This window comes from Limosilactobacillus ingluviei DSM 15946 (assembly GCF_001435775.1).
Taxonomy (GTDB): Bacteria; Bacillota; Bacilli; order Lactobacillales; family Lactobacillaceae; genus Limosilactobacillus; species Limosilactobacillus ingluviei.
Map to the genome: position 1 here is coordinate 173,015 of NZ_AZFK01000077.1, position 53,677 is coordinate 226,691.

Below are 53,677 nucleotides of genomic sequence, written 5' to 3' on the forward strand. Positions count from 1 at the left end.
TTAAGCCAATTTTCTTCATTTTTCATCCCCCCTTGTGTGTTTAATTTTACCATGATTAACGCCGCGCTTTCTTTGCCCAATCGCCTCATAGACACCGGAGAGATTTATAGATCTGCGCAAAAGTTTATTAAAAATAACGGTTTTAATCATGATTAATAATCCGCTATCCCTTTTTACAAAATGATAAGCGCCTAACATTTTCGTGACAGTTATTGCGCAGATTTTCAGATCTGTCGTGTCTCAATGGGAGGATTCGTCTTTTTCGCTTACCGCCCCACACTGGTACGGCTTATAATCAAACATAGAAAGAAGGCGAGTCCCATGCGCAAACTTTGGCAAACCACTTGGCAGTGCGCGGCGATTTTCCTTTGCATCGTCGGCGGAATCATCGCAGCTTCACTGGGCCCTAGCAACCAAGCCGCTCATGGCTGGTTGTTATTGCATGATCTTTATTATCCCTGGGTTTACCTGGCCGTTTTTTACGGATTGTTGACCCTGCTTACTCGGCACTGCTGGCCGGCAAATTGGCATTTCACCTGGCACTTTCCCCCGCGTGCGGCTTGAGGGGCAGTTTAGCCATCATTTGGGGCTTGGCCATTTGGCTGTTGACCAGTCATTCCTTGCTTTTGACCGGGGGTGAATACGGGATCAACACCGCCTTGGCCAGTCTCTTCGCCTACCTGCTCACCGCCGGGCTGGTGTTCGGTCGCGCCAAGCGCCACGACTGGACGCTCGCCCAAGCTGAGCTGACCCGCATCCAATAAAATGAGAATTTATCCTTGACAATGAGAAATCGATTAATTAGAATATAGCCATAATTTAATTAACCGAACGCAATGAGGAAGAAGAGTAGCACTGGTTAACCGCTAGCGAGCCCCGGTTGGTGGAAGGGGGTCGGATCTAGCCAGCGTGAAAATCACTTTCGAGCCCGGGCCAGCCAAGGTCCGGTGGCCGCACCCATTACCGTGCACGCGTATCGTCAGGCTTGCCTGGCCGTACGTACTAAGGTGGCGTTAGTGATAGCGCCATGGGCACAGGGTGGTACCACGCACAGGCGTCCCTGATCGAGTCAATCGGTCAGGGACGCCTTTTTCATTGGGTTCTGATTTAAAATTGGAGGGTGTTACATATGTCATCACGGAAATTAACTTGGCGCGAATACTTTGTCGTCGCGTCGCTGCTCTTTGGCCTTTTCTTTGGGGCCGGCAATTTGATCTTCCCTTTGCACCTCGGTCAGCTCGCCGGAGGCCACTGGGGACCAGCCGCCCTGGGCTTTTTGGTTACCGGGGTCTTATTGCCTTTGCTGTCGGTAATGGCGATCGCCGTCACCCGGGCCGAAGGGGTCTTTGACGTTGGCCGGCCCCTGGGCGTCGGCTTTGCCTTGACCTTTATGGTGTTGATCCACGCCACCATCGGGCCGCTCTTTGGGACGCCGCGGACGGCGACGGTCTCCTTTACCGTCGGGGTGGCCCCCTTTGTGCCCGCCCAATATCAACAAGTTGCCTTGTTCGTCTTTTCGCTGGTCTTCTTTGGCTTAGCCTTTGCCTTCTCCTACCACGAAAATAATATCCTGGCCAACGTCGGCAAGGTCTTAAACCCGATGTTCTTGGCCCTCTTGTTCTTAATGTTCTTAGTGGCCTTCTTGATGCCCATGGGCAACCCCCTGAGCGCCCCGGCCACGGCCGCTTACGCTCACAGCGCCTTAACCAACGGTTTCTTGGAAGGATACAACACGATGGACGCCTTGGCTGGCCTGGCCTTTGGGGTGACGGTCGTTACGGCAGTCCGGCAAATGGGCCAACGCCGCAGCCGCGACGTTTCCAAGGTCGTCGCCAAGGCCGGAGTCTTAGCAATGAGTGGGGTCGGCTTAATCTACTTGCTCTTGATCGTAGCCGGAGCGATGTCGTTAGGCCACTTCAAGCTCTCAGCTGATGGTGGGGTCGCCTTTACCCAAATCGTGCGCTACTACGGTGGGGCCTTCGGTCAAGCAGTCCTGGCCGTTTTGATCACCGTCACCTGCTTGACCACGGCGGTCGGCCTGGTCGCCGCCTTTGCCCAAGACTTCCACAAGCACTTCCCGAAGGTGTCTTATCACATGTGGCTGTTTTTGACGACGCTGGCCTCCTTTGTCGTAGCTAACTTCGGTTTGGAACAAATCATCGCTTGGTCGACGCCAATGTTGATGTTCCTCTACCCCTTATCGATGGTCTTGATCCTCTTGTCCGTTTGCTCCAACTTCTTCCAACGGGACGGCCGGGTCTACTTCTTCGTAGTCCTCTTCACGGTCGTGCCGGCCTTGGGGGACATGGTAGTCGCCTTCCCGAAGGTCGTGTCTGCCAGCGCCTTTGGTCAAACGGTCGCCGCCTGGCGCGCGGCTTTGCCACTGGCTAACATGGGCTTGTCCTGGGTGGTGCCAGCCTTGATCGGTCTCGTGATCGGGCTGGCTTGGCACTACGCTAAGCCCATGCGCCAACTGGCCGTCGAACCCGCTCGCCTGGATCCGAAGGAATAAATTCTTTAAACCAAAAGTCGCGCTGGTCAGTTGCCAGCGCGACTTTTGCTATGCCTCAATCGGCACTACGGTTTTCAATTCCGCCACCCGGGCCTTGATCTGATCGCGCACCCGGCGAAAGACGGTTAATTGCTCCGCCCGACTGCCCGTGGCTTGGGCCGGATCGGCCAAGTCCCAGTGCAAGTGCCGCGCGCTGGCCGGAATTACCGGACAGTGGTCGCGCGCGTCCCCGCACAGGGTGACAATCACGTCGGCCTGGGCAAAGTAGACTGGATCAAGCGCTTTAGCGTGGTGCGAGCTGAGATCAATGCCCACTTCGGCCATCACCACTTGGGCCAGTGGATTAACCGTGGTGGGATGGGTTCCCGCACTGGCCACTTCTACCGTCGGGTAGTCCGCTTTGGCAAAGCCCTCGGCCATCTGACTGCGGCATGAATTTCCGGTACACAGAAAATATAATTTCATTAACTCACCTACTCAAAAAGGGGCGGCCCACTTGGGGTCGCCCCTGGCTGTTTATGCTAGAAATCAACTTCATCGGGATCCTTGCATTGGCCCCCTAAGTTCGGCAGGGCCGCAATCGTCTGCATTTCTTCGTTCGACAGTTCAAAGTCAAACAGCTCCATGTTTTGCTTGAGCCGGTCGACGTGGACCGACTTTGGCAATGGCACGACCCCTTGTTGGAGGATCCACCGTAAGCTGACTTGGGCCGTTGACTTCCCGTGCGCCGCCGCGATCTTTTGCATCGTTGGGTCGACTAAGACCGTCGCCCCTTGACCGCCCAATGGTCCCCAAGCTTCCACCACGATGTCCATGGCCTGGAGTTTCTTAATTTCTTCGGCGTGGGTCCAACCGGGGTGGACCTCAATTTGGTCAACCATTGGCTTGATCTTAGCCGTCTTTAACAGTTCGGCCACGTGGTGCGGCATAAAGTTGCTCAGCCCGATCGCCCGAATCTTGCCGGCTTCGTATAATTCTTCCATCGCCCGCCAGGTTTCCGCGTTGATTTTGGCCGCGTCCGCGCCAAATTGCTTTTCATTGGCCGGCCAGTGGATCAGGTACAAGTCTAAGTAATCCAACCCTAAGCGGTCCAAACTGGCTTGAAAGGCCGCCTTGGTGGCTTCATACCCCCGGTCGGTGTTCCAAAGCTTGCTGGTCACAAACAATTCTTCGCGGGGAACACCAGCGGCCTTGATCCCTTGGCCGACCCCGGCTTCGTTTTCGTAGACCTTAGCGGTATCAATGTGCCGGTAGCCGGCCGTAATCGCGTCCTGCACGGCTTGGGCCGTCACCGCCGGGTCGGTCCGGAACGTCCCGTAACCAACGCAGGGGATTTCCACCCCGTTGTTCAATTTGATTGGTGAATTAACATTGGTAAGCGTCATGTTGTTCATCCTTTCTTTGGTTGCCAATCCAGGGCCAAGCCTTGCCGCTGGATTACTTGGGCCAATTTATCCCGGTCAATCCGCTTGGTGTTCAGCTTGGCGCCCGTGATCTGTTTAGTAAATGAATCGATCCGCCGGCTGGTATCGCGCAAGTCGTAGTAGGTCTGCACCACCTGATCGTAGTCTTTGAGGCTGGCCACCTCAAAGTCCTGCGGGTAGTCATTTTCAAAGGCCACTTGCTCCAGCGGCAGGCGGGGCTTTAACTGCGGCACTTGGTCCGGAACCCCGACTTGGACCCCCAGCAGGGGCAAGGTCATTTTCGGCAGGTCTAAGGCCGCCAAAAGGGCTTCGGGATCATCGTTGATCGATCCCAGAATTACCGCGCCCAAACCCAGGCTTTCGGCAGCCGTGACAAAGTTTTGTACCGCTAAAACCGTGTCCTCCAGCGCTTGAAAGAAGATGTCGGTCGTATGCAGGCGCCCATCATCATAGCCAAGTTGCTGGCGAATCTGCTGGTTGCGGTACAAGTCCACGATAAAGATAAACAAGTCCCCGTTAGCCCCAACGTAGCGTTGACCGGAAACGGCGCGGACCGCCGCGCGCTTGGCGGGATCAGTGACGTGCAAAATCGAAAGTTGTTGCATGAACATACTGGTCGAAGTCTGGCTGGCCATCTTGTACAAGATCGTCAATTGTTCCTTGGCCAAGGTTTGCGCCTTAAAGGCCCGGATCGACCGGTGGTTGGCAATTACTTCCGTTGTGTGCGTATCAATCATCTGCCTTTCCCACTTACTTTTCGTTACTAACAACTTACTTCTAGTTAACCACCGCGGGCCTGAAAGCGTCAACTTATTTCCCGGGAAATCTTAGCTTTGACAACTTTTTCATTTTTGGTTCAAAAAAAGCCCACTGGACGCTGGGGCATCCAGTGGAACTTACGCTTACTTCGCGAATTTCTTAAATGGTACTAAGACCAAACTCATGAGGGCCATCCCCAAAACGGTCAGCGCCGAAGCAGACGCGTTCCCGGTTTGCGGCAGGCTGGCCTTTTGCGCCGCCGCTGGTTGGGCGGTCGTTAATTGGACCTTGGCCGTAGTCAGGGTTGGGGTCCCTTGGGAAGTTGGCGTTGGCTTAGCAGTAGGGGTTGGTTCGCTCGTTGCCCCATTAACAACTCCCGCGGCCGCCTTGGCAATTGCCAGTTGACCTAGCGCCTTTTGCAGGGCTGCTTGGGCCGCAGCTAAGCGGGCGTTTGCCGCGGTTAATTCAGCTTTGGCATCAGCCAAATTAGCTTGCGCGGCTTCCAAAGCGGCTTGGGCATCAGCAACGGCTTTTTGGGCCGCAGCGACCGCCGCCGGACCATTTTCAACCGTTTGCTTAACCGTCGCCAGGTTGGCTTGGGCTTGCTTCAACGCGGCTTGAGCGTCATCAAAGGCCTTTTGGGCGGCCGCTTCATTTTGGCTGGCCGTGGTTTGATTTTCCTTCGCCGCCGCCAGCGCATTCTTAGCATCGTTAAAGTCATTTTGCGCCGCTTGTAAGTTGGCCTTGGCCATCCCGACCGTATCAACCGCCGCCTTCATCATCAGGTTCATGAAGACTGGGGCGTGACCCGCCGCCTTAGCAGCTTCTTGTAATTTAGCGTTAGCTTCGTTTGCCTTCGTTTGGGCGGTTTGAACCTCGCTGTTCAGTTGGTCGACCTTGGTTTGATCAGCCGCCAAACGCTTGCCAGCTTCCACCGCAGCGGTCAGCTTGTCACTGGAAGCCAGGTTCAGGTAGGCCGTTTCGTGCATAACACTCATCCCTGGGATCCCCGTATTGATAACCACCGCAATCTTGTAGTCATTGGCTAACCCTGGCGCGACCCCGGTCCAGTCAGCCGTCTTTTGATCGGCGCTGAGGTTGCTCTTGGTAAAGGACCCACCGTTTTCAAAACTCATCGATTCAATCATGCTGGCGAAGGTAACCGAGAAGATCTTGACCGTGACCTTGCCATTCGCATCCACGCTGACCGTGGCCGTTGGCTTAAAGAAGCCAGCCATTTCCGACTTGGTCGTCGTTTCATTTCCGTCATTTCCCGTCTTGTAGAAGGTCGCGGCTACGTCTTCCGTTGCCGCGGCAGCGGCTTGGTCCTTTTCTAATTGGTCCTTAGCGGCCGCATAGGCAGTTTGGGCCGACTTCAAAGCGGCATTAGCCGTGGAAGCCGTGGCAACGGCTTGTTGGTAAGCCGATTCCGCAGCCGCTTGGGAAGCCGCGTTGGCACTGCTGGTTTGGACTTCTTGGTCGTACGCTTTTTGCGCTGCAGTTACCGCCGCACTGGCTTGATCATACGTCGATTGAGCCGCACTCGTAGCCTGGCTGGCCGTTTGTGTCTTGGCCTTGGCGCTTTGCAGGGCCGCACTGGTCGATTGAACCTTGCTTTGGGCCGCACTAACCGCCGCTTGGGCCGACGACAAAGCCGCACTGCCGTTGTCTACTGTCGCTTTGGCGGTTTGCGCTGCCGTCGAAGTTTCCTTGACCTTGCTTTGGGCCGCGGTTACCGCCGCATTGGCCGCACTGTACTTGGCGCTAGCTTGGCTTTGAGCCGTTTGGGCTTGTGCGACCGTTTGTTGCGCTTGTGTCACTGCTTGTTGAGCATCGGATACCGATAATTACTTATCGTCCGATTGGTTTTGGGCCACTACCGCAGTTTCATCAGCGTGCACGGCCGGTTGATCAGCCACCAACCCCGTCACACCGGCGATTCCGGCCACTGAAGCCGTTAACAAAGCAGCGTTTTTCAGGTTCGTCTTCTTCATTGGAATTCCCCCACAAAAATTAAAAATAAGTGCAATTCATTGAATTTTCCAAAAAGCTTTAATATGCGTCATATTATGGCACTATCAAGGTGAAAGCGCAACCCGTCGCGGAATATTTTGCGGGTTTTTACTTATCCAACGAATTTTTATTGAAATCGTTCACCTGAACGCTTAAACTTAACAATGATATTAAAGAAATTCTTAAGGAGGCGTTTTTCGTGACGGTTGGTTCGAAAATAACCTATCGAGTGATTACTTCGGTGTCACTAATGGGATTAGTTGGGGCGCCCCTGGCCGCGGCCAGCCCCGTCCTGCCGGCCCTGGTGCAAGCCGCTACCCCAGCAGCGACAACAATCCCGACGACCGCCCGCTTTTTTAAGACGGGCACGACCACGGCATCCGATGCCAGCCACTTCTTCAGTGACCAGGCCAGCTTAAAAACCACCAACGGCCAGCTCCAATTGGTAATGACAATGCCAACCGGGGCCAATTATGTCCAAAAATTGCAAATTCAGGGCAGCAATCAGGCGGCGAACATCCAAAAAAATGGCGAACAGGCCACGGTGACGTTTAACCTGCCGAACCAAAGCGGCAAGTACGTAGTTGAAATGGACCTGCAACTGGCCCCGGGCATGACCATGCACGAAGCGGCCGACTTACAAGTGGACCTCAGCCAGGTCAAGACCGCCAGTGCGGAGGCTGACAGCAGTCAAGCCACTAGCAGCAGCCAAACGACAACGTCAACTGCAACTACTAAGTCCGACCACCAGCAAGCGCAATCGACGACTCAGGTATCCCAAAGTCAAACCACACCACCTACGCAGTCAACTGGGACCAAGCAAGACCACGATGACGTGCTCCAACTCCCAGTTAGTTTCTTAAAGTATGAAGATTACCCAGCGCCATCAGAATCAGGCCAATTCTTCAGTAAAACCGTATCCGTCAAGCCAACTGCCGATGGTTATCAACTAACTTTCCACTTAATCGGCGGCGCGCAGTTCATCAGCGGTATTACCTTTAACGGGCAAAAGCCTGTCCAAACCGTAACCAATGGGGCTAAAGTTGACTACTCCTTTAAACTCTCTAAACAGGCTTATCAACAAGGCGGGGGGGTCTTTAATTTTGACCTCTCTGTTCTAGGCAATTCTCAACAAGCGTATGCGGTATGGAATAACAAGGCGTTCAACCCGCAAGCTCAAAAGCCCCAACCATTTGAGCCACCAATTCCTAAACCAAGCCATCACGTTATCGATAGCACAAAGGAGATCCAAGATATTCCTTATGCCGTCTATAATGAGCAAGGTACTAAGTTGTCCGATGCCAACTCTTTCTACACTCACGTAGCACATGTTATTAAGACCGGCACTTCTGGTTATGACGTAACCCTCACCATTAAAGCTGCCAAGGGTACCGCTACCTTCGCCCCAATTTCGATGAAGGCCGGACCAATTACAAACCAAACGCATTCTCAAATTGGCAACCAAGATATTTGGACGTATACCTTCCACGTTAATGACGATAGTGCTTTAGACCAACCCTTTACCGGTCGCATTAAGGTTGGGGTTCCGCTCCTAGGTATGCCCGCCCAAAATTATGGGGTTTGGTTTGCATTCGGCCAAGAAAAAAGCAGTCCTGGTCCCAGTGCTTTAAGCACTACCGGCTACGGCACTGGCAACGCGGCCGCCGCGCTAAGCGCCAGCGGCCCAGCCGGGGGCGACATCACCAGCCAACCGGGAGCGGCCAATGCGGCAGCGATTACCCCCTTTGATTTAAAGGCCGCCCAAAAGCGGCTCGCTCACTACCGGGTGCCAAATGGGATCAAGCACCGCATCCAAGCCGCCCTCGTCGACTACCCGATCGTCCAGGCTTTAACCGCCTTTTTGGTCACCGGGTTTGCGATCATCGGGGGGACCATGCTTTGGTACACCCATGCGACCCGCAAATTGAAAGGATTCAACCATGAAGAAGATTAAATTCAACTGGGGACGGTGGCTGACCCTGCTCACCGTTACCTTATTCGGGCTGCTGGGCGTTACCAATGCCCATGCGGCCAGCGTTAATTACCAAACCCTAAAGTACGGGACCAACCAGACGTCAATGGCCGACTCCTACTACGTCCGCCCCGCCCAAGTCACGGTCAGTGGCAACCAATACGTCGTCACGATGACCATCCACACCGCTGCCAACCTAGGTGCTTGGCCAGTGACGGTCTACTCCATCAACGGCCAGGCCCCACAAAGCGTCAGCAAGACCCAGGGGGGCGGGGGGTACAATTACGCTTACTCCTTTACCGCCAAGTCTTTAAATGGCGTGATTTCCAGTTCGATCCACGTTAACGTGCCCAGTGCCAACTACAACGCTGATCACAACATCAGCTTTAAGTTCGACACCAGTCAGCTGCCCGCCTTAAACGGCAAGAATGCCAAGGGGACCAAGAACAGCGCGGCGGCCACCACCAGCACCGGTGAGGCCGCGGGCGCCAACGACCCCCAGCTGCAAGCCAAGCTGAATAAATTAAACGCCCAGGCCAAGTCCCAGTCCCAAGCGGCGAGCCGCAAGGAAAGTCGGCTGGCCAAACAGACCCTGGAACAAAACGTCCAGGCCCAAGCCGCCAATGACCGCAACCAAAAGCTCTTCTACTACGTCTTAATCGGCGGAGGACTGGGCCTGATCGTGATCATTGCATCCGCTGCCTACTTTATCATCAACGCCAAAAAGAATTTACCACGTCACTAATTAAACTTTTGCGGGGCTGGGGGAGCTGATTGCACCACCAGCCCTTTTCACAAGGGGGCTTTTTCATGCACGCACGCAAGCGTCTTATCATCATTTTGCTCAGTCTCTTGGTTTTAATCGGCGGCACGGCCGCGGGGGTGCGCTACTTTGTCAATCGCCAGGTCGCTGACCGCCAGCGGCTGGTCGTAACCACCGTTGCGATCGCCCAGATCTTTGACAAACTCGACATCAACCTGGTCGGCGTCCCAACGACGGCTCAGACCCTGCCCGCCCGCTACCAACATACCGCCAAAGTCGGTGGGGCGATGAACCCGAGCGTCGAAAAAATTGCCGCCCTCAATCCTTCCAAGGTCTACGCCGTTTCCACCCTCAAGGACGAATACTCAAGTGCCTTTAAGGCCCAAAGTGTCCCGGTCACCTACCTGAAACTCGATACCGTGGCCCAATTAAAGACGACTTTGCGCCAATTGGGCCATGAATACTACCGGACCCGCCAGGCCAACGCCCAGATCAAAAAGATCAACGCGGCCATCCAAGCCGCCAAAGCCCGCCGCCACGGCGCAAAACCGCAGGTCCTGGTCTTAATGGGGATGCCGGGCGCCGGGTATTTGATTGCGACCGATCACTCCTACGTTGGTGACCTGGTCCGGCTGGCCGGGGGGCAAAACGTCTACGCCAGCCACGGTCAAGCCTACCTCTCCCCTAGCAACGAAACTCTCGCGACCAAGCACCCCGACGTCATCTTGCGCTTAGCTCACGCGATGCCAAGCGTCACGGTACCCCAGTTTAACAAGGAGTTTCAGGACAATCCGGTCTGGGCGAAGATGCCAGCCGTCAAAAACCACCGCGTCTATGACCTCAAGCAGCCGACCTTCAATGCCTCGGCCAATATGAAGGTTCCCCAGGCCCTGCACCAAGTCAGCTTATGGCTGTACCCAAAGAAATAGGACTTCACCATGAAAAAAACGACCCTTACTTACCTGTTCCTCACGGGGCTCTTGGTGGTCACGAGCGGGATCGCTTTGACCAACGGGGCCAGCCACTTCAGCTTGCTGGCCCTGTCGCCCACCGCCCAAAACACCCTCTTTAACATCCGCCTGCCACGGATCCTCGCCGCCCTCTTGGCCGGGGCGACCGTCGCGGTCAGCGGGGCTTTATTCCAGGCCGCCCTGCGCAATCCAATCGCTGATCCCGGGATCATGGGGGTCGCCAGCGGGGCGCACCTGTTCGCCCTGCTCGGTGGCCTGGTCATCCCCGGCCTCTTTTTCAACCGGGTCCTCTGGGCTTTGGCCGGGGGCTGGCTGGCCTTTGAGCTCTTGGTCCGCTTCCAACCTAAAATGGACCCCTACCGGCTGATCTTAGTCGGGGTTGCGATCAACGCCATGTTCAGCGGGTTCACCGCCTTAATCCCCACCATGCCGGGCCAAAGCAGCCTCTCGCTGGCCACCGTCACTTGGACGCAAACCACCCTCTTAGCCATCCTGGGCCTGGGGGGCTTGATCATTGCCGTCCTGCTGGCGCCGTGGGGCAATTACCTCAAGGTCAGCGACGCCCAACTGGTCTCACTCGGCCAATCGCCGCAGCGCTTGCGGCGCGGGCTGTTGTTAACGGCGGTCTTTTTAGCGGCGACGACCACGGCCTGCGTCGGCGTCCTCGCCTTCATCGGGATCATCGTCCCCCACCTGGGTCGCCAACTGGTCGGCCGCGATTATAACCGCCTGCTGCCCTTTACCATGCTGGCCGGGGGCTGGCTGTTGCTCTTTTTCGATACCCTGGGCCGGCTGGTCATCCAACCCAGCGAACTGCCGGCTACCGCCCTCTTGGCGATCTTTGGCGGTCCGTGCTTGATCTGGATTTTGAAAGGGGGGACCACCCATGCTTGACGCGCAACACCTCCGCTTTGCTTATCCGCAGCAAGCCCCGCTCATTGACGACCTGTCCTTGACCATTCCCGAGCACCAAATCACGACCCTGCTCGGGCCGAACGGTTCCGGGAAATCCACCCTGTTGAAACTCTTGACTCGCCAGCTTTCGCCCCAAGCTGGCCACGTTCACCTCGCCGGCCAGGACCTCTGGCGCGCCTACTCAGCCCAAAGTGCCGCCCAGCAAATCGCTGTCGTCCACCAGCACCACGAATTGTACGATGAGCTGACGGTTGCCGATTTAATCCAGCTTGGCCGCCTCCCTTACCAAAGCTCCCTCTTTGCCGACCCGGCCCCCGCGGATACTGCCGCCATCATGGCCGAACTGCAGCTGACCGACTTGGCCGACCGACCGGTAAAGCAATTATCCGGGGGCCAAGCCCAACGCGTCTGGCTGGCGCTCGCCCTCAACCAAGAACCGACCTACCTCTTCTTGGATGAGCCCACCACCTACCTGGATTTGCACTACCAGACCGAGTTTCTCCGTTTGCTGCGGCAATTAAATCAGCAGCGGGGGTTGACGATCGTAATGATCCTGCACGATTTAAATCAAGCCCTGCGTTACAGTGATTACTGCTGTTTATTGGACCACGGGCAGTTGGTCGCCACTGGGACTCCAAAAAGCGTTTTGACCCCCGCCCGGGTCAAAACCACCTTCCAGTTGGAATGCGATCTCATAACGACCAAGTATGGCCCGGTCCTAATCCAAGCCTGACGGGCCGTTGACCTAGCGCGCCAGCGGGCTTACACTGGGGACAACGAACACGAAAGAAGGTCTCACTATGTTTCCCATGCTCGGCCTAAAGGCCAGTTCTGACCCCCGGCAAATCATGGACCGGCTCAAGCACCAGCCAGCCGTCTTTGAATTTTTCACTGACCAGCCTGACTTTACCCCCAGCGGGCTGACCCACCTCAAGCAAATGATTGGCCAGGTGCAAAACCAGGGCATTTCCCAGATCGTCTTGCACCAGCCGATGAACTTCCAGGGCCACCACACGGAAGTGATCACCCCGCAGGACTCATTTCCGGCCCTGTACGACTTTGTCCATCGCACCGCGGTGACCTTGATTCAAGTTGCCAAGGAGACCGGCACCCAGGCCTTGATCCATGGTTCCTATGACGATCAACACGGCTTTGATGAAATGCTGGCCGCCTACCCCGACGTCGCGGCCGCACGCCAGGTCGGCTTTGACGTTCTGGATCGCTTGCAGGAATTTGGCGGTGAGCACGTGATGTTTGAAAATTCGATCTCGCCGGTCTTTTTCTACGGCGATCCGGCCGTCGAAGATGCCATCCTGGCCCACGGTTACCGCTTGGCCTATGATGTCTCCCACGCTTTTATCACTGTCCATGGTGATAACGACCGCTTGATCGCCAGCTTGGAGCATTTAAAAGAGCAAATTGTCCACTACCACCTGGTCGATTCAATGGGCCAGACCCACGACAGTCTGCCCTTGGGGGAAGGCCGGATTGCCTGGCCCCGGGTCCTGCCCCACCTCAACCCGGCGGCCACTGACATCTACGAAATTGATCTTAAGGACCAAGCCAACTGTGCCGAACAAGTCGCCAGCCACCAATACTTACAACAATTTATGTAGACGAAAAAATGGACCACGCAGCGTGGTCCATTTTTTGTGTGTGATTGATTGCTGCGCTGGTCAGAGTTGCCCCCGCGCAAATTTAAGCTGTGAAACTGCGCACTTCACTAAGCAGTTGTTAGCCTAATTCCTTTTCTACCAAGGCCTTGACCTCTTCGACCGTGGCACATTCGTTGATCGCTTTGTCGACCAGCTTAGCACATTCGGCCGTATCCAAGTCCTTCATCGTGCTCCGGGTCCGCAAAATCGACGTCGCACTCATGGAGTATTCGTCTAAGCCCATCCCCATCAGCAGTGGCAAAGCGTACTTGTCGCCGGCCATTTCACCACACATAGCGGCCTTGGCCCCGTGGCGGTGGGCTGAGTCGATCACGTGCTTGATCAGGCTCAAGAAGGCTGGGTTCAGTGGTTGGTAAAGGTAAGAAACCTTATCGTTGCCCCGGTCGGCGGCAAAGTTGTATTGGATCAAGTCGTTGGTCCCAATACTGAAGAAGTCGACTTCCTTGGCCAGGTTGTCGGCATTAACGGCCGCCAGCGGTACTTCGATCATCATCCCGAGTTGGACGTTCTTGCCGATCCCCGGGTGGCTGGCTTGCAGTTCCGTCAAGCATTCGTTGTAGATCGCCTTGGCGGCCCGCAGTTCCGCCACCGTCCCGATCATTGGGAACATGATCCCCAGTGGGCCAAATTCTGAGGCCCGAATCAAGGCCCGCAGTTGGGGCTTGAAGATGTCTGGCCGTTCCAAGCAGATCCGGATGGCCCGGTAACCCAAGAACGGATTTAATTCTTCCGGCAGTGGCAAGTAATCCAGCGGCTTGTCACCCCCGATGTCTAAGGTCCGGACGACCACTGGCTTGCCGTTCATCCCAACGACGGCCTTTTTGTAGGCTTCAAATTGTTCGTCTTCACTTGGCAAGTGGTCACTGCCCATGTACAGGAATTCGGAGCGGAAGAGGCCGACCCCATCGGCCCCTTGCTTGACCGCGTCGGCCACGTCATCCGGCGTCCCGATGTTGGCCGCAATTTCAAATTCCTTGCCGTCCTTGGAAACGGATGGGGCGTCGACTAACTTCGCCCATTGGGCCCGTTGCTTTTCAAAATCGGCGGCCTTTTGTTCGTATTCCTTAACCGTGGCGTCATCCGCGTCCACGATCACATCCCCGTTCAGCCCGTCGACAACGATCATTTGCCCATTTTGGGCCGTCGTCGTGATTGATTCTGAACCCACCACGGCTGGAATCCGCAAGGTCCGGGACATAATGGCAGCGTGGCTGGTCCGCCCGCCGAGGTCCGTAACAATCCCCTTGACGAACTGGGCATCCATCTGGGAGGTATCGGATGGGGTGATTTCCTTAGCCACAATTACCACCGGGTGGTCAATGCCGGCAATGTCTGGCAATTGCTTGCCTAACAGGTGGGCTAAGGCCCGCTTGGCCACGTCCTTGACGTCGGCCGCCCGTTCTTGCATGTATTGGTTGTCGACCATCGCAGCCAACATGTCGGCAAAGCCGGTCATTACCTTGTCGACCGCTGCTTCGGCCCCGGTGTGGTTTTCTTCAATATCCGTCTTAATTTGCCCCATCATTTCCGGGTCGGACAAGATGGCAATGTGGGCATCAAAGACTTCCAATTCTTCGTCGCCCAAGCGACCCTTGGCGTTTTCCTTGATCTTGCTTAATTCATCGATGGAAGCTTGAAAGGCCGCTTCCACCCGGGCGTATTCCGCCGCGGTATCTTCGACCTGCGTCGTTTCGTAGGTCAGATCTGGATCGACCAGCAGGTACGCTGGTGCAATCCCAAAGCCGTCACTAGCCGCAATTCCTTTTACATCCGTTGACATCTGGTAATTTCCTCCTCGTCTTGGCAAACGTTTAACATTGACCATTATAAAACGCTTCCAGCAAAATTGCCACCTTTTTTGAACCGGTTTCAAATAATTCTGGTTTTTCACATAAAAGTGGACGGCCCAACATTAAGCAAAAACCAACTTTTCTCAGAATTTGACCGGTCCAATAAAATTTTTAAATTCTGTTGACAGCGCTTACATAATATTTTAGGATAGCCATGTATTAAAAACTCCGGGTTTAATTTCGTTTTTAAAAGGTTATAATCGTTAAACTTTTTATTTATTCCCAATTTATTTCCAATTATGCAATTTATTCAACGGTTAGCCAATTTTGATGCGAAATAAAGCACGGAGGAGCATTTATTCCAGTTTTTTGTGCAGAAAGGACGCGTGTCAGTATGTTTAATTTCTTAAAGCCGTCCCCCGATGCGAAAGTACCTGTTCCCGCCGACAAAGTCGAAGGGGTCTACAAACGCAAGCAAACCGGGGTCTTGATTGCCACTTGTATCTCTTATCTGGCCTACTACATCATTCGTTTGATCTTTACCACCGAACAAAAGCCGATTATGAAGGAATACGGCTTCTCCGTGGGGCAAATCGGGCTGATTCTTTCCTGTTTTGGGGTCGGCTACGGGATCGCCAAGCTCTTTATGGGCGGTTGGGTGGATAAGTCCAACACCAAGAATTTCTTGGCCTTTGGGCTCTACCTCTCCTGTATCTTTAACGCCTTTTTGGGCTTTACCAAGAACTTCTACGTCATCTTATTCTTAATGCTCTTTATTTCCTTTACCCAAGCGATGGGAGCGCCGGCTTGCCAGCGGGAAATCAGCCTCTGGTTCTCCAAAAAGCACCGCGGGGTCGTCTTTGCCGTGTGGGCCTCTGCCCACAACGCCGGGGCCTTTGCCTGCGTGGCCTGCATCCAGTTAGCCACCCTCTTGTTCTCCGGTTCCTTGACGATGGTCTTTATCACCGCTTCCGTGATTTCGGCCATTATCGCCACTCTGATGTTGCTGATCAATTCCGAACGGCCCGAAAGTGAAGGGCTGCCGAACATGGCGGAATACTCCGGTCACGTTGAATTAAACGAAAAGGGCGAATCAACCGCCCAAGAACTGTCCGACAAGTCCTTTGCCGACATTCTTTTCCACGATATCTTAACCAACAAGGTCGTCTGGGCCGTCACCTTGACTTCAATGTCCATTTACATTGTTCGCTACGGGGTCATGTCTTGGATCCCTTCCTACTTGCCAACCAAGGGCTTCTCGGTCGAATGGGCCAAGTGGCTGGTCGGGATCTTTGAATTGTCCGCCGTACCAGGGGTCATCATCTTAGGCTTGGTCTCCGACCTGTTGAAGGGGCGGCGGTCCTTTGTCTGCTTCCTGTGCGTGATTGCGATGATTTTGTGCTTGGTAACCTACTTTACCAGCACCAGCAAGGCCTTGATCACGGTCGTTCTCTTTATCATGGGGAGTTTGATCTACGCCCCGCTGTCTTTGGTCGGGTTGATGGTCAATGAAGCCGTGCCAAACTACGCGGTCGGCATGTCGACCGGGTTTATGGGCTTCTTCCAGTACGTCTTTGGGGAAACGATGGCTACAGCCTTGATCGGGATGCTGGTCGACAAGTTCGGCTGGGGCGCTTCATCGACGGTGATCTACATTGCCGCCGGGGTCGCCTTCCTCTTACTGGTTTACCTCGTCTTTAAGGAACGGGCCATCATGAAGATGGAAGATCAAGTTAACCAAACCAAGTAACGTCCAGGCAAATAATTAATGAACCTGAAACGGGCCGCTCCGATTGGGGCGGCCCGTTTTGGTTAAGATTTCACCACCCGCTTGTGGTGCTTAAACTTAATGAAGGGGTTACGTTTAATTGGAATAGCCTGCAAGAAGGTTGTCGCTAAGATCAACAGCGAGCCGACCACCATCGCCGAAGACAGGTGGGTCCCCAGCAACGTCACTGCCAAGACCGTCGCAATCAAGGGTTCAAACGCCCCTAAGATCCCCGCAGCCGTGGGATTGATGAAGTTCAAACTGCCTAAAAACATCGTGTACGCCGCCATCGTCCCAAAGAAAATGACGTAGGCGACCAACAGCCAATCACCCCCGCTCAAGTGCGGGACCGGCCGTAACAACAATTCCGGCAACATAACCAGTCCACCTAGCAACATCGCCAGTCCACAGACGGCAAAGGTATCAAAGTGTTGGAGCAACTTCACCGGCAACAAAGTGTACAGCGCCGCGGCCAAGGCACACCACAAGCCCCAAAACAGGGCCAAGGGCGTGAGGGTCAACGTCCCCAGGTGCCCGCCCGTCACCAGCAAAAAAGTGCCCAAGACCGCCAAGGCCACCGACAGGTTATCAATCCGGCGCGGCCACTTCCGGGTACTGAGCGCGACCCACGCGATGATGATGACCGGCTGGAGATATTGGATCACCGTTGCCGTGGGAGCGTTACTATACCGGACCGCTAAAAAATAAGTCAATTGGGAATTGAGGGTCCCAAACAAAGCAAAGGCGATCAATTGCCACCGGGCCCAACGCTGGGTCACCAAGCCCTTGACGGCGCCCGGATTTTTCAACCAACTGACTAGCGTCAAAACCAGGCCCGCGCCCAGCAAGCGGACCGCCACCAGCCAGGTGGTCGTCATCGGGGTGTCATGAAATAAGTATTGGGCTGCCGCGCCCGAGCCACCCCAAAATGAAGCCCCGACTCCCGCTAGCAACAGCCCCCGCGTGCGTTTTGTCATTACCAGTTTCCTCTTACTCTCGCAAAGTTGTCACTACTCTAACGCACGTCCTGGTGGCTTGCAACCACCAATTTTAAATTTTGGCAAAAAAGACCGGCGCGCCACGGGAAAGGGCAGTGGCGCACCGGCAAACTGTTAATGATGGTGCTTGGTCCGCAAGCGCCCAAAGGGGTTTAAATCCACCGGCAGAGCTTGGAGGAAGGTCGTCGCTAAAATCAACAGCGAACCGACCACCATCGCCGGCGTCAAGCGGGTGCCGAGCAGGCCAACCGCCAAAACGGTCGCCAGCAGTGGTTCAAAGGCGCCCAAAATCCCCGTCGCGGTGGGCGAAATGTAATTTAAACTGGCCAAGACCATCGTATAGGCCAGCAGGGTCCCAAAAATGACCACGTAGGCCACCATCAGCCAGGCAAACCAGGTCAGGTGGGGCCAGGGCGTCAAAAATAATTCCGGCAGCATCAAAATCCCGCCGACCAACATTGCCAAGCCCGAGACCGCCAGGGTGTCAAAGTGTTGCAGAAGCCGGACCGGCAAGAGGGTACACAAAGCCGCGGCGACCGCGCACAACAGCCCCCAAAACAGCGCTAAGGGCGTGAGGGTCAATGAGCCCGGGTGCCCATCGGTAATCAATAAAAAGGTCCCGAGCAAGGCCAACAGCACCGAAAAATTGTCAATCCGCCGCGGCCACTTGCGACTGGCTAGGGCCACCCAGATGATAATCAAGACCGGTTGGAGATATTGCAGGACCGTGGCGGTCGCGGCATTGCTGGCTTTGACCGCCAAAAAGTAGGCCAACTGGGAAAATAGGGTCCCCAACACGCTGTACCCCAAGAGGTGCCACCAGGCCCACCGGTAGCGGGTCAATTCCCTTAAGTGGGTCGGGTTGCGGTGCCAGCTGACCGCCGTCAAAATCCCCCCGGCTACCAGGAGCCGGACGGCGACCAGCCAGGCGGTGGTAACCGGCGTTTGTTCAAATAAATACTGGGCCGCCGCCCCCGACGCGCCCCATAACGCGGCCCCACCCGCGGCCAACCAAATTCCTCGTGCTTGCTTGCTCATTATGAACTCTCCCCCTAAACGCTTTCAAACCTTCTTACTTTAACTTAGTCCAGAGCGGAAAGAAAGAGAAACTAAAAAGCGAAGCCGCATTCTGCCCCGCCAATGCTGATTAACCGAAATAAGGGTTGCCAACCAACCAGCTGGCCACGCCGCCAAGCAAGACGATCAGCCCAAACCAGCCCCAACTGGTGGCGGGCCGATGGCGCAACCGTCGCAAGCAGTAGCCCCCTAAACTAATGATGCCAATCAAGACCAGCCAATTGCCAACTAACATTAACCGCAACATTTCCTTGCGCTTCCTTTCTAGTTCAACCAAGGTGACGCGATCATTATCGCCCCCCTGAGCAAAATGCAAGGTCCGCGGCAAAAAACGCGCGGCTAGCCTTCCGCCGCGTGAATTCCAGCTTTTAAGCTGGCTAAGTCCACCTTCCCCTGCCGGAAGGCTTGATCGTGAATCGGCAAATGCTGTTCTAAGCTATCAAAAATTTCCAATTCACCGGTTAATTCCCCACCGGTAAATTCTAAGACGTGCCCCGCAAACTGTCGGTCATCACTAATAAAGTGCAAATGCCAGCCAGCTGCCGTCACCGTCCCAAAAATATCTGGGGCATAATACCCCAACAAGGTCCCGCTAACGTGAGTTTGTTCAAAGACGGGTTGGTGCTTGGCAACTTCCAGCAGGCTCGGGTACGGCTGCGTTTGCTTGGGAGCGATCCGCACCTTAACGTGGTCAAACTCACCACTCACCCGGACGTAGGCAAACACGTTTGCCAATTGGTACTTAGTGGTTAATGCCGTTTGCAATGCCGCTTTTGACGTCGCGGTCACCGTCACTGCCTGCTGATCATTTCCCGGGAAATGAACCGAAGCAAAGGGGAGCATCACGTTCGGATCCGTCACATGGTTGACGCGACCAGTTGCGTCAGCCTGGTAGACTTCTCCGTCTAAGATCACCACTTCACCATCAACCCCATCAAAGGTCCCTAACCCCGTGGAACCGTGGGTCAAGAGTTCTTTTAAGGAGAGTGTCCCCGCTAAATTACCGGCCATTAAAGCCGCCAGCGTGCCGTGTTCATACAACGTTGTCATTTAAGTGCCTTCTTTCTATTAACTGGACTAACCCAGTTGCGAATCAATCAATTGTTGGGCCAGGGCTTGATTACCACTATAATCCACCGGTACATCCACCACGACCGGACCGTCAGTCGCAAAGGCTTGGGCCAAAACGGCATCTAATTGATCCGGACTTTGGACTCGCAGGCCCGTTGCTCCGGTGCTTTCAGCAAACTTCACGATGTCTAAATCCCCAAACTTGGTTCCGGCAGCTTGCCCATACTTCAACTCCTCTTGGAAGCGCACCATATCGTAGTTACCACCGTCATTCCACACAATCGTGACCAGATTGAGCTGGTGTTGCACCGCCGTCGTCAATTCGGCGCCAGAGTATAAGAAACCGCCGTCACCACACACGGCCACCGCCTTTTGTTCGGGATGCAGCATTGCCGCCACCATTGCCCATGGTAAGGCCACTCCTAAGGTCTGCATCCCGTTACTAAAGAGCAGATGACGGGCTTGATAGCTACGGAAATGCCGGGCCATCCAGATGTAGTGGCTCCCCACGTCCACCGACACAATCATGTCATCACTGACTTGCTTTTGCAAGGCTTGCACCACCGCCAAGGGGTGACTGACCGCCTGATTCGTTGGCGCCACTGCAGCTTGGTCCGCTTCTAATTCCGCCTTTAACGCTACCAACTGCGCCTTGGCCGCGGCTGGGTAAACAAAATCCGGCAACTCACTGGTTAACAAGGTTAAGGTTTGCGCAATCTCCCCAATTAATTGGGCAACCGGTGCAAAGTAGTTATCAATTTGGGCCGGAATCGTATCCAGATTTACGATCGTGGCATTCTTGGCCGCATTCCAGTTCCGGGGTTCATATTCAATTGCGTCGTAACCAATCGTAACGACTAAATCGCTTTGCCGCAAAAGCCGGTCCCCGACTTGATTGCGGAACAGGCCAATCCGCCCAAAGTAAGACGTCGGAGCCAGTTCCCGCGTCACGACTCCCGCTGCTTGGAAGGTTTCCACGACCGGCAACCCCGTTTGCGCCAACAGCGCGTGCAACGCCGCGGCTTCTTTCGGGGCCGATCCCCGAAGGCCGACTAGTAAAACCGGGAACTGAGCGGCCTTGATTCGTTTGGCCACCGCCTTGATTGCCGCCAAAGGAGCTGGTCCCGCTTGCGCTGGTTGGTAAACTGGCAAGCCCGCATCGGTCAATGGCGCATCATCAATGTCTTGCGGCACACTGACAAAGGCTGCCCCATGCTTGGCCCCCTGACTGGCCGCAAAAGCGTTGGCCAAGGTTTCTTCAATGTTGGCCGGATCCTGAATTTCAGCACTGTAATTAGTGATTGGCGCCATTAATTGGACCGAAGGGGTACTTTGGTGGGTTTGGCGTTGCAAATCCTTGCGTTGCACTTGGCCGCCGATCGCTAAAACAGCATCCCCTTCAGCTTGGGCCGTCATTAACCCCGTGGCAAGATTCCCGACTCCTGGACCTGAAGTCGCTACTACGACCCCAGTCTTATCGGTCAAGCGTGCATAGGCTTGGGCCATGAAGGCCGCATTTTGCTCGTGCCGGGTAACAATCAGTTCCGGTGCCCCGGGTTCATGCTCTAATTTTTCAAACAAGCGGTCAATCTTGGCCCCCGGAATCCCGAATACCTTATCCACCCCGTGTTGCTTTAGACTGGCGACAATCGCGTCCGCCCCAAATCGTGGTTGTGTCATCATCAATTCCTTCTCTCTGTGGACCTTTCAGTTTGTGAAAAGATCCAGTGATTTTAACGATGCCTATTGTAATTCACAAAGCTAGTTCTGACCATTTTGCTTAGTTCATCACATTTTGATAAACGTTTTCCAAGAAGGTTGTGAAAACAAATCCGGTGCCGTTGTGGTCGCAAAAATTTCACAAATGATTGACTTTTAGTGAAGCACCGCGCAAAAAAAGCGCCCGTGCCCTCAGCACCGACGCCCATTGTTTTAGTTTTGAGCCAACATCTTTTCAATCGCCACCAAGACCCCGTTTTCATCATTGGACCGGGTTTGGTATTTGGCAGCTTGCTTGACGGCATCAATTCCGTTGGCCATCGCGTAGCTTTCGCCAGCCAATTGCAACATCGTCAGGTCGTTTTGCCCGTCCCCAAAGGCCATTAATTCGGCCGGCTCAAGCTGGTGGTGGGCTAAGTAGTGTTTCAAGCCCGCGGCTTTATCCATCCCGGCCACAATCAGGTCCAAATTGCCATAGCCACTGGAAACCGCCGTCAGTTCTCCGGCGTAATCATGGTTGATCTGGTCCATTAGTGGCTGGGTCAACTCCCCGGGCACGTCCAGCATGATTTTGACGATCGGGTCGACCACTTCGGCCAAACTGGCCACTTCCTTGACCCCCGGGTAGTGCCGCTCGGCAATTGTCCGAAAGGCCGCCGGCAATTTGCCCAGCGCATAGGCCTGGTGCCGCCCCGACAGGATAATGCGGCTCCCCTTAATGAGGGCAATTTCGGCCACGATCCCCGTCACGGCTGCCGGCGCAATCTGCCCCACGAGGACGTCTTGGCCGCCTTCAACTAACTCAACGCCGTTTTCGGCAACGTACACCAATTCATCTTTGACCGGCGCAAAGGTCTTTTGGAGCTGGTAGACCGGATTGCCACTAGCGACAATAAAGGCAATTCCCCGCCGCTTTAATTCCGCGTAAACGGTCAAAAAGCGGGCTTGATCGTAGGTGCTTTGGGAGTTTAAAAAGGTCCCGTCCATATCGGTCGCAATCGCTTTGATCATAACTATTCCTTTCCGAGACTGACGAAGGTATTATAGCGCATGTATTGATAATGTACTCGCATATACGATACTTCAAAGGGGGTCCCATCGTCGAGGAAAAAGACCCCTTCCATCACCCCGACCGGCTCCGTTGGGGTGAGGTTCAATTCCTTTTGATCGTTGGCACTCGATGGTTCCACGGTCAGGGTCATAAAGGAGCGGGTGACCGTTTTCCCCTTGGCTTCTTCCAAGTAGTTGAAAATCGACTTTTCCGCCACGGCCGGTGAGAGGGTCGGGATGATTTTAATCGGAATAAAGCCCGTTTCAATCATAAAGGGTTGGTCGTCGATCAACCGCAAGCGTTCAATCTTGTACACAAAATCATCCGGACTCAAAAAGAGGTCCTGGGCCAATTCGGCGCTGGCCGGAATGACTTGGTAGTTGATCAGCTTAATGCTTTGCTTTTTGCCATCGAGTTGAAAACTGTCAGTAATCCCCAGGTTGCTGCCTTCATAGCGAAACATCGCCCGGTTCTTTAAGTACAAGGGGTTGATAAAGGTCCCGGCCCCCCGCTTTTTGAAGATGATCCCTTGTTGGACCAAGACATCCAAGGCCCGCTTAATCGAACTCCGACTGACGTGGTAATTTTCTGACAGGCTCCGTTCATCCGGTAATCGCATCCCCGGATAAGCGTCTTGTAAGATTTTTTCTTTGATGTCGCGCATTACCGAGCGGTACACTAGATCTGCCATTCCAATTTAGTCCTCAGCTTTCTTTGATTACGGTTCACTTTCCCGCGCTTTGCGTTTAACATTACTAGTATAGCAAAAATTTGCCAACTGGATACGCGTTTTCTAAAGATTGGACCGTTCCAGTACTGAAAAATCTGCACAAAAAGGAGGCCAATTTCATGGCAAAGAAAAAAGCCCGGCTGAAAAAGACCCAGGTCGAACAAATCCTGGATAAACATAAGATTCCCTACCGCCAAATTGAATTCCCGACCGTCCAAGATGGCGACGTCCGCAGCATGAAGGTCGATCACCTCGGCATTGATGAACACCGTATCTACAAGACCCTGGTCTTAGAAGGCCCGACGACTGGTCCCGTGGTCGGCGTGGTCCCGATCGATACCTACCTGGATGAAAAAGCCCTAGCTCGGGTGTCGGGCAATAAAAAAGTCGAGATGGTCCCCCTCAAGAAGTTGGTCAAGACCACCGGCTACGTCCACGGCGCCAATACCCCGGTCGGGATCTACGAAAAACACCACTACCCGATCTACATTGACCAGGCCGCCCAAGCTGAAGCGACGATCTTCGTCTCCTCCGGGCAAATCGGTCGGTCCGTTGAGGTTAGTGCCACCGATTTAGCGCAGTTGGTAGATGCCACCTTCGCGGACCTCCAACAAAAATAATGACTTACTTACAAACCATGGCCATTTTCACCGGCTTGGCGTTGGGACTGCCCGGGCTGCTCGGCGCATTAGTGGTGGTCATCAGCCACCAAAATAAACTGCTTAGTGTGCAGTTGGGGGGCTTTTGGGCCCAAATTCTGGGCGGCGGCCTGGGGATCATCCTCCATGAGCTCAGCCACTTACTGGTCGCCGTCTTGTTCGGCCACCGGATTACCAAGGTTGCCCTGCTGCGCATCCCTGACCGGCAAGATCCGACCGACCAAAGTCTCGGCTATGTCAACCACGCTTGGAACCCCCACAGCCTTTACCAGCAAGCCGGCAACGTCTTTATCGGCTTAGCGCCCGTCTTGATCTGCCCGATCGTGATGCTTTTGACCACCAAATGGTTAGTGCCGGTAAGCTACGCCACCCTCTTGGGCGACCTGACCAGCGGGGCCAGTGATCCCCTGGGCCGGGTCGTGGTATGGTTGTTGTTAATGATCAACATTGCCATCGGCGGCTTTGACGTCTCGCCAGCCGATCTCACCAACGCCCGGACGGGGCTAGTGGCTTTAGCTGGCTGTGTGGTCATTTTTAGTGGCGTCCTCGCCCTCTTTAGTGATCCCACAACGCTTGCGGCCCAGCTGTGGACCTTGTTGCAACCTTGGTACCGAACCTTCGTCTTTGCCGGTGCGGTTAACCTGCTCGTCTACTTTGCCCTCCGTTGTTTGCGCCACGCCTTACGTTGACGCCCCCTGGGCAAACGCCTACAATAAACGTATTCTTTGATTTACGAAAGGAAGCATAGTTATGCAAACTCGCCACTCATCTTGTACGACCATCTTAGTCGGCAAAAAGGCTTCCATTGATGGCTCGGTCATGGCCGGGCGCAATGATGATACTTTTTTGCCCCTGACTCCCCAACGATACGTCGTCTACCCGGCTTATCACAACCACCCCAACCAAGTCAAATCCTACTTGAATCACTTCGTGGGCGACCGGCCGGCGGATGGCTACCGCTACCAAGGGGTGCCCAACGTTGATTTGAAAAAAGAAGGGGTCTACGACGAAAATGGCTTTAACGAAAAAAACGTAGCGATGAGCGCCACGGAAAGCGTTTACGCCAACGAACGCGTCTTGGCCTTTGACCCCCTGAACACGGAAAGTGGGATCAACGAAGACGTGATCGTGGCCTTAACCCTCCCCTTTATTGACTCGGCACGCCACGGGGTCGAATACCTCGGCCAACAAGTTGCCAAGTATGGTTCTGCGGAAGGGAATGGGGTCATCTTTGCCGACCGCGATGAAGTCTGGTACATGGAAATCGTCACCGGGCACCACTGGGTCGCCCAACGGATCCCGGATGATTGCTACGCCTTGACGGGGAACCGGGTCGCCATCCAAGAAGTTGACTTTGGCGATCCCGATAACTTTATGTGGTCCGCGGGGATTCAAGACTTTGTGGCCCAACACCACTTGAACCCCGATCCGGACGGGTGGAACTTCCGCCGGATTTTCGGGACCGCTGACGTCTTTGATCAACACTACAACACCCCGCGGCAATGGTACGGGCACAAGCTCTTCAATCCGGAATTGAAGTTTGACCCGATGGATCTCGATTTGCCCTTTGTCATGAAGTGTGACCACTTAATCAGCTTAGAAGAAGTGCAAGCCTACTTAGGCAGCCACTACCAAAACACGCCCTATGATCCGCTGGGCCACGGCAACGAGGAAGACAAGCGGCGCTTCCGGCCGATTTCTTTGAACCGGACCCAAAACTCCCACGTCCTGCAAATCAAGCCGGACTTGCCAGAAGCCGCCCAAACGATTATGTGGATGGCCCTGGGGGGCGCGCCAACCTTTACGCCGTACTTGCCGCTCTTTGGCAACGCCGATCAAGCCGACGCCCGCTTGCGCAACACCCCGGCAGAATTGGACTTGGACGACCCGAGCTTCTACTGGCTCTTTAAGCGCTTAGCCATGCTGGTCGAAGCGCATCACGCTGAATTTGCCCAGGCTGACCTGGACTACCTCAAGGCCCTGCGCCAGTTCTTCCACACCTGGGTAGCCCAAACCGCCGCGCAAACCAAGGACTTGGACCCGGCCGCCGCCAGTGCGGTCTTAAATCAGGCCCAAACCGTAATGTTGGATCGGGTCGAAAAAGACACCAAGAAGCTGATAGCCAAGCTGATCAGTGATGGGATTGGCCTGTCCAAGCTGACCTTTAAGATGGACGTTAACTTATAATTTTTGTCCCCAACTAAAGCTAAATCCCGGCTCCGCTTTTGCCAAGCGGCCCGGGATTTTTTCGTGCCATCAGGTTAACTAATACCCAACCAATAATGTTTTAGCCACGCCCACAGGCGGTAGGGGCCCTTTCTCATTGGACCCACAGCGGCCGACAGCACAACCAAATAGCCATGCTCATCATACGCGACCCCGTTTTGGACCAGCCACCCCAAGACGGGGCGCCCCTGTCGATCCACTACCCGGTCGCCAGCCAAGCTATAGCCTTCCCGTTCGGCCAGGGCCTGGGCTTGAGCAGCCGCCAAGACCGTTGGGGAAACCGGGCGCTGGCCCCGCAATGGGGCCGAGCCCGGCAGGGTGGCGGTCAACTTTTGTTTCAAGCGTCCGACTTCCCGGCGCGCCGCAAACTTGCCTTTTAGCAGTGATCCCGCTAACTTCTTCCAATCACGGGATTAATTTGAGGTACCAAAAAAGGTTTGCCAAAAAAATTGACAAACCTTTTGTATTTCCCCTAGTTCAAGGCAGCTAAGGCCCGGTCCAAGAGGGTTAAGTTGGTCGTGGTTGAGTAAACAGCCATGATTTCGTTGATTTCTGGGGCCGAACTCTTCCCGGTAAAGGTAATGTTCAATGGGAAGTAGAGGCTCCGTCCCTTGACGCCGGTGTCCTTGCCGACTTGCTTGATCAAAGCACTGTAATCAGCCGCGCTTGGTTGGCCGTCAAAGGCCGCCACGCCGTCCTTAATGGCCAACAGCACTTGCTTGGTTTCAGCTGCGTCCAACTTGCCAAAGTCTTCGTAGGACAGGTCTTGATCCAGGACGGTTGCGTAGAACCAAGCGTGATCTAAGACTTCGATCAGCTTGGTAACGTCCCGTTGGTGAATCTTGATTACCTTAACCAGCAAGGCCTTGAGGGCCGCATCGTCCAGATTCAGGTCGGCTACCCGCTTGGCTTGATCAGAATCATTTTCGTGGACCAAGGTCATGGTCCGGTCAGCCAGTTCTTCAACGTCCATCTTCTTGATGTATTGGGCGTTGATCCAGTCCAGCTTGCGTTGGTCAAAGTACGCCGGCGAAGAAGACATCCGCTTCGGGTCGTAAGCCTTGATCAGTTCATCCTTGGAGAAGATTTCTTGTTCCCCCACTGGTGACCAACCCAAGAAGGCGATAAAGTTAAAGATCGCTTCACTCAGGTAACCATGCCGGTGGTATTGGCTGATGAATTGCAGGGTGTTGGCGTCCCGCTTGGAAAGCTTCTTGCCCGTGGCCGGGTTGAAGATCAGTGAAATGTGGCAGAAGTGCGGGTGGTCAAAGCCCAAGGCTTCGTAGATCGCCATTTGCTTTGGCGTATTAGAAATGTGGTCGGCCCCCCGGATCACGTCCGTGATTTCCATCAGGTGGTCATCAATCACCACGGCAAAGTTGTAAGTTGGCAACCCGTTGGACTTTTGGATCACAAAGTCGCCCCCGATGTTGTCGGAGTTAAATTCGATGTGGCCCAGCGCCCAGTCGTCCCATTCGTAAACGTGGTTTTCTGGCAGGTGGATCCGCACGGTTGGCTTGATCCCCTTGGCTTCGGCGGCCTTGATGTCTTCTTCAGACGCATTGTACCACCGACCGTCGTAGTGCGGTGGTTCCCCGTTGGCCTTTTGTTGTTCCCGCATTTCCTTGAGTTCTTCTTCGGTGGCGTAGTCCTTGTAGGCTAAGCCCTTGTCGAGCAATTCTTGGATGTACTTTTGGTAAATGCCGGCGTCGTTGCGTTCCGTTTGGTGGTACGGTGCGTACTTGGCGTTGGGCTTGTCGGGACCTTCATCCCAGTCAATCCCTAACCAGTGCAGGTTTTCAATCTGGGATTGTTCCCCGTTGTCGACGTTGCGGGCCAAGTCCGTGTCTTCGATCCGCAAGACCATCGTCCCGTTAAAGTGCCGGGCAAAGAGGTAGTTAAACAGTGCTGATTGTGCATTCCCGATGTGCAAGAAGCCCGTTGGACTTGGCGCATACCGTACGCGTACCTTATTATCCATTCCAAAAAGATCCTCTCTTTAAGTTTACTTGTAAGCAAAACGAGTGGCCGAATTCGCCCACTCGTTTTAAAATTCGTTTTCCATTTTACCACACAATTACCCGGGAAATAAAAAGATTCCCTTTCCGAACCAATTAGCGGGGCACTTTCAGTTGCAACCGCTCCGTAAAATAGCTCCGGTAAGACAGGTAAATGGCAATAACCGAACCCAGGCTCGTCGCCGATAAGAGCATAAAGACAACCATAATCTGGTACTTGATCGCATAAACCGGGTCGACCCCGGCAAAGATCAACCCCGACATCATCCCCGGTAAGGCGACTAAGCCGACCGTCTTGGCCGAATCAATCGTTGGTTGCATTGCCGTCTTGATGCTTTCGCGTAAAATTCCTTTCGAGGCCTGCGCAGCCGTTGCTCCTAAGGCCAACATTTCGTTAACCTGTTGTTCTTGTTGCTGGTATTGGGTCCGCATCGCCCGGAAAGCCAAGCCGATCGCGACCATCGAATTGGAGGCCACCATCCCGGTAATCGGTACCAGCTGCTGGGCGATCGGTTTGATCGACCCCGACAAGACCAACAGGCCAATCGTAAAGGTCGTGCTGCAAAAGATCGCTAAAAACGAATACCAAAAGCCCCGCTTTTGCTTGCCATTCCGTTGGTAGGAATTCCACGAAGCGTTCAAAATAATGATTAAGGACAAAGCTAAGGTCAGCCAGAGGTTGGCCACGTGAAAGACGCCCTTCAAGACGTAACCCACCACCGTCAACTGGACAATTGCCCGTGCGACGGAGTAAAGGATATCCTTGTGCAAGCCCAGTTTTTCCTTCGTACTGATCCCGATCGCCAGCACCATCCCCAAGGCGGCAATCACCAAGGAGAGGTTGGACACCGTTAAATTACTGCTCATTGATTAATTGACCTCCTTTCATGTGTAACAAGTGACCGGCCGCTTCAATTTCTTCCGCGTCGTGGGTCACCTTGATCAGAGTCTTGCCCCGTTGGTGTTCCGTCTCCAAAAGGTGCAAGACAATTTGCTTAGAAGCTTCATCCAAGCCGGTCGTGACCTCATCGAGCAACAAGACCGCCGGTTCCAATAAGAGGTTGCGCACCAAGGCCACCCGCTGGCGCTCCCCACCGGATAATTCGGTAATCCCCTTTTCCACGTAGCGGGGCGGTAAATCCACCGCTTTCAGCAAGTGATTGATCCGCGCCGTATCGACCGGTTGATTGGTAATCGCGTACGGAAAGGCCAAGTTATCCTGCACGGTTCGGCCAAACAAGAGTGGTTGTTGGATGCAGTAAGACACCTGCTGGCGATAGGCCGGAATCGGGTAACTTTCCTGCGCCCGTCCCTGAAATTCAATCGTCCCGGCACTAGGCGTTAAAAAGCCCGCCAGCAACTTTAAAAAGGTACTCTTTCCGCTCCCCGACGGCCCCGCGATTGTTAAGTAATCGCCCTTGGTCACCCCCAGATTAAGCTGGTGGAGAATTTGGCGGCCATCAACTTGGTAGTCAAGATCTTTAGCTTCAATAATCAACTCGTCGCCCCCTCATCAGTTTTGCTAAATTAGAATCATTTTACTTTACTGCCAGTCAACTGGCAATTTTGGTGCTCTTTAAGCAACAAAAAAGCCCCACCACAAAAGGTGAGGCAAATTAGTGACCCGTACGGGATTCGAACCCATGTTACCAGCGTGAAAGGCTGGTGTCTTAACCAACTTGACCAACGGGTCATCAGCTGAGCAAGAAATATCTTACCATGGGTCACTAGGCTTGGCAACCATTTATTTAACAAATTTCTGCCGCGCGTAGGCTGCCACGTACAAGAGGGTGACCAAAATCATGCCAAAGGCTGACACAAAGAGGGTTTCATAGTTCAAGCGGTCGACGATCAAACCGCCGTAAAAGGGGCCAATTGCCCGGCCAATCGACATCGCAATATTCGGCAAGCCTTGGTACTTCCCGGTTTCACTCGGATCAGTCAGCTGGTCGATATAGGCCGGCACGGCTGGCAGCCCCGTCATCTCCCCCAAGGTCAAAATCACTAAGGCCACCACAAACATGGCAAAGCTGTGGGCAAAGGTTAATAGTAAAAACGAGGCCGCAAACACGAAAATCCCCAGTTCAATCTGGGTGCGCAGCTTCATCACCTTAGCTAACAGCGGCACCAGGGGCTGACCGACGACAATAATCACCCCATTGATCGTCCACAGGGAGCTGTACGCCACAAAGGGCAGGCCGGCGTCGGTAATCCGCACCGCCATGACCGTCTCCCACAAAGAATAACTCAAGTAAACCGTCAATAGACACAGACACAGGGCGTAGACCAGGTGAATCCCGGCTTGGCTGCTGCGCTGACCAGCTTGACTTTGGGGCGCTTGCGCTTTGGTGACCGGCACCCGAAAGGCCAGGGCCACCACTACCGCAAAGACCAGGTAGGCCCCCGCGGTCACCGTAAAGGTCAAGGTCGGGCTGATTGGCAAGAGCACCCCCACTAACAACGTCCCCAAGACCACCCCGACGTTCATCGCCATATATAAAGCATTAAAGACGTAGCGGGTGGACCGCGAAGTGACTGCCGTCCCGTAAGCGTTGATAATCGTTAGACTGGAGCCATCGGCAAAGCTGACTAAGCATAACAAGAGGGCAAAGGTCGGCCAGCCGTGGAAAAAGATTAATAAGATCGTGGCCAAGGTGGCAACCAGCACCGTTAGGACCGCCGCTTGGTACGGCCGCCAATGGTCAAACAGCCAACCCCCACAGTAGTTGCCGGCCATCATCGCCATCGAAATAAAAAACATCACGATCCCGGCGACCGTCATTGATTCGTGCAGGTAGTCATGGACGTAGACGGTAATCAACGGCCACAGCAGGGCGGAACCAGTATTATTGAGCAGACTCGCCAAAAAGAGCCACTTTAATTTCATTGTTTTCATCATTTTCGTCCTTTCAGGTAAAGTTCGTTGGTGATTCCCCGTTCGGACTTAATGACTTTGGCCGCCGCAGCTGGTAACAACCTGCGGCTGATGATCGTCTGGCACCACGCCTCTCGCCCCCTCTTTGCTGTTGGCTTTATTTTAGCAGACTTCCCCTTTCAGCGGGGACTTAGTTCAAAACCAAACAAGACTTTCTCCCGCAAAGAAGAAAGTCTTGTTAGTCGTTTACTGCTTATTTTTGGCGGTTAAATGGCACCGCGTTTTCCTTGGTGATCTTGGTAATCCCGTGGAAGTATGGAACCAAGACTTCCGGAATCGTGACCGAACCATCGGCGTTTTGGTAGTTTTCCAAAATGGCCGCTACCGTCCGGCCGACTGCTAAGCCCGATCCGTTTAAGGTGTGGACGTATTGTAACTTACCGTTTTCATCGCGGTATTGCATGTGCAGCCGCCGGGCTTGAAAGTCCAGGCAGTTCGAGCAGGAAGAAACTTCCCGGTACTTGCCTTGGGCTGGCATCCACAGTTCCAAGTCGTGCGTTTCTGACGCCGTAAAGCTCATGTCCCCCGTCGTCAGGGTAATCACGTGGTATGGCAGCCCCAACTTTTGCAGGATGTTTTCGGCGTTGGCCGTCATCTTTTCCAATTCGTCCCAAGATTGGTCTGCCTTGGTGTACTTCACCATTTCGACCTTATTGAATTGGTGCATCCGGATCAAGCCCCGGGTGTCGCGACCTGCCGAACCAGCTTCAGAACGGAAACTTGGCGTCAAGGCCGTGACGTAAACCGGCAGCTTTTCGGCTGGGATCACTTCATTGCCAAAGTAGTTGGTCAGCGGGACTTCGGCCGTTGGAATCAAGGTCATGTCTTCGCCGTTGACTTGGTAAACATCTTCTTTGAACTTCGGGAATTGCCCCGTCCCGTACATCGCGTGGGCATTCACGATGTATGGTGGCAGCATTTCCGTGTAGCCTTCCTTCATGTGTTCATCCAACATGAAGTTGTAAACCGCCCGTTCCAATTGGGCCCCTAAGCCGACGTAGTAGACAAAGCGAGCGCCAGAAACCTTCGCCGCCCGGTCAAAGTCGAGGATCCCCAGGTTTTCCCCGATATCCCAGTGGTGCTTCGGTTCAAAGTCGAAGTGGCGAATTTCGCCAACCTTACGCATTTCTTTGGCGCCATCTTCGGTCAGGCTGACCGGAACCCCTTCGTGGGGCACGTTTGGCAAGTGGGCCAGCTTGTCAAATAAGACTTCATCGTTTTGGGCCACTTGTTCATCTAAGGCCTTGATTTGCCCCCCGATCTTTTGCATTGCCGCAATCGCTTCGTCGGCCGATTCGTGGTTGCGCTTGGCTTCCCCGATCTTTTTGGACGCTTCGTTGCGTTGGGCCTTCAAAGCTTCCGTTTCCTGTAAGAGTTCCCGCCGCTTGGCATCCAAGGTTAAAACTTCATCAATAGCTTCCGGCTTGACTCCCCGGGTGGCTAACTTTTCTTTAAACCAGTCCGGTTCGCGACGAATCTTCTTTAAATCCAGCATAGTATTTCCTCCTCTACCTTCGTTAGCAACTAAAAAAGGAGCCATTCCATCCATCATTGGGACGAAATGACTCCATTTCCGCGGTACCACCCAAGTTTGCTTAATTAAGCACCCTCAAAATGGATAACGGCCATTGTCCGTGCGGCATTACCCGCCCACTTTTACCGGGCCGGAGTTTCGGCATCTCCCTTTCACCAACCGGGAGCTCTCTGCCCACCTACTTAAAGCCCGTTGCGTGTTTCATTTTCTGACAGTTATTGTAGTTGATTTAAGGCGCTACTGCAATCTTTTTCCCCAGATTTTTCGCTAATCAGCGTGCCGGTAGCTGACCGTGCTCCGGCCATCATGACTGTGGACGACCAATTGATCAGGAATTTGTTCCTTCATTTCCGTCACATGACTGATCACCCCAATCATCCGGTGGCCCTGAATCTCCAAGAGGGCGTTTAAGGCCGTCTGCAAGGCATTTTGATCCAACGAACCGAAACCTTCATCAATAAAGAGGGCGTCAATCTGGACCCCGCCCGCTTGGCGCTGAATTTCTTCGCACAAGCCCAGGGCCAACGATAGTGAGGCAAGGAAACTTTCGCCGCCCGACAGGGTCCGCGCACTGCGGTCTTGCCCCACCTGATTATCGTGTACATTGATTTCCAACCCTGACCATTTCTGCCCCCGGCCCTTGCCAACCTGTTCATCCAATTTAAAGCTGTACCGTTGCTCCGACAGCTTCAGCAAATATTGGTTGGCAACCGTCAAGACCTGGCTAAAGTAGGTCTGTAAGACGTAGCGGGGCAGACTGAGTTTGGTGGTGCTGTTGCCAGTAACTACTTGCACCAACGTATTCAATTCCGTTTGTTCCTCAAGTTGCGCCGCTTGGGCCTTGACTACAGTCGCCACTTTCTTGAGGGTGGCTTGCAGCTGCGCCAATTGCTCAGTTTGTTGCCCCTTGGCCGCCTGACGGTCCGCAAGGGTGACTTCGGCCGCCTTTAGCGCTGCTTTGGCCGTTGCAACTGCCACGGTGTCCTTCGCCTGGGCTAAGCGCGCTTGCAGCTGCTTTTGCTGGGCAGCATTGGCGGCTTGCTGTTGTCGGTAGGCGTCCACTTCGGCTTGCCAAGTGGCCTGCTGGCTTAAATCAGCTTGGGCCTGGGCCCAGAAATCCCAGGTCAACTGCGGATCAAAGGCAGCCAAGGCCGTTTGTAAGGCGGCCTGAGTCTGTTCACTGACCGCCTGAGCGGCCGTGACTTGCTTATCAGCCGCCGCCAGCTGGGTTTGGGCTACGGCTTGGTCCTGCTTGGCCTGCGTGAGCGCCGCTTGGTTCTGCGTGACCGCTTGGTGGTAGGTTTGCAGCCGCGTGGTCAACTGTTCAATTTCCGCCTGCACTTCGGCTAACGTGCGCTCCCCTAACCGGGCCGTTTGCGCTTGCAACTGCGCCTGTTGCGCCGCCAAAGTTTCCCGCGCTGCGCGCAAGTGATCGGTCTGGGTGGCCAGGTTCGTGGTGGTTTGTTCCAGCGGTGCGCTCAGCGCCTGCAAGTCCTGCTTAGCTTGGGCCACGGCAACTTGCTCTTGCTCCAACGTCGCCCGGGTCTGGGTAAGCGTAGCCTGCGCCTTAGCCACGGCTGCCGCCACGGTTGGCAACTCAGCGGCGACCCCCAATTGCTGGGCCAAGGCCGTCAACTGCTGGTTTAATTGGTCACGATCAGCTTCGACTTGCTGTTCCTGTTGGCTCACCTGGCTAGCGGCCCGACTGGCGGCTTGGATTGCGGCCGTGACCGCCGTTTCGGCGGCTTCGACCATTTCAGCGGTTACCTCCTCCCCACCGGCGACCGCCGGCGCCGGGTGTGGGTGGTCGCGACTGCCACAAACCGGACATGGTGTCCCCGGCTGCAGATCAGCCGCCAAGCGGCGAATCGCGGCCCGCGCGTAGGCATCCTTTTGGGTTTTCAACGTGGCTTGCGCCGTCGCTAGCGCTGCCGCCGTTTGTTGGGCCGTTTGGCGGGCCGTTTGCAGTTTAGCTTCCGCCGCCGTCAGCGTGTTTTGTTGCTCTTGTACCCGGGTTAGGGCCGCGGTGGTTTGTTGGAGCTCGTTGGTCTGGCGCTCCACCGCGACGGCCTGCGCATTGATTGCGTCCGCGCGCGCTACGGCCGCCGTCAGCTGGGCTTGCTGGGCTTGCTGCTGGTCACGCTGCGTCGTTAACTCCGCGACTTGGGCCGTCAGCTGCTCAACCTGCCGTTGTTGAGTTGCCACTTGCGCTTGCAAGCGGGCCCGGGCCTCAAATTCCGGCAACTGGCTGATCAAGGTCAGGCGCTGGGCTTGCTGTTGTTCGATCGTTGGTGCTTGGGCCGCCAAAGTCTGCCCTGCTTGCTCAGCAGTTTGTTGCGCCCGAACCGCTTCTGCTCGGGCGGTCTGGGCAGTTTGACGGGCAGCTCGGGCCGCCGCCAGATCCTGTTGGGCCGTTTGCCACTTTAAATAGGTGGTTTGTTGTCTTTGGTACCATTGCAACGCGTGTAACTGCCGCTGCCGGTGCTGAATGTGGGGCTCTTGGGCAGTGAGTTGGGTGGCCGCCGCGGTTAACTTGGCTAAGGCCGCTTGGTCGGCTTGGACGCTTTGAGCCTGTTGCAACTGCGCACTGGCCGTTTGGACGGCCGTTTGCGCCGCTGCAATTTCCCGGGAAATATCAGCCAAGGCCGTGGTTTGGGCGGTCACCTGACGCTGAGCTTGGGCCTGCCAAGTTGGGGTGGGCAAGGTCGCATCGATTTGTGGAACGGCCTGCTTGAGCAAGGCTAATTTCTGGTTTTGGGTTTTCAGCGCGGCCTCTTGGTGAGCCAATTGTTCCTTTAACACTTGGGCCCATTGCTGGTATAAACCAGTTGCAAATAATTCTTCTAATAAAGCCTCTTTCTCCGTACTTGAAGAAGCCAGGACCTGCCGAAATTGCCCCTGCGGCAAGAGCACCAATTGTTTAAATTGTTCTTTGGTCAGGTGCAGCAAATCGACAATAAATTTGTCAACCGTACTGATCCGGGTCAACGTTTGGCTTTCACCCGCCCGTTCGTAAGTTAAGCTAACCTTGGCCACGCGTTCCACAAGGCGCCCCTGCTTATTTTTCAATTTCTGCTTTGGCGCCCGGGTAAGGGTGTAGACCACGTCCGCATGTTCAAAGGTGAATTGCACAACCGTGGCGGCATCGGCGGGGGCAAAATCAGCCCGTAAGGCCGCGGCATTCCGGTCTTGGTTGTTCGTTGTTTCATTAAAGAGAGCATAGACCATCGCGTCAAAAATGGTGGTCTTACCGCTCCCCGTCGGCCCGGTGACCAAAAAGAGCGGGGCCTCATCAAACTGACGAAAGTCAATTACACTGTGTGGGTACGGGCCAAAGTTAGTTAATTCAAGCTTGAGTGGTCGCATCGTCTTCCCCCTTAATCTTTGCTAACCCTTCTGCCGCCCACTTTTGTTGGCGGGCAGTCAACGGCTGACCGGTTGTCTGTTCATAAAACGCGGCTAGTTGCTCCAGTGGTGACTTTTCCGTAAGGTTGTGCATGGTTTGCACCGCCGGTTGGTTCAACTGCCGGGTAAAATGCAAACTGAGGATGCGGGGATAAAATTCGCGCAACTTGGCCATGACATCGGGAATTTCGTTTTGATCGGTCAGCGTCAGTAAATAATAATTTTCCCGGTCAATCGCCGCGACTTGCTCGGGCGCCGTTAATTCAGCGAAGCTCCCCGTCACTTTCACCAGGTCCGGGTGTTGGGACAACGGCTGCCAAGCCACCCGGTCCGCCGCGAGATCAACCACGCGGACCCCCTTGGTCATCGTCGCTTCACTGGCTGACAGTTTCAGGGGCGAACCACTGTATTTCACCCGCTTGGTCTTGAGGGCCTGGGGATTATGCAAGTGGCCCAACGCCACGTAGTCAAACGGGGCCAATAAGGCGACGTCAACCGCCGCCAGGCCTCCTACTTCAATCATGGTTTCCGAAGCGGGCGTTCGTTGGCTGCCCGCCGCAAAGAAGTGGGCAACCAAGACATGGTGCTTGTCTGGGGCAAACTGGGCCTGCATCGTCGCTACCACTTTGGCCATCACCTGATTTAAATCGCGAAGCTGCTCATCGGCAAAGTAATTGCGCGCCGCTTGCAAGGTAAAGTAGGGCAACAAGAAAAATTGGGTGTCGCCAATCACAATTGGCTCAAAGGCCTGGGCAAATTCGGTCACCAAATACAAACCGTGCGCTCGGTACCACGCGCTGGCCATCCCCAAGCGGGGCGCCGAATCATGATTGCCACTGATCGCCAAAATCGGGAAGCGATCAACTAAATTCAGCTGGGCCAACATTTTCTTCAACTGATCGACCGTCGCTTCACTCGGGACCGCCCGGTCAAACAAATCGCCAGCCAGCACGAGGGCGTCGACTTGTTCGGTCAACGCCACGCTCTCAATTTGTTTAAACATGGCCCACTGGTCGGCGGCTAAATCAAAGCCGTTTAATTTTTTCCCGAGGTGCCAATCAGCCGTGTGTAAAAAGCGCATCGGTATCCGTCCTTTCTTTTTGAAGCTGGTTTGTCCGCTTTATTATACCACACAGGTGTTCTGATTTGTTCGTGAAAAATCATTACCCCTGGTCGGCACTAATAATTTTTCAGCTTTTTTGCACTTCCCGTAACTTTATTGTAAAATTCAGAAGACTTTACCCGAGTGTTTAACATTCGGTTAACTTTTGCTTTTTTTGCAACCAACGCTTGGAATTGCGCTAGACTAAAGCGTGATTTAAAAAAGAAAGGACACCAACAATGAAGGTCATTAAAGACCACCCGAAGGCCTCGTTTGCCATTCGGACGCTCTTATATTTTCTGGTCTTAATGTTGCTGATCTACCTCTACGGTTACTTCGGCGTCGGCCAAGCGCCCTTTATTTACAACGAGTTCTAAGGAAAGGAAACCACCATGGCTAACAACCTGATTACCCGCTTGGATCAAGTGGCTCAAGCCAACTTGACCCAGGTTGCCTACGATGAATTAGGCACAACTCATACCTACCAAGATTTACTGACTTATACTAATGCCTTTGCGGCCTGGCTGGACCAACAGTCAACGATTGCGCCGGGCAGCCCGATCCTTTACTACGGGGATCACCAATTTGAAATGGCCGCCGGCTTTATCGGGGGCGCTAAGGCCGGCCATCCCTACATTCCGGTCGAAGTCGGCACCGCTTTGCCGCGGTTGCAATCGATCATCCAGACGGCCCAACCCCAACTCGTGGTCGCCATCGATGACTTCCCGGCTAACGATGTGGACTTTACTGGGCAAATCTTGACTAAAGCGGACCTGCGCCAGATCATGACGACCCCGGCCACTTACACGCCAACCCACGCCTTAAACGGTGATGACACCTTCTACATCCTCTTTACGTCGGGGACGACGGGCTCGCCGAAGGGGGTCGAAGTCACCCATGACAACATCCAATCCTTTGCCGACTGGATGATGGGCCCGGACTTCAACCTGCCAACGGCAACCAAGTACTTGGGCCAAGCGCCTTTCTCCTTTGACATTTCCCACTTCTACTGGCTGGTTGGCCTGTTGACGGGATCCACGATCAAAGCCGTCCCGCTAGCAACGGTCCAAAACTTTGGCCAACTCTTTAAGGTCTTACCTGACCTAGACTTCAACGTCTTTGTCGGGACCCCGTCCTTTGCGGACATGCTCTTGCTCAGCCCGGATTTTAACGCCGTAAAAATGCCGCAGTTGACCCACATGGTCTTTTGCGGGGAAGAACTGACCCCCTCAACGGTCAAGCGCCTCTTTACCAAGTTCCCGGCCGTGAAGATCTTTAATACCTACGGGCCGACCGAAGCAGCGGTGGCAATTACCAGCTGTGAAATCACCAAGGAAATGGCTGAAACGCTGAAGCGGCTGCCGATCGGGGTCGACAAGCCCGGGGTCACGACCTCAATTTGGGATGGCGACCAACCAATTACCACGCCGAACGTGCACGGGGAAATCGTCATTTCCGGTGACAGCGTGGCCAAGGGCTACCTGCACAATCCGGAAAAGACCGCCCAAAACTTCTTTAAAGTCAACGGCGTTCAATCCTACCGGACTGGCGACGCCGGCTTTATCGATGAAGCTGGGGTCCGCCACATCATTGGCCGGATGGACTTTCAAATCAAGCTGCACGGTTTCCGCGTGGAGCTCGATGAAGTCCGCTCCAGCTTGGAATTAAGTCCGCTGGTCAAGCAAGCCGTCGCGGTGCCAAAGTACGATAAAAACGGCAAGGCTTCCCACTTGATTGCCTACATCATCGCCGAAGCCAACGATTATGCCACCTCAGCGGAATTGACCAAAGCGATCCGGTTAAGCTTGAAGGATCAAATCATGGATTACATGATGCCAACCCAGTTCGTCTACGTCGACCATTTCCCAAAGTCGGCCAACGGTAAGATCGCCGTCAAGCAAATCATTGCGGAGGCTAACCAATAATGTTGACGTGGATGCAAGATTTGCCTAACTTCACTGCCTATGGAACGCCGACTTACTTTATTTACTTGTTAGTGGCGCTCTTGCCGCTGGGGATCGGCTTGTACTTTGGCAAACGCTTCAGTTGGTACGAAGCCTTAGTCAGCTTTGTCTTTATCTTCTTAATGTTTGATGGGCAAAGCTACCAACAGGCCTTCTCCTTGGTCGCTTACATCATCTACCAGACGGTGATTGTGATCAGCTACTTCCACTACCGGCAAAAGCAAAATGCCAGTGCGATCTTCTACCTGGCCGTTTTTCTATCACTGTTGCCCATCATTATCGTGAAGTTCTCCCCGGCGATGGTCGGGCACAATTCCCTGCTCGGTTTCTTAGGGATTTCCTATCTAACTTTCCGGGCTGCCGGGACAATTATCGAAACCCGCGATGGGGTCGTTAAGGACTTAAACTGGTGGAAGTTTGTCCGCTTCATGGCCTTTATGCCAACAATTACGTCTGGGCCAATCGACCGCTATCGGCGCTTTGCCAAGGACTATCAACAAGTGCCCAGCCGGGAAAAATACCTGGACCTGGTGGCCAAGGCTGTCCCATACCTGTTCATCGGTTTTGTCTACGAATTCGTGATCGACTACTTCTTTGGGCAACTCTGGTACCCCTTCATGGTCAAGCAGGCCCTGCTGTCAGCGCCGCACCTGTCCTGGTGGGTCGTAGGGGTGGCTTACACCTATGCCGGTCACCTCTACTTTAACTTCGCCGGCTACTCCTTTTTTGCCGTGGCGATCTCCTATCTGATGGGCGTGCAAACGCCAATAAACTTTAACAAGCCGTTCTTGGCCAAGAACATCAAGGAATTCTGGAACCGGTGGCACATGACCCTGTCCTTTTGGTTCCGCGACTACATCTTCATGCGGTTTGTCTTTATGGCCACCAAGAAGAAGTGGTTTAAAAACCGGAATGTCTTGTCCAGCGTCGCCTACATGCTCAACATGATGGTGATGGGCTTTTGGCACGGGGTCACCTGGTATTACATTCTCTACGGTTTCATGCACGGCTTGGCCCTGGTCGTCAACGATTGGTGGTTGCGTTACAAGCGCAAGCACTTTAAGATTAAGTCGACCAAATGGACTAAGTTTGTCGCCGGCTTTATTACCTTTAACTTTGTCGTCTTGTCCTTCTTAGTCTTCTGCGGCTTTTTGGACAAGCTGTGGTTCGTGGTGCCTGGTCACCACTAGTCACTACTGTTGCAAACACACTTTAAAATTTGGAGGAATTACTCATGCAAGCACAAATTCAAGAACTCTTAGCTCAAGCCACTGGTCGCGACGCTGCCGATTTTGCCGACGTCACGATGGATCTGTACGCCGATGGGATGCTCGATTCAATGGCCACCGTCCAATTCCTCTTGTCTTTGCAAGACGAATTTGATATTCAAGTGCCGGTTTCCGAATTCGATCGCGACGCTTGGAACACGGTGGAAAAGATTGAAGCGCGGGTAAAGGAACTCCAAAATGACTAACAAGCAAAAGCTGTGGTCAATCTTTGGCCCAGTCTTGATCGCCGCCGGCTTGGCCCTGGTGGTTTTTGCGATTCCGTGGAAGAGCAACAACTCACCGGCGACCCTGCAAAAGGCGGCTGTTTCCCTTAGCCCGAACGTCTTTAAGAACCGGGCGATCAAGGTCCAAGCCCTCGCCGATAAAAAGGCCAATTACGTTCCCTTCTTTGGTTCCAGTGAGTTCAACCGAATGGACCGCTACTACCCCGCGACGATGGCGGCCAAGTACCACCACTACCGGCCCTTCATGTTTGGTTCGCGGGGGACCCAATCCCTGCCCCAGCTCTTTAACATGACGATGATGGCCCCGCAAATGAAGAATAAGAAGGCCGTCTTTGTCATTTCGCCGCAGTGGTTCGTCAAAAAAGGGGTCATGCCGGATGCCTTTCGTTACTACAACGGGACCTACGCCAACTTGGTCTGGCTGGCCCAGGCTAACCCCAAGTCGCCTTACGACCGCTACACGGCCAAGCGCCTGGGTGAATTAACCAGCGACAGCGGGACGGTGGCCAGCTATGCTTACAAGATTGAACGGGGTGAACAGCTGAATGCCTTTGAACGGGCCAACATCAAGGTCCGGATTGCCCTTTTAGCCCACGAAGACAACCTCTTCTCCGGCTTCTTCTTAAAGGACAACTACCAAAAGCGGATTCAGCCGCGGGAAAAACTGTTGCCTAAGCGCTATGACTACGACCGGCTCTATGCCCAGGCCGTCAAGGCGCACGCCAAGGCCACCAATAACAACGACCTCGGCGTCTTAAACAGCTTCTATGACCAGCGGATTAAGCACGCCAAGCATATTGCCGGTTCACAAAAGCACTTCTCCTACCTGAAGAGTCCGGAGTACGCCGACTTGCAAGTGGTCTTAAACCAACTGAAAAAGACCAACACCAACGTCGTCTTCATGATTACCCCGGTCAACACCAAGTGGGAGCAAAAGACCGGCCTGGACATGCAGATGTACTACCAAACGGCCAAGAAGATCAAGTTCCAATTGCAAGCCCAAGGGTTTAATCACATCATTGATTACTCCCACGCCGGCAGCAAGCCGGGCTTTATGAACGATACGATTCATATTGGTTGGGCCGGGTGGGTCGACTTCGACCACCGGATTGCCCCCTTCTTAGACAATCCCCAACCCGCACCCCATTACCACATGAACGAAGCCTTCCTCTCAACGGAATGGCAAAACTTAACGCCTACGGCTACGAACTTACAGCAGTTTAAGGCCCAACATTTGAAGTAAGCAAAGCGGCTGACGAGCTTTTTAACGCTCGTCAGCCGCTTTTTGGGTTCCCTAAGCTAAGTGGCCTTCACCGTCCCCGGTACCGGTCAAACACGGCCCAACCAATCGTCGCTCCAATCAGCAACAAAACAGTCCCGTAATGGTGGTGGTAGAGGTTGCCCCCGAGCATACCGAGCCATAGTAAAGCCCCGCCCGCCTCAATTAACTTCTGTTTGGTCATCAATACACCTTCTAAAGTTTATGGCTTAAATCTTTCCTCTGTAGGTTAGTGTAAAGTTTTCATAGGTCAGGGTGAATAATCCTGACTCTGATGAATATTTTCTATGTAGACCAATGTACAAAAAAAGGAAAACCCTGTAGCCTTAACTATGCACAAATCTAACGTAAAGGCAGGTTTTCCCAATGAATATTGTACCAGAAATGATGACCAAGTTGGCAAAATGTGGCAGTTTAATTGAAATTGAGGAAGTAATTTTACGGAGTATGTTGGAACTGGGACAACGAGTGATGCAGACCTACCTCGAAGCACTTGACGACCAGCTGAGCAGTGAAGTCCCAATCACCCACCAGATGATCAACCGTCAGTCCCGGACCGTTAACTTCTGTTTTGGACCAGTTACGTTCAAGCGGCGGTATTACCGAGTGGAAAAGGCGCCTAATGAGTTCTTTTTAGACCAACAGTTGGCTTTGGCTCCCCGGAGCCGTCAGTCGCCGTACCTGGTCAAGATGATGGCTAAACTCGGCCAAGCCACGACAATGCGCAATACTGCCATGGCACTGAACATGTTATTTGACAGTGGCGTCAGTCACAGTGCGGTCATGGAGGCTGTGCATGCCTTAGGGGCGGAAGTTATCAAGCAGCTGAGAAAACCGCGCCAGCCGGCGGCCGGCGGGTTCCGGAATGCTTGACGATCGAGGGGGACGCTTTTATCGTGAAGCAGAAGCACGAAAAGAAAACTCACTCCATTGAGGTTCACCACTACCAGGTCTATGAGCGTGAAAAAGGGGCTGATGGGAAGTTTAAAGTGGTGCGCTGCCATGATTTTCTCAGTCTTGGAAACATCAAAAAAATCAGAAGAACGAGTTCGCAATTATCTGGATCTGAATTACGAATTACAGGGCCAGACTGTTTACTTGGCCAGTGATGCCGGACCCGGTTACGCACCCCAAAATCTCCTGGACCTCTTGCCTGGCTACATCCATGGCGAATATTTTTTGGACCGCTACCATTGCCTACGCAAGATTAAAAACACGTTGGGGCGGTAGAATGTACTGACGCCCCGGGCGTTAACTGCAGTTCGGACCAATGATTTTGATGAACTTATGACCATATTGGATACCTTTGAAGGCAATGCTTCTAAGGATCAAGAAGAAGAGGTGGATCGGTTGCGCGCCTACTTCACCCGGAACTGGGCTTACGTAACCTCGCCTAAGCAACGAGGTTACGAGATTACCAACATTGGTTCGATTGAAAGCTCACATCGCGCATACACTTACCGGATGAAGAAGCAGGGCAAAGCCTGGACGCTAAAAGGCGCTAAGGCTATGCTTAGCCTCATCGAGGCGCGTAAAAACGATCAACTTGAAGAAGCCTTAGAAAATAGTTTAAAACAGTTGACAAAAGTTCCCGAACTGTCTGAAGAGGCAGCGTCAATGGTCACAATCAAGGTCCGTGATTTCTTGAAAGTTACCCCGCCCCGTTCTTCTCAAGGGGCAGTTAATGGCTCGATTCCACTGGACGCTCCAACAAGTAGTCCAATGGGGCGAATGATTAAGGCATTTAGTCACTAAAATTGCATAAATTAAGGCTACCTATGAAAACTTGACAGATACAGTCCCTAAATTCGCCTTGACTTTCGCGTTGGAATTGCCTATAATTTTCCAAAATTCATCGTTTGGCATTTAATGCAGTCCCGTGAGGCGCAAATGACCAGCAAAATCACCCCCTTAGCGTGGGGGCTTTGCCCTAGTCCGTGCCCAGTGTGGTACGGACTTTTTCTTTGGCCGTCCAAATGCCAGGCAGAATTAAGCTAACTACAAAGGAGTTTTTGCCATGGCAGAACAACAAACTTCCAGTGAAATCACCCCGATCCCGCTTGCGGCTCGCCACACCACCCGGTGGGACATGTTTGCGACCTGGGTTGGCGCCAACGCCAACAATGGGACCTGGTTTGTCGGTGGGGTATTAGCGGCCTGCGGCTTTGCCGTTGCGATGAAGGTCTTGGTCCTTTCCTCGGCCCTGTCCTACGTCTTTTTAAGCCTGGTCGGCTACATTGGCTACCACACCGGGGTCTCCACGATGACCTTGGCCCGCGCGTCGTTTGGCGAACGCGGCAGCTACTTGCCTTCCCTGGTCAACATCACCCAGTTTATCGGCTGGACGGCCGTCAACACCTTTATCGCGGCTCAGTCGGTCTCCTTGCTCTTCCACGATCTGCTGGGCTGGCCCGTTTGGGGCCAACCGGGCGGCCAATGGGGGCTGATCGTCGGGATCTTGGTGATGAGCATTTTGCACATCATCAGTGTCGCCAGCGGCTCCCGGTCAATCCAATTAATTGAACGGATCGGGATTATCATCGTCTTGATCTTTGTCATCTGGGAATCAATTGCCGTCTTTAAGACCGTTTCATTAACTCAAATCGCCCACTGGTCAGTCCCGGTTAAGCAAAAAATGGCCACCGGGGCGGCAATTGACTACGTCGCTGCTTTTAACCTGGCCTGGGTCACGGCTGGAGCTGATTTCACTCGCTTTACCGCCCGCAAGGATAATGCCACACTGGCCCCGTGGCTGGGCGCCATGGTCGGCGTGGTCTGGTTTGCCTTCATCGGGCTGATCTCCACGATCGGGATTGCGATTACCTCCGGCGTTTATGACCCGAACAACTCCGATCCCTCCACCATTGCCAGCAAGCTTGGCCTCGGCGTGATCGCCCTGTTGGTCATTATCTTGACCTCCATGACCGCCAACGCTGTCAACTTGTTGGGGGCCGGCTCGGCTCTGTCTAACATCTTCCCCAAACTGAAATTAAAGTACTCCCTGTGGGTGGTCGTGCTCATGGCCACCTTGGTCACCTTCATCCCAATGTTTGTCGGCAGCTTCTTGGATACTTTTGAAAGCTTCCTGGACTACGTCTCAATGGTCTTGGGCCCGACAATTGCGATTATTTGCACTGACTTTTATTTTGTCCGGCATGGTCGCTACCAGGTCGCAGAATTTGGTAAAATAAACGGTGCCTACTGGTATGTAAACGGCTTCAACCCGAGCGCGCTGATCACCTTTGTCGTCAGCGTAATCCTCTTCTTGGCCGCCCACCAGCTCCCGCTCTTTGTGAATACGATCGGGATGACGTTTGTAGATATGGTGGTCTCAGCCGGCCTGTACGCTGGCTTGACCCGCCTGCTGGAAAGGAAGTAACCATGTTAATCAAAAATGTCCACGTCAACAACCACCACCAATTAACCGACGTTTTAATCGAAAACGGCCGCTTTACCCAAATAGCGCCCAACTTAAGCGCCCGCGTCGGCGAAGAAGTGATCGATGGGCAGGGCAAACTGCTCTTGCCACCCTTCGTCGATTCCCACGTCCACCTCGATTCGACTTTAACGGCCGGCGAACCGGAATGGAATGAAACCGGGACCCTCTTTGACGGGATCCGGATCTGGAGCGAACGCAAAAAGGACCTGACCAAGGCCGACGTCAAGCGCCGCGCCAAGGCGACCCTTTTGAACATGATCGGCCATGGGATCCAACACGTCCGCAGCCACGTTGACGTGACCGATCCCCACCTGATCGCCACCCAGGCCCTCTTGGAATTACGCGAAGAAATGAAAGACGACTTAGAGCTCCAACTGGTGGCCTTCCCGCAAGAGGGGATCTTAAGCTTCCCCCACGGGAAAGAACTGATGGAACAAGCCGTAAAGGAAGGGGTCGACGTGGTCGGCGGGATCCCCCACTTTGAATTCAACACCGAATACGGGTGGGAATCCGTCCACTTCCTGATGGCCCTGGCCGACAAATATGACAAGCTGGTCGACGTCCACTGTGACGAAATTGACGACCCGGCCTCGCGCAACTTGGAAATCCTGGCCACCGAAGCCCTGGAACGCCAAATGGGGGCCCGGGTGACGGCCAGCCACACCACAGCGATGGGCTCGTACAACGATGCTTACACCTACAAGCTCTTCCGCCTCTTGAAGCTGAGCGGGATCAACTTTGTCGCCAACCCGCTGGTCAACGTGCACCTCGGCGGGCGCTTTGACACCTACCCAAAGCGCCGTGGCGTAACCCGGGTCAAGGAACTCAACGCCGCCGGCATCAACGTCTCCTTTGGGGAAGACGACGTTAAGGATCCATGGAACCCCCTGGGCAACGGCAACATGCTCGACGCGGTGACGATGGGGGTCTACATTGCCCACCTAATGGGGTACGGTCAAATCCAAGACTCTTACCAATTCGTTACCACCAACGCTGCCCGAACCTTGCACATCCAAGATCACTACGGGATTGAAGTCGGCAAGCCTGGTAATTGCATCCTGCTAAACCAAAGCGACTTCTACAACGCCTTAAACGAACACGTCGAAGTCCTCTACAACATCCGCCACGGCAAGGTAATCGCCAAGACCGCCCCGGCTAAGACGGAAGTGTACGTGAAGTAATGCTCGATCGGCAAAAGCGAGCGGCCTGCCTAGCGGCCCTGACCGCGGTAATCAACCAAAGCGACCTGCCCCTCACGCCGGCAACCCAAGCCCACTTGCAAGCGACCGCGCAACAATTAGCTAACGGTGGAAAAGTCAGTGCGTTAGCGGCGGACTTATTCCCTTCCCTCTTGCGCGAAAAAGCGCACTTGGCGGATGATCCCGACTTTAACGCCCTCTTTACCTTGGTCCAGACCCAGGCCAGCCACTGGCGGCGGGGCTTGCTCTACCCGGTGCCTGATCCGCATAAAAGTCAATTTTAAACTTAGCCCGCGTCAACTTTTGGCGCGGGTTTTACTTTGGGCGCCCACAAATTGCCACTTGCGCACCAAACCCGACCACTTAGCCCAATTACCTTGTTTTCTGCCCTTGGGCCCTCGATAATAAGGATGAAAGGAGGGATGCGCATGCAAGTTAAAATCGAAATTGATCCGGCGGCGACCGACCCGGTGGTCACGATCCGAACCGCCACCTTAACGCCGGCTCTTAATCAATTGGTCACCCAGTTGCAAAGTCAAACGCCCACGCTAACCTTCTTTCAAGGCGACACTGAATATTATTTAGACCTCAACGAAATCCTCTTCTTTGAGGTCAGCGACCGACGGACCTGGGCTCACACTGCCACCGGGCTCTACCAAGTCAAGTGGCGCTTAAAGGACCTGGAAGCACGCTTGCCGCACCACTTCTTGCGCTGCGCCAAAAGCGTCATTCTCAACTTACACCAAATCTATTCTTTAACCCGCAATTTAACCGGCTGTGAGATTCACTTTGCGCACACCGATAAACGGGTCTTCGTTTCCCGTCACTACTACCAGGCGTTACGCGACGCCCTTGCTGAAAGGATGAACTGATATGCAAACTACCAAACGCGTGGTGGCCGGGATTGGCTTAATCCTAATCGCCCTCGGCCTCGCCTTGCAAAATTACCTGCCCCAAAACATCGACTGGTGGGCCACCAGCTGGCTGCTTTGTGCCCTTTTAATTGCGGTCTACGGCTTTGCAAACAAGAGTCTGGTGGTCGGCTGTGCCGGGGTCGGGTTGACCCTTGGGGCAGCTGACCACTGGCTGCACTGGCTCAGCCTGGATACCTGGAGCTTGGCTTTAATTGGGGGGCTCTTCGGGTTGGGCCTGCACCTGATCATCACCAAGCGGCCGGTGCGGGATTGGCAAGTCGAGACGGCCTACCAACATGCCGGTGCCAGCACCAGCTTTGACACCATCATGAGTTCGGCCACCCACTATTTAACCGGTGATACCGCCCTGGTCAACGGTGATGTGATCATGGGCAACGTCACCCTCTACTTTGACCAGGAAGTGACGACCCCGGTCCAAATCAATTCTGACGTTGTGATGGGCAATCTCCGAATCTTCGTCCCAGCCGACTGGACGGTCGTCGCCCATACTGACAACATCCTGGGTTCGACGACGATTGCGCCGGGCCGCCCTGCGACTGGGCAAACTCCCCAATTAATTATCAAGGGCGACGTCATCATGGGCTCGATTGTGGTCAAACGCAACTAAAAATTGCGGTCCAGCGGGATTAACTGCTGGACCGCAATTTTTTAACCTTTTTTCACCGTGACCGGTGCTTGCTGGCGTTGCATCTCTGCTAATAATTTCGTCGCCAGCATCCGTTGGTAAGCCGTTTGCGCCGCTAACCGCAACAATTCATCGTTCGCGGGGGCCACTTGACCTTGAGGCGGCGTTTGCTCTAATAGCAAGGCGTTAAAGTGTTCCACAAAGCGATTATAGGTCGCTTGGGGGTAATCATTGATCGTTAATTGATCTAAAGCGGCTTTGATTGCATCTAAGGGATAGATGTTTTTTAACAGGGCAATCACCATTACCGCGGCCACTTGGTAGCGGGAATACTTCTTTTTGACCGGGGCCATAATGACCCCTTTTTTCACGTAATTATTGATCATTGATTTGGTAACCGGGCTGACCCCTAAGCTGGCACACCGGTCGTTAATCACCGCCACTAATTGATCAATATACAAGTTGAGCTCGGGCAATTCTTCCCACCGGCGTAATTGACTGGACGCCAAGCGCTTGCGCCACGCTTCATATTTACTCAGGTCCATGCTAATCCCCCTCTGCTGGTTATTTCGTTTGCTGTTAGCTCTATTATAACCAAGCTAGCTCGGATCTGCCAGCACCTGGTTTTAAAAACCACTTATTCCCCCAAGCCGATCGATTGGTTTTGGTACTGCGCGGTTTGTAGCGCCGTCCCAAAGAGGTGCGCTAACGCCGCTTGATTGGTGGCCTGCCCTTGCATGGGTTCCCCCTCTGGCGACAGCTTTTGGCCGCCCCCTTGGCGCACCACCGGCAAGGTCCGAATTACCGTATACGGCAGTTCTAATTCATCCACCATTTTAACCGCATACAGGGCATCCCCCAGTAAAGTGGACGCGTTTGCTCCGTACCAGCTGATCAATTGATCAAGGTCCGCATCATCCGCCGTCCCGGCCGGCGAAAGCATCACAATCTTTTGTGGGGCGACCGGATTGGCATCCACGGCGGCGACCAAATTTCTGACCCCGAGATCCGGAGCCGAAAAGTCGGGCAGCCACCCCAAAACCAGATTTGCCGGAAACGCAAATTGCCAATTGGGGTGGCGGATGGCCCCCGTCAAGGCCACAATTTGGCGGCCCAAGTCACCTGTGAATTCATCAACTAATTCGATTCTCATCGTCCATTTCCTTCCAAAAATCCCGGGTCAACTTATTTCAAATTTCTTCGAAACCGCGTACAATAGATTATCAGAAACTAACTGACCGAGGTAAGTAAATTATGACTGATCTTAACATCCTTTATATCTCAATTGAAGGCAATACCCGTTCCTTTTTAAACCGGCTGGCTTCCTACGCCGAACAACACCACGTCATTGACGCAGCGAATCCGGCCGTGCACTTAAAAGAAATTACCGACCAAACCCTCCCAACCAAAGAAAGCGCCCCCTTCTTCGTCTTTGTCCCCACCTACTTGGACGGGGGCAACGGCTTTGATTCCGGCTTTACGGAAATGATGACCAATGCCCTGGGCGAATATATCGGACAAAACGACAACGCCAGCCAGTGCATGGGGGTCGTGGGGTCTGGTAACAAAAACTTCAACGAACAATACTGTTTAACCGCCCGCAAGTACAGCGACGAATTCAAAGTGCCCTTTTTGGCCGACTACGAATTGCGAGGGACCGACCGCGACATTGAACGCATCTACGCGATCCTCAAGCAACGAGCTGCAGAATTTAACGCCTAATCAGACCCTGGTAAGCATCCAAAGAAGGGGGTGAGAGAAAACGTCCATTTCCTCTCACCCCCGTTCTTAATTTATTCGGCTGCCACAAACCAGGTAATCCCATAGCGGTCCACCACCTGGCCCAGCTGGCCGTTAAATTGGTGGGGCCCAAAGGGTAAGGTCACCCGTAAGTCCGGGGCAACCGTAATTTGTTCAAAAAAGGCCCGCGCCGCCGCGGCATCTCCTGTAAAGGTCAGAAAAATTGACACTAACGATGACGCTTGCGGGGTCATCATCGTTGCATCGGCGCAAAGCAATTTTTGCCCCGCCACCAAAATTTCCCCCTGGGCCGTCGTAGCCGCCAAGTTTTCACTTGGCAACCCTAAACTGACTGCTTGTTCTTCAGTCAACGGCACCCGGCGGATAATTTCCGCCCCAAAGTATTGGGCGTAGTAGTCCATTGCCACCTTGGCATTTTCAAATGTTAAATACGGATATATTTTTGCCGCCATGCTGTTCCTCCGATCTCAATCCCACCTATTGTATTATTTTGCGCTGCCTTCGTCAATTTGCCCCGGTCAGCCTGCCAGGATGGCGCGGGTCCCTGCGGCCGTTCCCTCCGCGGAAAATTCCTTCAAGGTAAAACGTTATATGTGCTAAAATGGATTGAGTTTGACCGTGCGAAAAAATTTTCCAACAGAAAGGATTGAATATCTTGCAGCAAACACATCGCCAAACCGGCTTTCTCGTGCTGGGCTTCTTTTTACTCGGGGCCTGCATGCGGGCGCCATTTACTTCCTTGCCGTCCGTGGTCAACGAGATCGCAGCCAGCTTCCACGTCCCAGCTACTAGCCTCGGAATTTTAACGACGATTCCGTTGCTGTGTTTTGGACTGTTGTCCTCAATCGTTCCGGCCGTCAGCCGGCGCATCGGCAACGAAGCCGCCATCGCCATCGCCTTGGTCATCTTGGCCCTGGGGTCCGCGGCCCGGGTGCTTTCTTTAACCACCTTAATGTTAGGGACCGTCTTGATTGGGGTTGCCACGACTTTTATCAACGTCTTGCTGCCCGCCATCATTACCGAAAAGACCCCCGCTAAAATTGGGCTGATGACCAGCCTCTTTAACGTCTCCTTAACGATGTTCTCAGCCTTAGGAGCTTATTTAATCACCCCGATTGCCCAACACAGCAGTTGGCAAACCGGGGTGCAGGTCTTGACCGGGCTGGTCATTTTAACTGCCTTATTATGGATCCCAACCTTAAAGGGGAACCGACCAGCGCCAACCCAAGCAGCTGGCGCCAGTCAAGGTCACAACATGTACCGTAACCGGCGGGCGTGGTACTTGCTGTTGTACTTTGGTCTCTCGTCCTTTGTCTTTTACACAACCGTTGCCTGGCTGCCAAGCATTGCCATGGACCACGGCCTGTCGACTAACCAAGCCAGTCTGGTGGCCGGACTCTTCCAGCTCTTTTCGATGCCGACCGCCTTTGTGGTCCCGCTCTTGGCCACTAAAGTCAAAAAGCGCGGCGCCATCGTGGCCGTTGCGGGGGGCTTGACCCTGCTGGGCTACGTGGGGTTGCTCTTGCCAATTGGCAATTTGGCTTACTACACCGGTTTGGCTCTCTTGTTAGGGTTAGGGACCGCGTCCACGTTTGGTTTGATCATGACCCTGTTTGGCCTTAAGACCAGCAATCCCGCTGACACCAGCGCCTTATCAGGGATGGTCCAATCCTTGGGCTACCTGCTGGCCGCCGTTGGGCCGTGGTTGACGGGGAACTTAAAAGCGGCGACGGGCAACTGGCAATTAGCCCTGCTGGTTACCATTGTCATCACGCTTGTTTTCACTGGCTTTGGCCTCTTAAGCGAACGTCACGACCAAATCATTGAAAAATAATTTCGACCTAGACCAATTTTGTTTGACGTTTAACAATTTGCGGTGCCATCCGGTCGTCTTAGCCATTCCATTCGCTTCCTACCGGGCTTGGGACCCGCTTTTTCCGTGCAGAGCCGCCAAAGAAAGTATATAATTGCTACTGTTAGAGCGAATTTTATGTAGATTCTAGAGGAGTGAACATATTGGCTACGGAAAACATTGCTTTGATTACCTTATTTGGGGCTGCCGGTGACCTTGCCCACCGTAAGCTCTACCCATCCCTGTTCAAGTTATACCAAAAGGGATACCTCGCTGACCACTTTGCTTTGCTCGGGACTTCCCGGCGGGAAAAGAGTGACGAAGAATTCCAAGCGTTGGTTGCTGATTCCATCAAGGACATCAAGGAAACCAAGGCTGGGGAAGCCGCTGCTTTTGCTAAGCACTTCTTCTACCAAGCCCACGACGTTACCAAGCCGGAACACTACGACGTCTTAAAGGACCGCCTGGCCGAATTGGACCAACAATTCGGGACGAAGGGCAACCGGCTCTTCTACATGTCCGTGGCACCGCAATTCTTTGGGGTAATTGCCATGAACATCAAGAAGCAAGGCTTATTGACCGACGAAGGTTACAACCGGCTGATCATGGAAAAGCCATTCGGCCGCGACTTCGCTTCCGCTAAGGAATTAAACGACGAATTGTCCCAAACCTTTGAAGAAAACCAAATCTTCCGGATTGACCACTACCTGGGAAAGGAAATGGTACAAAACATCCAAGCCCTGCGCTTTGGGAACACGATCATTGAATCCCTGTGGAACAACCGCTACATCGACAACATCCAAGTGACGTTGAGCGAAAAGTTAGGGGTGGAAGAACGGGCCGGTTACTACGACAACTCCGGGGCACTGCGGGACATGGTTCAAAACCACATTATGCAAGTGGTCGCCCAATTAGCCATGGAACAACCAGTTTCCTTTACCGATAGTGACGTCCGGGTCGAAAAGATCAAGGCTTTACGGTCCCTGCGGGTTTACACCCCATCTGAAGCTGCTTCCAACTTCGTCCGCGGCCAATATGACGCTGGCGCTGACACGCCGGCCTACCGGGATGCTGACGGGGTCCCAGCTGACTCCGCTACGGAAACCTTCGTCGCTGCCAAGCTGTTGTTTGACAACTACCGCTGGTCAGGGGTGCCATTCTACGTCCGGACCGGGAAGAAGCTGGCTGACAAGTTCACCCGGATCGACGTGGTCTTCAAGAAGCCGTTGATCGACATCTTTGCCAACCCGCGGATGACGTCTGATCAATCCTTGAAGAGCAATGTTTTGACGATTTACGTGGAACCAGAATCCGGCTTTGCTTTGCGGGTTAACGCCAAGAGTACTGGCCAAGGCTTCAAGACCGAACCCGTCGACTTGAAGTTCTTGCAATCCGCCGCGGAAAAGAAGGAAGCGCCTGAACCATACGAACGGCTCTTCCACGATGCCTTGGAAGGCAACCACACCAACTTTGCTTCTTGGGCTGAAATCGCCTACTCCTGGAAGTTCGTTGACGTGGTTCGCAAGCTGTGGGACATCGAAGAACCACAATTCCCGAACTACGCCCCTGGCTCAATGGGCCCAGCGGCATCCGACGAATTGTTGGCCCGCGATGGTCGCGCTTGGATCTACAAGTTAAACAAGTAAATTATTACTCAAAGCGTCCCGCTTGCGGGGCGCTTTTTGTGGTAGGCCTCGTTAAAATTTTTCACCACCGGTGCAAGCGCCTTGATCCCCGTTTCATTACAAATGGCAGCGCTTCCGGCGAAATTGGTCTTGCTCAACGATTAGCAAAAACGTTTCCGTTTCAGAAGTGATCTGTTATAATGGGGCCTGTAAGTATGTTTTATTAGATTAAGGAGTGTGACAACACAATGTCAGATCAAAAGGCACAAATTGGTGTGATCGGTCTTGCCGTCATGGGTAAGAACCTGGCCTTGAACATCGAAAGCCGCGGCTTCACGGTCGGCGTTTACAACCGCCACCGCGAACGGACGGACGAAATGATGCGCGACCACAGCGA

At 53.8% G+C, this 53,677-nt stretch carries 52 protein-coding genes, 1 tRNA gene and 1 pseudogene (1 of these 54 only partly in view); 27 read left to right on the plus strand and 27 right to left on the minus strand.

The window, feature by feature from the left end:
* On the minus strand, nt 1-19 hold the start of the coding sequence (locus tag FC43_RS08735; protein ID WP_056955387.1) for a hypothetical protein. Its footprint begins 635 nt before the window's first position; the window shows 19 of its 654 coding nt (coding positions 1-19); its start codon is at nt 17-19; its stop codon lies off the left edge, out of view.
* A gap of 505 nt (nt 20-524) precedes the next feature.
* Between FC43_RS08735 and FC43_RS11110 the strand changes: the two genes are divergently transcribed.
* Nucleotides 525-764 carry a hypothetical protein gene (locus tag FC43_RS11110; RefSeq protein WP_156648364.1) on the plus strand — a complete coding sequence of 80 codons (240 nt, stop codon included), beginning with the start codon at nt 525-527 and terminating at the stop codon, nt 762-764.
* A 365-nt stretch (nt 765-1,129) separates the two neighbouring features.
* The gene (gene brnQ / locus FC43_RS08740) at nt 1,130-2,512 is read left to right on the plus strand and encodes a branched-chain amino acid transport system II carrier protein (RefSeq protein ID WP_056955388.1); all 1,383 of its coding nucleotides are present in this window, start codon (nt 1,130-1,132) and stop codon (nt 2,510-2,512) included.
* A 48-nt stretch (nt 2,513-2,560) separates the two neighbouring features.
* On the opposite strand, the gene FC43_RS08745 is transcribed toward brnQ, so the two are convergent.
* From FC43_RS08745 to FC43_RS11115, 5 genes are all read right to left on the minus strand, one after another.
* Nucleotides 2,561-2,977 (minus strand): arsenate reductase ArsC, encoded by a 417-nt coding sequence (locus tag FC43_RS08745; RefSeq protein ID WP_019206371.1) that lies wholly within the window; start codon nt 2,975-2,977, stop codon nt 2,561-2,563.
* Nucleotides 2,978-3,033: 56 nt separating this feature from the next.
* Nucleotides 3,034-3,897, minus strand: a complete 864-nt coding sequence (locus FC43_RS08750; RefSeq protein ID WP_019206370.1) for an aldo/keto reductase — start codon at nt 3,895-3,897, stop codon at nt 3,034-3,036.
* Nucleotides 3,898-3,902: 5 nt separating this feature from the next.
* A complete protein-coding gene (locus FC43_RS08755; protein ID WP_056955389.1) occupies nt 3,903-4,673 on the minus strand; it encodes an NADPH-dependent oxidoreductase in 771 nt (256 codons plus the stop codon).
* A 165-nt stretch (nt 4,674-4,838) separates the two neighbouring features.
* Nucleotides 4,839-6,515 (minus strand): LPXTG cell wall anchor domain-containing protein, encoded by a 1,677-nt coding sequence (locus tag FC43_RS08760; RefSeq protein WP_056955390.1) that lies wholly within the window; start codon nt 6,513-6,515, stop codon nt 4,839-4,841.
* Between the two features lie 27 nt (nt 6,516-6,542).
* Complete coding sequence (locus tag FC43_RS11115; protein ID WP_156648365.1) at nt 6,543-6,689, minus strand: hypothetical protein; 147 nt, start codon at nt 6,687-6,689, stop codon at nt 6,543-6,545.
* Nucleotides 6,690-6,907: 218 nt separating this feature from the next.
* Here FC43_RS11115 and FC43_RS08765 point away from each other — a divergent pair, with 218 nt between their 5' ends.
* The 6 genes from FC43_RS08765 (at nt 6,908) to FC43_RS08790 (ending at nt 12,945) form a co-directional block, all read left to right on the plus strand.
* Complete coding sequence (locus tag FC43_RS08765) at nt 6,908-8,662, plus strand: NEAT domain-containing protein (RefSeq protein ID WP_019206367.1); 1,755 nt, start codon at nt 6,908-6,910, stop codon at nt 8,660-8,662.
* A complete protein-coding gene (locus FC43_RS08770; RefSeq protein ID WP_056955391.1) occupies nt 8,649-9,425 on the plus strand; it encodes an NEAT domain-containing protein in 777 nt (258 codons plus the stop codon). The genes FC43_RS08765 and FC43_RS08770 overlap by 14 nt, the downstream gene beginning before the upstream one ends.
* A gap of 65 nt (nt 9,426-9,490) precedes the next feature.
* Entirely contained in the window at nt 9,491-10,372 is an 882-nt protein-coding gene (isdE, locus tag FC43_RS08775) for a heme ABC transporter substrate-binding protein IsdE (RefSeq protein ID WP_040470023.1), read from the plus strand.
* A gap of 9 nt (nt 10,373-10,381) precedes the next feature.
* Nucleotides 10,382-11,308 (plus strand): FecCD family ABC transporter permease, encoded by a 927-nt coding sequence (locus FC43_RS08780; RefSeq protein WP_019206364.1) that lies wholly within the window; start codon nt 10,382-10,384, stop codon nt 11,306-11,308.
* Nucleotides 11,301-12,062, plus strand: a complete 762-nt coding sequence (locus tag FC43_RS08785) for an ABC transporter ATP-binding protein (protein WP_019206363.1) — start codon at nt 11,301-11,303, stop codon at nt 12,060-12,062. Before FC43_RS08780 ends, FC43_RS08785 begins: the two co-directional genes overlap by 8 nt.
* 67 nt (nt 12,063-12,129) lie before the next feature.
* Entirely contained in the window at nt 12,130-12,945 is an 816-nt protein-coding gene (locus FC43_RS08790) for a TIM barrel protein (protein WP_019206362.1), read from the plus strand.
* A gap of 118 nt (nt 12,946-13,063) precedes the next feature.
* On the opposite strand, the gene ptsP is transcribed toward FC43_RS08790, so the two are convergent.
* Complete coding sequence (gene ptsP, locus FC43_RS08795) at nt 13,064-14,785, minus strand: phosphoenolpyruvate--protein phosphotransferase (protein WP_019206361.1); 1,722 nt, start codon at nt 14,783-14,785, stop codon at nt 13,064-13,066.
* 404 nt (nt 14,786-15,189) lie between these two features.
* On the opposite strand from ptsP, the gene FC43_RS08800 reads away from it, so the two are divergent.
* Nucleotides 15,190-16,545 (plus strand): MFS transporter, encoded by a 1,356-nt coding sequence (locus tag FC43_RS08800; RefSeq protein ID WP_019206360.1) that lies wholly within the window; start codon nt 15,190-15,192, stop codon nt 16,543-16,545.
* 62 nt (nt 16,546-16,607) lie between these two features.
* Here FC43_RS08800 and FC43_RS08805 read toward each other — a convergent pair whose 3' ends face one another.
* The 7 genes from FC43_RS08805 to FC43_RS08835 form a co-directional block, all read right to left on the minus strand.
* On the minus strand, nt 16,608-17,540 hold the full coding sequence (locus FC43_RS08805) for a DMT family transporter (RefSeq protein WP_019206359.1): 933 nt from the start codon (nt 17,538-17,540) through the stop codon (nt 16,608-16,610).
* A gap of 135 nt (nt 17,541-17,675) precedes the next feature.
* The gene (locus tag FC43_RS08810; RefSeq protein ID WP_019206358.1) at nt 17,676-18,599 is read right to left on the minus strand and encodes a DMT family transporter; all 924 of its coding nucleotides are present in this window, start codon (nt 18,597-18,599) and stop codon (nt 17,676-17,678) included.
* Nucleotides 18,600-18,708: 109 nt separating this feature from the next.
* A complete protein-coding gene (locus tag FC43_RS08815) occupies nt 18,709-18,885 on the minus strand; it encodes a hypothetical protein (RefSeq protein WP_155818317.1) in 177 nt (58 codons plus the stop codon).
* A gap of 92 nt (nt 18,886-18,977) precedes the next feature.
* Entirely contained in the window at nt 18,978-19,688 is a 711-nt protein-coding gene (gene budA, locus FC43_RS08820) for an acetolactate decarboxylase (protein ID WP_019206356.1), read from the minus strand.
* Between the two features lie 27 nt (nt 19,689-19,715).
* Nucleotides 19,716-21,389, minus strand: a complete 1,674-nt coding sequence (gene alsS / locus FC43_RS08825) for an acetolactate synthase AlsS (protein ID WP_019206355.1) — start codon at nt 21,387-21,389, stop codon at nt 19,716-19,718.
* Between the two features lie 252 nt (nt 21,390-21,641).
* Nucleotides 21,642-22,439 carry a Cof-type HAD-IIB family hydrolase gene (locus FC43_RS08830; RefSeq protein ID WP_056955392.1) on the minus strand — a complete coding sequence of 266 codons (798 nt, stop codon included), beginning with the start codon at nt 22,437-22,439 and terminating at the stop codon, nt 21,642-21,644.
* A 2-nt stretch (nt 22,440-22,441) separates the two neighbouring features.
* On the minus strand, nt 22,442-23,170 hold the full coding sequence (locus FC43_RS08835; protein ID WP_019206353.1) for a GntR family transcriptional regulator: 729 nt from the start codon (nt 23,168-23,170) through the stop codon (nt 22,442-22,444).
* 158 nt (nt 23,171-23,328) lie between these two features.
* Here FC43_RS08835 and ybaK point away from each other — a divergent pair, with 158 nt between their 5' ends.
* The 3 genes from ybaK to FC43_RS08850 all read left to right on the plus strand — a co-directional run bounded on the left by ybaK (nt 23,329) and on the right by FC43_RS08850 (nt 26,055).
* Nucleotides 23,329-23,829 (plus strand): Cys-tRNA(Pro) deacylase, encoded by a 501-nt coding sequence (gene ybaK / locus FC43_RS08840; RefSeq protein WP_056955393.1) that lies wholly within the window; start codon nt 23,329-23,331, stop codon nt 23,827-23,829.
* Nucleotides 23,829-24,557 carry a hypothetical protein gene (locus FC43_RS08845; protein WP_056955394.1) on the plus strand — a complete coding sequence of 243 codons (729 nt, stop codon included), beginning with the start codon at nt 23,829-23,831 and terminating at the stop codon, nt 24,555-24,557. The genes ybaK and FC43_RS08845 overlap by 1 nt, the downstream gene beginning before the upstream one ends.
* 61 nt (nt 24,558-24,618) lie before the next feature.
* Nucleotides 24,619-26,055, plus strand: coding sequence for a C69 family dipeptidase (locus FC43_RS08850; RefSeq protein WP_056955395.1), 1,437 nt, complete (start codon nt 24,619-24,621; stop codon nt 26,053-26,055).
* A 74-nt stretch (nt 26,056-26,129) separates the two neighbouring features.
* On the opposite strand, the gene FC43_RS08855 is transcribed toward FC43_RS08850, so the two are convergent.
* The 9 genes from FC43_RS08855 to FC43_RS08895 all read right to left on the minus strand — a co-directional run bounded on the left by FC43_RS08855 (nt 26,130) and on the right by FC43_RS08895 (nt 37,067).
* Nucleotides 26,130-26,435, minus strand: a complete 306-nt coding sequence (locus FC43_RS08855; protein WP_056955396.1) for a hypothetical protein — start codon at nt 26,433-26,435, stop codon at nt 26,130-26,132.
* A 131-nt stretch (nt 26,436-26,566) separates the two neighbouring features.
* Entirely contained in the window at nt 26,567-28,075 is a 1,509-nt protein-coding gene (gltX, locus tag FC43_RS08860; RefSeq protein ID WP_056955397.1) for a glutamate--tRNA ligase, read from the minus strand.
* 133 nt (nt 28,076-28,208) lie between these two features.
* The gene (locus FC43_RS08865) at nt 28,209-28,979 is read right to left on the minus strand and encodes an ABC transporter permease (RefSeq protein ID WP_056955398.1); all 771 of its coding nucleotides are present in this window, start codon (nt 28,977-28,979) and stop codon (nt 28,209-28,211) included.
* Nucleotides 28,969-29,610, minus strand: coding sequence for an ABC transporter ATP-binding protein (locus tag FC43_RS08870; RefSeq protein ID WP_056955399.1), 642 nt, complete (start codon nt 29,608-29,610; stop codon nt 28,969-28,971). Before FC43_RS08870 ends, FC43_RS08865 begins: the two co-directional genes overlap by 11 nt.
* Nucleotides 29,611-29,732: 122 nt before the next feature.
* Nucleotides 29,733-29,805: transfer RNA gene (locus tag FC43_RS08875), tRNA-Glu, on the minus strand.
* Between the two features lie 51 nt (nt 29,806-29,856).
* Nucleotides 29,857-31,008, minus strand: coding sequence for an MDR family MFS transporter (locus FC43_RS08880; protein WP_235807609.1), 1,152 nt, complete (start codon nt 31,006-31,008; stop codon nt 29,857-29,859).
* A 232-nt stretch (nt 31,009-31,240) separates the two neighbouring features.
* Nucleotides 31,241-32,542, minus strand: coding sequence for a serine--tRNA ligase (gene serS, locus FC43_RS08885; RefSeq protein WP_019206343.1), 1,302 nt, complete (start codon nt 32,540-32,542; stop codon nt 31,241-31,243).
* Nucleotides 32,543-32,848: 306 nt separating this feature from the next.
* Entirely contained in the window at nt 32,849-35,947 is a 3,099-nt protein-coding gene (locus FC43_RS08890; RefSeq protein ID WP_056955401.1) for an AAA family ATPase, read from the minus strand.
* Complete coding sequence (locus tag FC43_RS08895; RefSeq protein WP_056955402.1) at nt 35,928-37,067, minus strand: exonuclease SbcCD subunit D; 1,140 nt, start codon at nt 37,065-37,067, stop codon at nt 35,928-35,930. Before FC43_RS08895 ends, FC43_RS08890 begins: the two co-directional genes overlap by 20 nt.
* A 260-nt stretch (nt 37,068-37,327) precedes the next feature.
* Between FC43_RS08895 and FC43_RS08900 the strand changes: the two genes are divergently transcribed.
* From FC43_RS08900 to dltD, 5 genes are read left to right on the plus strand one after another with little or no spacing between them, the layout of a single operon-like run.
* Nucleotides 37,328-37,465, plus strand: a complete 138-nt coding sequence (locus FC43_RS08900; protein WP_019206340.1) for a teichoic acid D-Ala incorporation-associated protein DltX — start codon at nt 37,328-37,330, stop codon at nt 37,463-37,465.
* Nucleotides 37,466-37,480: 15 nt separating this feature from the next.
* Entirely contained in the window at nt 37,481-39,013 is a 1,533-nt protein-coding gene (dltA, locus tag FC43_RS08905; protein WP_056955403.1) for a D-alanine--poly(phosphoribitol) ligase subunit DltA, read from the plus strand.
* Nucleotides 39,013-40,242 (plus strand): D-alanyl-lipoteichoic acid biosynthesis protein DltB, encoded by a 1,230-nt coding sequence (gene dltB, locus FC43_RS08910; protein ID WP_056955404.1) that lies wholly within the window; start codon nt 39,013-39,015, stop codon nt 40,240-40,242. The genes dltA and dltB overlap by 1 nt, the downstream gene beginning before the upstream one ends.
* A gap of 44 nt (nt 40,243-40,286) precedes the next feature.
* Nucleotides 40,287-40,526, plus strand: coding sequence for a D-alanine--poly(phosphoribitol) ligase subunit DltC (gene dltC, locus FC43_RS08915; protein WP_056955405.1), 240 nt, complete (start codon nt 40,287-40,289; stop codon nt 40,524-40,526).
* On the plus strand, nt 40,519-41,808 hold the full coding sequence (dltD, locus tag FC43_RS08920; RefSeq protein WP_056955406.1) for a D-alanyl-lipoteichoic acid biosynthesis protein DltD: 1,290 nt from the start codon (nt 40,519-40,521) through the stop codon (nt 41,806-41,808). Before dltC ends, dltD begins: the two co-directional genes overlap by 8 nt.
* 67 nt (nt 41,809-41,875) lie before the next feature.
* Here the strand turns inward: dltD and FC43_RS11120 are convergent, their stop codons facing one another.
* Complete coding sequence (locus FC43_RS11120; RefSeq protein WP_156648367.1) at nt 41,876-42,028, minus strand: hypothetical protein; 153 nt, start codon at nt 42,026-42,028, stop codon at nt 41,876-41,878.
* Nucleotides 42,029-42,210: 182 nt separating this feature from the next.
* Between FC43_RS11120 and FC43_RS08925 the strand changes: the two are divergent.
* The 6 genes and pseudogenes from FC43_RS08925 to FC43_RS08950 all read left to right on the plus strand — a co-directional run bounded on the left by FC43_RS08925 (nt 42,211) and on the right by FC43_RS08950 (nt 48,024).
* Nucleotides 42,211-43,599 (plus strand): annotated as a pseudogene (locus tag FC43_RS08925) (ISLre2 family transposase).
* 262 nt (nt 43,600-43,861) lie between these two features.
* Nucleotides 43,862-45,223, plus strand: coding sequence for a cytosine permease (locus FC43_RS08930; RefSeq protein WP_056955407.1), 1,362 nt, complete (start codon nt 43,862-43,864; stop codon nt 45,221-45,223).
* A gap of 2 nt (nt 45,224-45,225) precedes the next feature.
* The gene (codA, locus tag FC43_RS08935) at nt 45,226-46,464 is read left to right on the plus strand and encodes a cytosine deaminase (RefSeq protein ID WP_056955408.1); all 1,239 of its coding nucleotides are present in this window, start codon (nt 45,226-45,228) and stop codon (nt 46,462-46,464) included.
* Nucleotides 46,464-46,766, plus strand: coding sequence for a hypothetical protein (locus FC43_RS08940; RefSeq protein WP_056955409.1), 303 nt, complete (start codon nt 46,464-46,466; stop codon nt 46,764-46,766). Before codA ends, FC43_RS08940 begins: the two co-directional genes overlap by 1 nt.
* 144 nt (nt 46,767-46,910) lie before the next feature.
* Nucleotides 46,911-47,354 (plus strand): LytTR family DNA-binding domain-containing protein, encoded by a 444-nt coding sequence (locus FC43_RS08945; RefSeq protein WP_056955410.1) that lies wholly within the window; start codon nt 46,911-46,913, stop codon nt 47,352-47,354.
* A gap of 1 nt (nt 47,355) precedes the next feature.
* Nucleotides 47,356-48,024, plus strand: coding sequence for a hypothetical protein (locus tag FC43_RS08950; RefSeq protein WP_056955411.1), 669 nt, complete (start codon nt 47,356-47,358; stop codon nt 48,022-48,024).
* A 41-nt stretch (nt 48,025-48,065) separates the two neighbouring features.
* Here FC43_RS08950 and FC43_RS08955 read toward each other — a convergent pair whose 3' ends face one another.
* Nucleotides 48,066-48,587, minus strand: coding sequence for a DUF1836 domain-containing protein (locus FC43_RS08955; RefSeq protein WP_019206324.1), 522 nt, complete (start codon nt 48,585-48,587; stop codon nt 48,066-48,068).
* Between the two features lie 92 nt (nt 48,588-48,679).
* On the minus strand, nt 48,680-49,195 hold the full coding sequence (locus FC43_RS08960) for a hypothetical protein (protein ID WP_019206323.1): 516 nt from the start codon (nt 49,193-49,195) through the stop codon (nt 48,680-48,682).
* A gap of 101 nt (nt 49,196-49,296) precedes the next feature.
* Here FC43_RS08960 and nrdI point away from each other — a divergent pair, with 101 nt between their 5' ends.
* On the plus strand, nt 49,297-49,764 hold the full coding sequence (gene nrdI, locus FC43_RS08965; protein WP_056955412.1) for a class Ib ribonucleoside-diphosphate reductase assembly flavoprotein NrdI: 468 nt from the start codon (nt 49,297-49,299) through the stop codon (nt 49,762-49,764).
* A gap of 71 nt (nt 49,765-49,835) precedes the next feature.
* Here the strand turns inward: nrdI and FC43_RS08970 are convergent, their stop codons facing one another.
* Nucleotides 49,836-50,255, minus strand: a complete 420-nt coding sequence (locus tag FC43_RS08970; RefSeq protein ID WP_056955413.1) for a VOC family protein — start codon at nt 50,253-50,255, stop codon at nt 49,836-49,838.
* Nucleotides 50,256-50,458: 203 nt separating this feature from the next.
* Between FC43_RS08970 and FC43_RS08975 the strand changes: the two genes are divergently transcribed.
* The 3 genes from FC43_RS08975 to FC43_RS11430 all read left to right on the plus strand — a co-directional run.
* Entirely contained in the window at nt 50,459-51,637 is a 1,179-nt protein-coding gene (locus FC43_RS08975; RefSeq protein WP_056955414.1) for a CynX/NimT family MFS transporter, read from the plus strand.
* Nucleotides 51,638-51,819: 182 nt separating this feature from the next.
* On the plus strand, nt 51,820-53,301 hold the full coding sequence (gene zwf, locus FC43_RS08980; protein ID WP_056955415.1) for a glucose-6-phosphate dehydrogenase: 1,482 nt from the start codon (nt 51,820-51,822) through the stop codon (nt 53,299-53,301).
* A gap of 227 nt (nt 53,302-53,528) precedes the next feature.
* Nucleotides 53,529-53,677: NAD(P)-binding domain-containing protein (locus FC43_RS11430; protein ID WP_420865149.1), on the plus strand; the 149-nt coding region annotated here is incomplete at its 3' end.

Coding starts and splice junctions, on each gene's coding strand:
- FC43_RS08900 (WP_019206340.1), top strand. CDS start 37,328: ATGAAGGTCATTAAAGACCACCCGAAGGCCTCGTTTGCCATTCGGACG.
- dltA (WP_056955403.1), top strand. CDS start 37,481: ATGGCTAACAACCTGATTACCCGCTTGGATCAAGTGGCTCAAGCCAAC.
- FC43_RS08930 (WP_056955407.1), top strand. CDS start 43,862: ATGGCAGAACAACAAACTTCCAGTGAAATCACCCCGATCCCGCTTGCG.
- serS (WP_019206343.1), bottom strand. CDS start 32,542: ATGCTGGATTTAAAGAAGATTCGTCGCGAACCGGACTGGTTTAAAGAA.
- brnQ (WP_056955388.1), top strand. CDS start 1,130: ATGTCATCACGGAAATTAACTTGGCGCGAATACTTTGTCGTCGCGTCG.
- FC43_RS08800 (WP_019206360.1), top strand. CDS start 15,190: ATGTTTAATTTCTTAAAGCCGTCCCCCGATGCGAAAGTACCTGTTCCC.
- FC43_RS08745 (WP_019206371.1), bottom strand. CDS start 2,977: ATGAAATTATATTTTCTGTGTACCGGAAATTCATGCCGCAGTCAGATG.
- FC43_RS08770 (WP_056955391.1), top strand. CDS start 8,649: ATGAAGAAGATTAAATTCAACTGGGGACGGTGGCTGACCCTGCTCACC.
- ptsP (WP_019206361.1), bottom strand. CDS start 14,785: ATGTCAACGGATGTAAAAGGAATTGCGGCTAGTGACGGCTTTGGGATT.
- FC43_RS08960 (WP_019206323.1), bottom strand. CDS start 49,195: ATGAGAATCGAATTAGTTGATGAATTCACAGGTGACTTGGGCCGCCAA.
- FC43_RS08750 (WP_019206370.1), bottom strand. CDS start 3,897: ATGACGCTTACCAATGTTAATTCACCAATCAAATTGAACAACGGGGTG.
- isdE (WP_040470023.1), top strand. CDS start 9,491: ATGCACGCACGCAAGCGTCTTATCATCATTTTGCTCAGTCTCTTGGTT.
- nrdI (WP_056955412.1), top strand. CDS start 49,297: ATGACTGATCTTAACATCCTTTATATCTCAATTGAAGGCAATACCCGT.
- FC43_RS08850 (WP_056955395.1), top strand. CDS start 24,619: ATGCAAACTCGCCACTCATCTTGTACGACCATCTTAGTCGGCAAAAAG.
- gltX (WP_056955397.1), bottom strand. CDS start 28,075: ATGGATAATAAGGTACGCGTACGGTATGCGCCAAGTCCAACGGGCTTC.
- FC43_RS11120 (WP_156648367.1), bottom strand. CDS start 42,028: ATGACCAAACAGAAGTTAATTGAGGCGGGCGGGGCTTTACTATGGCTC.
- FC43_RS08940 (WP_056955409.1), top strand. CDS start 46,464: ATGCTCGATCGGCAAAAGCGAGCGGCCTGCCTAGCGGCCCTGACCGCG.
- FC43_RS08830 (WP_056955392.1), bottom strand. CDS start 22,439: ATGATCAAAGCGATTGCGACCGATATGGACGGGACCTTTTTAAACTCC.
- dltB (WP_056955404.1), top strand. CDS start 39,013: ATGTTGACGTGGATGCAAGATTTGCCTAACTTCACTGCCTATGGAACG.
- FC43_RS08895 (WP_056955402.1), bottom strand. CDS start 37,067: ATGCGCTTTTTACACACGGCTGATTGGCACCTCGGGAAAAAATTAAAC.
- FC43_RS08970 (WP_056955413.1), bottom strand. CDS start 50,255: ATGGCGGCAAAAATATATCCGTATTTAACATTTGAAAATGCCAAGGTG.
- FC43_RS08890 (WP_056955401.1), bottom strand. CDS start 35,947: ATGCGACCACTCAAGCTTGAATTAACTAACTTTGGCCCGTACCCACAC.
- FC43_RS08810 (WP_019206358.1), bottom strand. CDS start 18,599: ATGAGCAAGCAAGCACGAGGAATTTGGTTGGCCGCGGGTGGGGCCGCG.
- FC43_RS08865 (WP_056955398.1), bottom strand. CDS start 28,979: ATGAGCAGTAATTTAACGGTGTCCAACCTCTCCTTGGTGATTGCCGCC.
- codA (WP_056955408.1), top strand. CDS start 45,226: ATGTTAATCAAAAATGTCCACGTCAACAACCACCACCAATTAACCGAC.
- FC43_RS08955 (WP_019206324.1), bottom strand. CDS start 48,587: ATGGACCTGAGTAAATATGAAGCGTGGCGCAAGCGCTTGGCGTCCAGT.
- FC43_RS11115 (WP_156648365.1), bottom strand. CDS start 6,689: ATGAAGAAGACGAACCTGAAAAACGCTGCTTTGTTAACGGCTTCAGTG.
- FC43_RS08785 (WP_019206363.1), top strand. CDS start 11,301: ATGCTTGACGCGCAACACCTCCGCTTTGCTTATCCGCAGCAAGCCCCG.
- alsS (WP_019206355.1), bottom strand. CDS start 21,389: ATGACACAACCACGATTTGGGGCGGACGCGATTGTCGCCAGTCTAAAG.
- dltD (WP_056955406.1), top strand. CDS start 40,519: ATGACTAACAAGCAAAAGCTGTGGTCAATCTTTGGCCCAGTCTTGATC.
- FC43_RS08780 (WP_019206364.1), top strand. CDS start 10,382: ATGAAAAAAACGACCCTTACTTACCTGTTCCTCACGGGGCTCTTGGTG.
- FC43_RS08755 (WP_056955389.1), bottom strand. CDS start 4,673: ATGATTGATACGCACACAACGGAAGTAATTGCCAACCACCGGTCGATC.
- FC43_RS08950 (WP_056955411.1), top strand. CDS start 47,356: ATGCAAACTACCAAACGCGTGGTGGCCGGGATTGGCTTAATCCTAATC.
- FC43_RS08945 (WP_056955410.1), top strand. CDS start 46,911: ATGCAAGTTAAAATCGAAATTGATCCGGCGGCGACCGACCCGGTGGTC.
- FC43_RS08845 (WP_056955394.1), top strand. CDS start 23,829: ATGACTTACTTACAAACCATGGCCATTTTCACCGGCTTGGCGTTGGGA.
- ybaK (WP_056955393.1), top strand. CDS start 23,329: ATGGCAAAGAAAAAAGCCCGGCTGAAAAAGACCCAGGTCGAACAAATC.
- FC43_RS08805 (WP_019206359.1), bottom strand. CDS start 17,540: ATGACAAAACGCACGCGGGGGCTGTTGCTAGCGGGAGTCGGGGCTTCA.
- FC43_RS08835 (WP_019206353.1), bottom strand. CDS start 23,170: ATGGCAGATCTAGTGTACCGCTCGGTAATGCGCGACATCAAAGAAAAA.
- FC43_RS08790 (WP_019206362.1), top strand. CDS start 12,130: ATGTTTCCCATGCTCGGCCTAAAGGCCAGTTCTGACCCCCGGCAAATC.
- budA (WP_019206356.1), bottom strand. CDS start 19,688: ATGACAACGTTGTATGAACACGGCACGCTGGCGGCTTTAATGGCCGGT.
- FC43_RS08880 (WP_235807609.1), bottom strand. CDS start 31,008: ATGAAAACAATGAAATTAAAGTGGCTCTTTTTGGCGAGTCTGCTCAAT.
- FC43_RS08815 (WP_155818317.1), bottom strand. CDS start 18,885: ATGTTGCGGTTAATGTTAGTTGGCAATTGGCTGGTCTTGATTGGCATC.
- dltC (WP_056955405.1), top strand. CDS start 40,287: ATGCAAGCACAAATTCAAGAACTCTTAGCTCAAGCCACTGGTCGCGAC.